Consider the following 57,671-nt stretch of genomic DNA (forward strand, 5'->3'; position numbering starts at 1 on the left):
ATTTCTTCACTTTCTTTTAGCAATCCAATTAATTCACTGCCGGTTTCTTCATAAGTTACTGCAAATACATCGCGCTGGATTTTTTTGCTTTTGCCCGAAGTTCCCGTAAAATGTTGGTTGATGCGCTTTTTAATGTTTTTACTTTTACCAATGTAAATTAGGTCGCCTTTTTCGTTATGGATATAGTAAATACCGGTTCGTGTAGGCATGCTTTCTACGATATCCAACAATTTAGGCGATAAGCCTTTTTTAATTTCGGCCTTGATTAAGCTGATGAGAATCTCTTTGGAAACATCTTTGTCCAATATCATTTTGAACAATTTTACGGTGGCTAAAGCATCGCCACTGGCACGATGTCTATCCGTAACCGGAATCCCGAGCGAGCGAACTAATTTTCCCAAACTGTAAGAAGGTTGTCCCGGGATGAGTTTCTGAGACAGTTCAACTGTACAAAGTGTTGGTCGAACAAAATCGTAGCCTAGTCGACTGAATTCCGTACGCAAAATACGGTAGTCAAACGAGGCATTGTGTGCAACTACTATACAGTTTTCGGTAATTTCAATAATGCGTTTGGCCACTTCATAAAATTTCGGGGCTGAACGCAACATCGCATTGTTTATCCCGGTCAATTTTACCACAAATGGCTGAATCGGTTTTTCGGGATTGACCAAACTGATAAACTGATCTACCACTTCATGACCATCAAATTGGTAGATGGCGATTTCAGTGATGCCTTCTTCGTTGAATTGGCCTCCGGTGGTTTCTATGTCGAGTATGGCGTACAAACGAGTGATTAGTGATTAGTGAATAGTAATTAGTTTTTTATCGGCTTCCAAAGATACTACTTCCAATTCGAACCATGGTGCTTCCGCAGTCGATGGCTAGTTGGTAGTCGCCGCTCATGCCCATGGATAGGGTTGTCAGTTGTTGGTTGTTGGTTGTCGGTTGTTGGTATTTATCAAATAATGACTTTAGGTATTTGAATTCCTTTTCGATTTGTTGCACATTATCAGTGAAGGTAGCCATGCCCATTAGGCCGACAATTTTGATGTTTTGCATTTCTTTTAGTTCTTCGGAATTCAGTAGGGCGTTGAGTTCTTCATCATTTAAACCAAATTTGGTTTCTTCTTCGGCGATGTGAATTTGCAACAGACAATTGATGTTTTTTCTCCAACGCACTGCTTGACGGTTGATTTCTTTGAGCAATTTCAAACTGTCAACACCGTGAATTAGTTTTACATAAGGCACCATGTATTTCACTTTGTTGGATTGTACATGGCCAATCATATGCCATTCGATATCCTTAGGCATTTGCTGCCATTTCTCGGTCATTTCCTGGATTTTATTTTCCCCGAAAATCCGTTGGCCGGCATTGTAAGCTTCCATCAAATCGCCTACCGGTTTGGTTTTGGAAACCGCTACCAAAGTCACGTGTGATGGGAGAGAAGCTTTTATATTGAGAAGGTTTTGTGCTATTGACATTTTCAAATTTTCAAATTAACTCATTTTCAAATTAAAGTTCATATACTATCAATCCACTTCTAAACTTCGGTTCAATATAAGTGCTTTTTGGTGGCATGATCAAATGGTTATCCGCCAAAGCTTTAATTTCCGAAATGTCGGAAGGGTAGAGCATAAAGCCCACTTCAAATTCGCCTTCGTCCACCAATTCTTTAATGGTTGAAATAGATTGTTTTCCCGGAATGTATTCGATGCGTTCGTCGTTTCGCAAATCTTCTATGCCTAATAGCGGTTGCAAGACTTTGTCGTATAAAATTTGGGCGTCTAAATTTTCTAAAATAGAAGGTTGATTGTTTTCTTGCTTGTAAAACAAAGCATAGAAACTACCATCGAGATACATGCCAAATTCAAACTTGCTTTGCGGTTTCCAAAGTTCTTGTTCTTTGTCTTTGATGATAAAGTTTTCGGAGAGTTTTTCGAGAAAATCTTCTATGGAAAAACCATTCAAATCACGAATGATACGGTTGTATTCGTAGATTTTGACATTGCTTTCGGCAATTAGGAAACTCATGAAATAGTTTAGGTTTTCATTGCCTAAATGTTTGTCCTCATCATATAACAATTCCGCTGAAGCTGAGCGGTGGTGACCATCGGCGATGTATAACTCAGGAATGTTTTCAAACTGTTTTGTTAACCAATGGATTTCTGCTTCGGATTCTATTTTCCAGAGTTGGTGTTGCTCTTTATTAGTGGTAGAATAATTATAAATTGGGGTACTTTTTTTCTTTTCGGCTATCCAAGTATTCAAGGTTTCATTATCGGGATAAGTGATTAAAACTGGTTCGGTATTGAAACCCGTTTGGTGCAAATAATCCTTAAAATATTCCACGCGATATTGCAACGTATCTTCGTGTTTTTTGATCACATTATTTTTGTAATCGTCGATGGAAGTTCCGGCAACTATACCCGTAAACGATTGGGTTTTGGTTTTTATTTCATACAGAAAAAAAGCGGCTTTCTCTTCTTCCATAAAAACCCCGTCATCTTTGAAATCCTGGTATTTGTGTGCGACACCTTTAAAGCGTTTGTCTAATGTAATCTTTTGCGAATGCATGTACGCAGGATGAATGACATGCAAAAACGAATACGGATTAAAACTCAACCAAGCAGCCAACTCGGCCGAACTGTAATCATCGTAGTTTCGGCAAGTCACCAAAGCCACCTTGTCAGGCGTTGGACGAACAGCTTTGAAAGGGATTATTTTGCTCATACTGTAGCTTTTAGCAATTAGCAATTAGCGGTCAGCAAAATTTAAAATGCTAACGGCTAATTGCTGACGGCTTTTAATTAAACTGCTTCGAAACTTTCTCTGCTTTCTTCGATTCTGAATAGTCATAGAAACCCTCGCCTGATTTTACACCGAGTTTTCCGGCCATGACCATATTTACTAACAGTGGGCAAGGTGCGTATTTTGGGTTTTTGAAGCCGTCGTACATGACGTTTAAAATAGAAAGACAAACATCTAATCCGATAAAATCAGCCAATTGTAATGGTCCCATCGGATGTGCCATTCCCAGTTTCATAACGGTATCAATTTCGCTTACACCGGCTACGCCATTGTATAAAGTTTCTATACTTTCGTTGATCATCGGCATCAGAATTCTATTGGCCACAAAGCCCGGATAATCGTTAACCTCTGTTGGAGTTTTACCTAGTTTCACCGATAAATCCATGATGATTTTGGTAACTTCATCAGAAGTATTGTACCCGCGTATGATTTCCACCAATTTCATGATCGGCACCGGATTCATAAAGTGCATTCCGATGACTCTTTCCGGATGAACAACTTGTGCCGCAATTTGCGTGATAGAGATCGAAGAAGTATTGGTGGCTAAAATCACGTTATGGTCGCAAATATCACTCAACTGTTTGAAGATATTGAGTTTCAGGCCAACATTTTCAGTAGCTGCTTCAACTACTAAATCACAACCCACAACACCGTCTTTGATGTCGGTATAAGTAATGATGTTGCCAATGGTTTTGTGTTTGTCTTGTTCGGTAATTGTCCCTTTGGTTACCATTCGGTCAAGGTTAGCAGCAATCGTAGCCATTCCTTTTTCCAATGATTTTTCGGAAACATCAATTAATTTAACGGTAAAACCGCTTTGTGCAAAAGTGTGGGCAATTCCGTTGCCCATTGTTCCTGCGCCTATTACAGCAATTGTATTCATTATTATAAGTTTGTTTGTTTCAAGTTTAAGGTTTCAAGTTTAAGATTATAACTTGAGACCATTTTTATCTGCTCTCCATACTATCAATAATCATATACGCCACGCGCAAAGCTTCGGTTCCGTCTTCTAAAGTAACTATTGGAGTAGTGTTATTATTGATGGCATCGGCAAAAGTTTCCAATTCATCCAAAATGGCATTATTAGGGGCTACATCAGGATTGTTGAAATAGATTTGCTTTTTTTCGCCTTCGGCATTTTGCAATATCATATCAAAATCACCCGGTACTTCCGGCGCGTCTTTCATTTTAACTACTTCACAAATCTTGTCTAAATAATCTACTGAAATATAAGCGTCTTTTTGGAAGAAACGCGACTTGCGCATGTTTTTCATCGAAATGCGACTTGAGGTTATATTGGCTACACAACCGCTTTCAAATTCGATTCTGGCGTTGGCAATATCAGGAGATTGGCTCAACACCGATACACCGCTGGCGTGTACTGATTTTACCTTCGATTTTACGACACTCAAAATGGCATCGATATCATGTATCATCAAATCTAAAACCACTGGAACATCGGTGCCTCTGGGATTGAATTCGGCCAAGCGATGGGTTTCAATAAACATCGGATTTTCGATTTGATTTTTTACGGCAATAAATGCAGGATTAAATCTTTCTACATGTCCAACTTGACCTTTCACTTTATATTCTTTAGCTAAAGCTATAATTTCTTCGGCCTCTTCAACAGTTGTAGCAATCGGTTTTTCAATAAAAACGTGTTTACCCGATTTGATAGAAACTTTAGCGCATTTGTAGTGAGAGAGCGTAGGCGTAACAATATCGATTACGTCTACAGCGTGGATTAATTTGGCTATGGTATCAAATCGTTTGTAACCAAACTCAGCCGCAATTTTTTCGGCATATGCTGCGTTTTCATCATAAAAACCAACCAATTCATATTTTTCTGATTGTTGTAGTAAACGCAAGTGTATTTTTCCGAGGTGACCGGCACCTAAAACGCCAACTTTGAGCATAGAGATAAATTTTACCAAAAATAGCAAATTCAAACAGCAAATACCAAAATGCAAATACCAAATTTCAAATATGAATCAAATTTTTTAAAATACAAATCTCAAATAATAAATTCCAAGTAAACTTCAATATTCAATAATTAAATAGCAAAAGATTTATTTTGTAATTACTACTATATCTTGTTTGAATTTTGATATTTTAGTTTTAGACATTTATTTGAAATTTGGTATTTGCATTTTGGTATTTTTACTTCTATTTTTACCAAAATAAATCTGAACCTACTTTGAAAGATACTGCCAAACATCAAGGGCTTCGAAATCAACTTGCTAAACTGTTAGAAGAAAAAGGAATTACCGATAAAAGTGTTTTAGAGGCTATCCGTAAAATTCCGCGGCATTTGTTTTTGGATTCCGGTTTTGAAGATTTTGCATACCAAGACAAAGCCTTTCCCATTGCGGCCGGACAAACCATTTCACAACCATACACAGTAGCTTTTCAAACCCAACTGTTGCAAGTAAAAAAAGACGATAAAATTCTGGAAATAGGAACCGGTTCGGGTTATCAAACGGCAGTTTTGGTGGCTTTGGGTGCCAAAGTATATTCGGTGGAAAGACAAAATGAACTTTTCAAAATTACTTCTGCTTTATTGCCCAAAATGGGCATTCGCCCAAAACATTTATCTTTTGGCGATGGCTATAAAGGTTTACCAAATCACGCTCCCTTCGACAGTATTATAGTAACTGCAGGCGCACCAATTATTCCTAAGCCGTTGATGGCACAATTAAAAATAGGAGGTAGGTTGGTGATTCCGTTAGGTGATGGCGAGCAAATTATGACGATGCTGATTCGCAAAAACGAAACCCAGTTTGAAAAGCATGAGTTTGGGGAATTCCGTTTTGTTCCTTTGTTAGAAGATAAGAACTAAAACGATTTTTTGATCCGGTCAATATCTCTTTTAACATCTTGTTCTTTGAGACTTTCGCGTTTGTCATAGGTTTTCTTGCCACGACAAAGTCCGATATCAAGTTTGGCCAAGCCTTTTTCGTTGGTAAACAATTTTAACGGAATTATAGTCAAGCCTTTCGTGTCGATACTTCTTTCAAGTTTTTTTAGTTCTCTTTTATTGAGCAACAATTTGCGTTCGCTTTTGGCTTTGTGGTTGAATTGGTTGCCGTAAAGGTATTCGTCAATTTGGGTATTGATGGCGAACAATTCGCCGTTATGAAATTCGCAAAAACCTTCCGTGATATTAGCTTTTCCTAATCGAATAGATTTAATTTCTGTTCCGGTTAAAACAATACCGGCCGTGTAAGTTTCGATTATTTCGTAATCAAACTTAGCTCTCTTATTGAGTATGTTAACGGTTTTCAGCATGGGATGGCAAATGTATAAACAAAAGCGGAAATTTAGGGAGTAAAAAGCGTGAAATTATCAATAAAAAAAATGTTTAAACAATGATTTATATCAGTTTTTAGTGGAATTGTTCCCCCTAATTTTGGGGTATAATTTTAAACTAACAATCAAAATGAAAAAATTATTATTAGTAGCAGGATTAGCTTTTTTTGGTTTAACTGCTCAAGCACAAGAAAAAAGTAAAGGATTAGAAGGCGCATGGTGGGCTACTTCTCAATTTGGCTACCAACAAACAAAAGAAGGCGATACTAAAGGCACTAATTTAACGGTTCTACCATTGGTGGGTTATTTCGTTTCTCCAACCGTTACGGTTGGTGCGGGTGTTGGTATGATAAATATCAAATCAGAAACAGGATCTACTACCAATGCCAATACTAGTTTAGTAGTGGTTGAGCCATTGGTAAGAAAGTATTGGAATGTAGCCGGTAATTTCTACTTCTTCGGACAATTGGCAACCCCTATTATCTCAGGAAAAGAAAAAGAAGCAGACACCAAAGTAAATCAATTCGGAGTGGCTATGTCAGGCGGTTTTGACTACTTTGTAACTAAAAACTTTAGTGTTGAGTTTTCTTATAACTTAGCTAGTTTTACTTCTACTACTATCAAACCTGACGGAGGAGATAAAACAACGATTAACAATTTTTCTATTGCACATGTAGCTTCAGTTGATCCGGCTTATATTAGTGCGTTAGGTGGAAGTGCACCAAATTTAACGACACCTTTGTCTTTCGGATTTAAATTTGTGTTTTAATTTTATAGTTATAAGTCCTTTCCGATTCAATCGGAGTTTAAGCCGCCTGTTGTTGTAACAGGCGGTTTTTATTTTTACTTTTGTGGCATGGAAAATCCACATTCAAATAATCCGTTACACGGCGTTACCTTGCAGCGTATGGTTGAGCAATTAGTGGCTTATTACGGATTTGATACTTTAGGGGAATTGATTAAAATCAGATGTTTCAGCCATGACCCGAGTATTAAATCGAGTTTGACTTTTTTAAGAAAGACCGAATGGGCTCGAAAACAAGTGGAAGCGCTTTACATTAAAACACTTCCTAAATTTGAACAACCCTAGTTTATTTCTTGAAATTTCTTCGCAATAACGAATAAATCACGGTATCCCAAAATTTGCCATCCCACAATTCATTCTCGAGTATGTGTGCTTCTTTGACGAAACCGTTTTTTTGAAGCACTTTTTCAGAAGCTGTATTTCCGGGATCAATAACGGCTTCTATGGAGTGCAAATTCATTTGCTCGAAACCGTATTCGACCACTGCTTTTATGGCTTCGGTGATGTAACCTTTTCCGTTGTATTCGGGTAATAACATATAGCCGATTTCCGCCCGATGGTTTTCGGGTTGGATGCGATAATGACCAATGATTCCAATGATTTTATCGCTGCCTTTTACGGTAATTCCCCAATTGATGCCTGTATTGTTTTCAATTTTTTCTTCTATCATGGCAATATGCGCCAAAGCTTCCTCTTTGGTTTTGGCCAAAGGTCTGGGAATATATTTCATGATATCTGGATTACCGCGAAGCGCTAAAACTCCTTCGACGTCATTTTGGTCAATTCGACGCAATAACAACCGTTCGGTTTCAAGGTTTTGAAAAGGATGAAAATTGATGGTTAGCATAAAATCGTTTCGGTAAATTTATAGAATTTCTATGCTAAAACACAATTCTTTATTGGTATTACTTTGCAACAATTGAATTCCTTCTTTTTCCAGAATGTTTCCGTTGGCATTGACAGTATCTGCATAACCCAACCAAGGTTCGAGGCAAACGAATGGTGCGCCAACTTTTGTCCAAATACCAAAATTCAGGAAATCATTGAATTTGAAATTCAGGATAGGTTTGTGGTTTTCTAAAAGTTGAATTTGTTTAGAAACCATCTTTTTAAAAACCAAAGCATCTTTTTCGAATAAAGAGTAGGTTAGTGGCAATACCTTATTTTGAAGTGATAGGATGTTTGTATTGTTTGTAAGCAAGTCGCTTTGCAAACTGTAACAGAGTAGGCTTTCGTCACTTTCAAAATGCAGACTATATTGAGAAAAAGGGTTTTTCAAAGCAAAAGCAGGATGACCTCCAATACAATACGGCATGGTTGTATTGTTGTTGTTTTTAACTATATATGTTACTACGAGTTCATTTTCATTCAGAGAATAAATAAGTTGCAATTCAAATTTAAACGGAAAAAGCTTTAAGGTTTCCTGACTTTCTTGTAAAGAAAAAATTACTTTATCGGATTGTAGTTCAATAATTTTGAATTCAAAGTCTCTTGCAAAGCCGTGTCGTGGCAGATAATAATTTTGGTTATTATAATGGTATGAGTTGTTCTTCAAAGTACCAACAATAGGAAATAGAATAGGAGAGTGCTTGCCCCAAAATTCGGGGTTTCCTTCCCAAATATATTCTCTTTCGGTATGTTTATGTTGGAGCGAGATGAGTTCGGCACCAGTTGAATTAATTGTTGCTGAAATATTTGAATTTGAGATAGTTGTAGTCAATTTTAGTATAGTTTTTTTTGCTGATTTCTTGTCAGGCAAATATATTTTATTAATTTTATTCTACCCATAAATCTATTTCTTAACTTAAAATTAGTACTATGAAACCAAATTTTGAAGTCATTTCGAAAGAAAACATTCCGCTTCTTACTTTTCCGCAAAACGATGTTTTAGAAAATCACGAAGAAATTGAGCAACGCCTGTTCGACTTAGACAGGGCTTTGGCGCTAGGCAATTTGGAACATTCCAAAATCAGGATTTATTTTGAAGACAACCAATCCAAAAAAGTCGTTGAAACCACTGTTTGGGCTGTCACAGATCAAAGAGTTATTCTCAAACAAGGTCACTCAATACCGATTAATAGAATTTTTAAATCGGCTTAGTAAAAACATTTGTAAAATTATAACCACTCAAATCGAGTGGTTTTTTTATGCTTTAAAAACATCGACGAACTGCTTATAAGTAGGAAAATATCTTATAATAATTACAATTTTAGGTATTTCATCGATTTTATTTGTGTTTTAAACGATGATTTAGCTAATATTGTCTAACCAAATCAAACAATACGTTCTGTCATTATTAATCAATAAAGTGTTTGCCCCACATCTACTTTATTAAAAACTTAACCTACTACTATGAAAGCAAAAATGTTTAGAGCATTGTTGCCGTTAGCAATCGTGTTCACTATGGTATCTTGTTCTTCTGACTCCTCAGAAGTAAGCGCTGAAGACAAACAAGTTGTAACTTCCTACAATTACAACGAAACGGAATCAAAATTAGTTGTACTAATTAACAACTATCGTCAAAGCAAAGGATTATCGCCTTTAACTGTTATCAATCACATCTCTTACAAATCGCAAGAGCACAACTATTACATGATTGATAACAATGTAGTAAATCACGATTACTTTCAACAACGTTCAGACAATCTGGTACGTGTACTGGATGCTGAAAAAGTAGGTGAGAACATTGCTTACAACTATCAAACTGCTGAGAGTGCTATGAGTGCTTGGTTAAACAGCCCATCACACAAAGCCAACATTGAAGGTGATTACACACACTTAGGAATATCAGTTAGCATTAATCCGGAAAACGGAAGAAAATATTACACCAACATGTTTATAAGAAAATAGTTTGATTATTGTTTTGTTTGATTTTGACAGATCACGAAAAACCCGGCTCTAAACCGGGTTTTTTATTTGAATCCTAATAAATTTTTTAGTTTTAAAAACAATAATCCAATGGCATAAGCGTCATCGGAAGCCGAATTTTTTTCACTTAATGGTAATTTATAATGTTTAATCATATCATCAATAGAAAATGATTTATTGGTAACATCCAGATATTTTTGATGCATAATTTCGATATCAAGCGCTTCATTTTTTAGTTTGCTGCACGACATTTTTTCCAAAGCCTCATTGATGAGCTCAATATCAAAATGAATGCGATGACCAACCAAAATCGAATTGCCTATATACTCTACTAATGCCTGAATGGCTTGCGGTTCGGCAAGTTTAGGCAGTTTACTTTCGATTAAAAACTCGTTAGGTAAGCCGTTATCATGAAGATATTTATATTGCAATATGACTACTTCAAAATTGTCCCCGATTTTAATAACATCATTCACAACTCCGAAAGCACCGAAGGATAAAATGACATCTTTTTTAGGGTTTAAACCGGTAGTTTCAGTGCTTAATATTACATAGCGGTTGGATTTGGTCTCGAATTTAGCCAAATATGCTTTCCAAAAATCGGGATATTCCTTATTGATATTTTTAATCCAATCCAGCATATTATGAGAATTGTGTTAATTGAAATTTATCTTTAATCAGTTCTTCCAAATCTCTCATAGGAGATAAAGCATTTTTGAGGCGTTCACGTTCAACTTTACTTAGTTCTTCAATGGCAATAAAATCACCGGAACTGTCAGTTTTTAAACCTTCCAGAGTTCTGAACTTTGACAAAATTAAGAAAGCATCGGCGCAATTCAAGTAAATCTCAGAAAACTTAGGATCAACCAGAGCCAATTGTTTGAATCGAGAATATGTATTGTTAATACCGCGTAAATTCAAACTCAAAGCAAAAAGACGAGCACCATCAACCAGAGGCATTATTCCTTTACTTTTGATATCAAATTTGCCTTTATGTTCTCCTTCTTCTTCAACATTAAATTTTTTGAAAAAATTCAATGGCGGATTTTTACGCAAAGCATCATTTCCCAAATAATCAAAGAAAAGGGCATTGTTTTTAGTGTTGCCGGCAATTAAATCGGAAATAGTGTCTTCAATTTTTCCTTCACCAAAGGCTATTTCATAATCAAAAAATATACTGCTGATATCGTTTGATTTTTCACCGGGCATTTTCATCCAATTGTTGTACTGTTTGATCCAATCACCCATAGATTTACACCAAAGCATATTGCTGGCCATGTGACCGTTTGGACAATATTGGTAGCCGACTTTTTCTAAAATGGCAGTGGTTCTTTTGGATAATTTCAAGAAATAGTCTTTTACGTCACGGTATTTTTCCGGTGCTACATCTTCAAAAATCAGGATACTGTCTTGGTCAGTTAGCAGCAACTGTTCTTTTCTACCTTGACTTCCAATACTAAGCCATGCAAATCTTGATGGAGGAGAACCCAAATCCAAAATAGCTAATTCTACCGAGCGTTTGATGATAGCTGTAATAATTTCTCCCGTTATATTATAAATATGCGGCAAAGGAATATTCTTAGCAATTGAACTTTGGATTAAGTCGGTTAATTTTTCACGAACTAATTTTAGTTCTTTAGGTGATAGTGAGCGTTTGATTTCTTTGATTAGAACACCCGGATTATTGGCTTGAGCAACAATTAGATCGTGTTCGGAAATAATACCTTTCACTTCCGATTTATCAGAACCATCAACAGTCACACACAAATGACTAACATTGTATTTTAGCAATAGTAATTGCGCTTCCGCCACCGAAACATTTTCGGGAACAGTGATGACAGGAGCCGACATTATTTTGTCGACTGCCGTTGTAATAGGGAACCGACCGTTTGCGATTTTTGTTCTGAAATCAGTATCGGTTACTATGCCGATAGGGCAATTTTGATTAATGATTACAGCACTATCTATGAGGTTTTCAGTCATTAGTTGTGCCACATCTTTAACTACCATAGTTCCAGTAATTTTTAACGGCGTTTTATTGTATGTTAAAGATTGAAAATACTGAATTTCATTGGATTGATTTTCAGTGTAAACGTTATCAGTAATAAGTTTTCCACGATTTTCTTTATCAAATGGATTTCTGGTATTGGTCGCAAAACTTTCCAATAAAAAATCGAGCACTTGTGGATTTTGCGCTACAAAAGGTTTGAAAACAGCAATAGGAATGGCGTAAACAATACTGTCTTCACGTGCTTTTGCCGTCATCATGTAATTGTTTTTGGCAAAAAAGGGTCGTAAGCCGAAAACATCTCCGGCATAACATTTATTGAGTAAAGTTTCTTCAGCATCTGCAATAACAGCCAGATTGACAACGCCGGAAGCAACCACATAAAAACTATCGTGCAATTTATCGTCAATTTTGAATAAGGTTTTGTGCTTGTCTAAACTAACAACGCTAATACTGGTGGCCACTTGAATTAGTTCGTCGTGACGCAAATAATTAAAAGGCGGATAGTCTTTTAAAAAATTGGCAATATTTTCAGCAACAGAATTACTCATTTTTTTTATGTATTAATAGCAGAAAACCTAAACAAAAATACTAAAGCTTTTGGCATGATAGGGCAATTGTTAAAAACATTTGAAAACTAAATCAATGAAGAATTGTATTGCTTTTCTTTAACATTCTATTTTACATAATATAAATTATAGTTTAAAATGTGATGGTGAAATGAAACAACAAATTTTTATCTTAAAATATTGTAATATAACAACTTATATACACTTAATTAAATTAGATTATTGCAAATATAATTCTCTATATCGTTTGCCAATCGCTAAACTAAGTTTGGTTTTATAATCTTCAATCAACCATTCACGATAATTTTTGCTGGTTTTACCCAAACAATTAACGTAACGCTTTACCCGACTTTCAATATCATCCGCTAAAAGTTTTGACAACAATTTAGCGTTGTATAAATCTTCTGCGTTATCCACACACATTACAGCATGTTGAGTAATAGAACGATCTATAACTTCTTTAGAACGCAAATTAAGAGCTGTAACTTTCTTAAACTCTTCTTCAATGTCCATAGTTACAACTGCTGTTTTGGCAAACATCTTGCGAATAGCATCCGGCATGGTGTATTTGAAATTGAATTCTATTTCGGTATCGTCACGCAGGCTTTCCAAATAATATTCGGGCGATTTAAAAATATGTTGCCAATCGACCGGATCGTTCCACAAACCGAAACGCAAAGCATTGTTTCCTAAATCGATTACAGTAAATTCATTTTTATTGGGTAATTTTCGAGAACCTCTACCAATCATTTGAAAGTAAAGTGTCAGCGATTTTGTGGCGCGATTTAAAATGATACTTTCTACGGTAGGCTCATCAAATCCGGTGGTTAAAATACCAACAGAGGTCAGTATTGCATCAGGTGTTTTCTTAAACCACTGCAAAATTTCTTTTCTGTCCTCAGTTGAAGTGGTATTATCAAGGTGCCTGATGGTAAATCCCGCTTCCTTAAAAGTATCATAAACATATAAGGAAGTATTGATTCCGTTATTAAAAATTAAAGTCTTTTTCCCAAATGATTTTTCAGTATAGGCATGCAATAATTTTTCTTGCATCACCATATTCATATACAAATCATCTGAAGATTTAACCGTATAATCTCCGTTAACGCCTACTTTTAAAGAAGTTAGTCCAACGTCATAGCTGTAGGTTGTTGCTTTTGCCAAAAAGCCGTTGTCAATCAACGATTGTATAGTATCACCAACAATAAGCTCATCATAATTTTGATGCATCGGCAATTTAATATTTGAACTTAAAGGTGTTGCAGTAACCCCTAAAATAAAAGATTTTTTGAACTGGCTGAAAAGTTTTCGAAATGAATTGTAATGTGCTTCATCAATAATGACTAAACCGACATTGTCAATCATCAATTTTTCGTCGTTTAATCGGTTTTTAAGGGTTTCAACCATAGCGACGAAGCAAGAATATTCGTCTTGATCAGGTAATTCTTTAATATTGCTGTTGATGATTTTGTTTTTTACCTCAAAACCTTTGAGCATTTTAGAAGTTTGTTTGCAAAGCTCAATACGATGGGTAAGCACCACTACCTTTTTGTTGTGTTTGGATAAATACCGACGCACAATTTCAGAAAAGATTACGGTTTTGCCACCACCGGTCGGCAATTGATAAAGCAAATGATAATTGCTTGGAGCATTATCTAAGCGCTCGAAAATTTTGTCAATATCGCCCTTCTGGTAGTCGTAAAGCTCCTTTTTATCTTCTATTTCAACCTTAAAATCTTTTTGAGACATAGCGATTTGTACAATTTTGCAAAAGTACAGCTAAAAAAGAGTTATCGCATCATTTAAAATGGAAATAACTAAAACTTAATATTAGAACCGCTCTGTAACTGCTGTAAAGTCATATTGATTGAACCAATTTTGATTGACGGCTTCTTCTTTAACAGCCACTACTCTATCGTAAAACTCATTTAAAATGCTGTGTTCAATTAAATAAGCCACAACTTGATGGAAAGATATAAACATGCTTTTGTAAAACATAACTTGTTTGATGGTCTTTTCTGCTGATAAAGCTTGAGCGATTTCGATATTATACAACATTAAATCGGCTACCAAGAAAACATCAACACCAAGCGTTTTAAAGTGTTTGATGAACTTTTGAGCCACTGAACGTCTCATTTTCGGTTTTTTACCTTTCACCGGAAAGTATTCGTTGGAGATTTTGATTTTGGCCTCGCGAATCAATTTTTCTTCATTTGGATTGAAGACAAAATCGTAATACACTTTTACATCTGTAAACTTGTCATATAACTCCAAGAGTTGTTCTTCGAGTTGGGATTTTGACAATTCACCTAAATATTTTTTTAAATCTCTTTTGCTCATAATCGGTAAAAAAACAAAAGTAACCTCTTTTTAGGTGGTTTAAAATGTTATTACTTAATTTTGTGGCAAATTGCTAATAATCATGACAAAATTTTTCAAGTTCGTTGCCATCGCCGAAGGGATTTCCTATTTGGTTTTATTCTTCAATATGTTAGTTATTAAACCAAACAATTTAACTTTATACAAAACCTTGCTGTTTCCGGTTGGGATGGCACATGGTGTGTTGTTTATAGGTTATGTGCTTCTGGCGCTACTAATTCGCAAGGAACAAAAATGGAGTTTTAAAGATTTTATAATTGTTCAGTTGGCTTCTCTACTGCCTTTTGCTACTTTTTATGTAGAGAAAAAATATGTGAAAAATGCATAAAATTGTTGCCAAAATATTCAGCTGGAGTTATCCGATGTTCAAAAAATGGGACTTTGGCGAAACTTTATCGTCCTATTTGAGCTTGACTATTAATATTATTGTTTTAACCATTATAGCTTATCTCATTTTTACGGTTTTCAGATATGTGTTGGTTAGAGCATTAATTATCATTGCCCGAAGAACCAAAACAAGATTCGACGATTTATTGGTTTCCAACAAAACGGCTAAATACATTTCGCATTTAATTCCGCTGTTGTTTGTATACAAATCGGTTCCGATTATACTGCAAAACTTTGTGTATTGGGAAGGGATTTTCGGAAAACTGATTGCCATTTATATCGTTCTTTTGAGTTTGTGGATTATTAAAACCATTTTACATGCATTTCGTGATCACTTAAAAACCAATCCGTCTTTCAGTGATAAACCCATAGACAGTTATATTCAGGTCATTATGATTGTACTCTGGATTTTTGGGTTTATCATAATTGTTTCCAAGATATTCGACATTAGTACTAATGCTATGTTGGGAACATTCGGAGCGGTTTCGGCGATTATCATTTTGATTTTCAGAGATACTATTTTAGGGTTTGTCGCCAGTGTACAAGTATCTTTAAATGACATGGTTCGGATTGGCGATTGGATAACATTTGACAAGTTTGGTGCTGATGGTGATGTTATTGAGATCAATTTGGCCACGGTTAAAGTGCGCAATTTCGACAATACTACCACCACTATTCCAACCTACAGCTTGATTTCTGATTCCTTCAGAAACTGGCGCGGTATGTTAGATTCTCAAGGAAGAAGAATTAAAAGGCACATTCTGATTAAAGCCCAAAGTATTCGTTTTTTGAAAGAAACGGAATTGCAGGAATTGAAAAAAATTCAATTGATCACCAAGTATATTGATCACCGACAATCAGAAATCAACAAGTTCAACACTACTCATGAAATCGATAAAAGTTTGTTGATTAACGGTAGAAATATGACAAATTTCGGGCTGTTTCGAAAATACATTACCCAATATTTGAGTCAGTATCCGGGTTTGAATAAAGATATGATATTACTTTGTCGTCAGCTACAGCCAACACCACAAGGCATACCGCTGGAAATTTACACCTTTTCAAACGACAAAAGGTTTGAAAACTATGAATACATTATGGCGGATATATTTGACCACATCTTCGCTTCTATACCATATTTTGATTTAGAAGTATATGAAATGCCATCAGGGAAAAGTGACTTTGTAGACTAGCTCCTTACAGTCGGTCTTGTACATATTCAATTTGTGTTTTACCGTGAGGTTTTGGTTTTCCGTCAATTCCCAGACTAACCATAGTAATGGTATCAATCGTAATGATGATTTCACGAGTCATCATATTTCTTACTTGACAAGTTAATGTTATGGAAGACTTACCAAACTTCACAACATCAATTCCAATTTCAACTATATCGCCTTGTTTGGCTGAACTTCTGAAATTGATTTCCGACATGTGCTTGGTCACTATTTTTGGGTTTTCCAATTGAATAATGGAATACAAAGCCAATTCCTCATCAATCCAAGCCAACAATCGACCGCCGAATAAAGTGCTGTTTGGATTTAAATCTTCGGGTTTAACCCATTTTCTGGTGTGAAATCTCATTTGTCTTTTTATTTTTAATCAAAATTACATTATATATCACTTCAAAATACCTATTTAATATATCCTTAACCGAAATCGTTTTCATAGCGTAAATTATAATTACACTCCTGAAAACAAGCCTTTTTTAATATGCAAAAAAGTTGATTATTAATTGTAAACGTCTATATTTGCATTGTTTTTAACATTTATTTAGTACACTAATATTTTAAATATGAAAAAAGGCCTACTATTATTACTTGCATTTTTATCTGTTTTTTCTACCGTTGCTCAGGTTGCGGTTGACACTACAGGAGTTCTTGGAGACAGTTACAACAAATGGTCTATTGAAGTTTCTGTGGGTCAAGGTAAAGGAGTTAGACCATATGCTGATGGTTATTATTCCAGTAACCCTGAAAAATTCTTCGGAAGATTACAAGCCAACAGTTTTGGCGTTGCAGGTCGTTACATGATTAGTCCAAAATTTGGGGTTAAAGCCGATTTGAACTATGAAGAATTCAACAACCAACCCGGTAGCGGTAGTTTAGATTTTAAAATGGTGCAATACCGCATGGGATTTCAGGGAGTTGTAAATGCTATTCGTTTGTTTAATATCGAAGAGGCAGCCGGTCGTTTCGGATTATTATTGCACGGTGGTCTTCAATTGTCAAGAATGACTTCTAAAACAAAAAATATTGTAGCCGCAGATCAAAATTACAACATTACAGAATTTAATGGAGGTTTGGTTGTAGGTTTCTCTCCTCAATTCAGAATTACCAATTCATTAGCGATTTTTGGTGATTTTAGTGTGTTAAACAACTACAGACAACATTTCAATTGGGATGGCTCTTATGCTGAAGACACTAATAACTTATCAGGGCAAATGGTCGTGACCTCTTTAGGAATTTCTTATTCATTCGGCAATGAAAAAATCCATGGCGATTGGGCAATTATCCAAGATAAGAAAGATAAAGAAATGAAAGAATTGAACAGTAGAATTGGTGAAATTGAAACCTTGATGAATGATACTGATAAAGATGGTGTGCCGGATTATTTAGATGTTGAAAACAATTCAATTGCCGGAGTTGCAGTAGATACTAAAGGAAGAATGATTGATAAAAACACCAATGGTGTTCCAGATGAACTGGAAAAATACATAGACAATACTATCACCAACAATAATAACAATAACAACAGTGTCATTACTCAAGGTATGATTGAGCAATTAATTAATGATGGTTATGTTGCTGCTTATTTTGATTCTAATCGTTCTATGCCAACACCTGCTTCTTCTGATAACATCGGATTTATCTTGAATTACTTGAAAAACAATCCTGGTAAATCTGTTGAAATTGTTGGTTATGCCGATGAAATCGGAAGTTCAGCTTACAATAATAAACTTTCTGCTGACCGTGCTGAAAACGTTAAAATTATCTTGACTAAAGCCGGTATCAGTCCGTCAAGATTAAATATCAAAGGAAACGGAATTGACAATTCAGTAGATAAAAATTCTGAATACGCCAAGCGTTTAGTTCGTAAGGTAGTTTTCAAAATAACTAATTAACAATAGATTATTAATAACTATAAAAAACCTCTGTTTTCCGACAGAGGTTTTTTTATACATTTAAAGTATTAATAGCACAGCACATACAACGCTATTAGGGGTTAAGTTTTTTTGTCTGTAATTTGAAACTTTAACAAACTACCTATGGAAGCCAGAGACAACACTGTTCTTGAGTTAAGAGGGGAAATTTTAGGAACCATCAACCAACAATCTTCTATTGAAGAAGTTTTTCAAAACCGAACCCTACGCCCTATTTTAAAATTGCAAAATGACTTGTTTGTTCAGGTTTTTATCAATTACGCGGTCAAACAAAAAAATGTTTTTTTTAGCTTGAATCCTGAAAAAAAATTGGCCTATATCGAAAACGTTATTCAAAGAGATATTAAATTCAGGAATTCTCTCAAAGGAATGGTAATTGCCTTTTTTACTTTAGAAGAGTATGCGGAATACATTCAAAATTCCTCTAATTTGAACAAACGCATGATGAATATGCTAATTGAAAGGTTGAAAAATCAAATTCAATTGATTGATATAACTCCCTAAATGGATCATTTACGGTAACAGTTTAGTCATTTTAACTACTGTTTGACAGCCAAACCCAATGTTTCACTTTGGGTTATCTTAAAGATAATTAAATTCTGTATTTGTATTTCTTTCTTTTTTTAGAGAATTTTCAAAAACTAATAATCAATAAAAATGATATCATAATTATTGATTAGATTCAAAGTTTTGCAGATTATTCAATGGATTTTTCATTATAATTGTTAAAAGAAAGAAGATTATGAAAGAGGAGTATTTTAAATGGTATTCACCTAATTTAAGTCGTGAAATAGAAATGCTGGTCTTTGGTCATGCCGGCTATCCTATTATACTCTTCCCTACCTCAATGGGAAGCTTTCATGAAAACAGAGACCAGGGCCTAATTGAAAGTGCCCGTTGGTACATAGAGCAAGGTCTCGTGCAAATATTTTGTCCGGATAGTATCGACAAACACAGCTTTTACAACAAGAGCATTCATCCGATGCATCGCATACAAAATCATGTCTGGTATGATAAAATGATTTGTCATGAAATTGTAGAGAAAGTCAAAAACAACACCTATTCCGGTAAAGTGGCAGTCGCAGGTTGCAGCTTTGGAGGCTATCATGCCGCTAATTTTGCTTTCAAACATCCCGGTTATGTTAGTCATATGTTTTCATTAAGCGGTGCGTTTTCCATCAAAAGTTTTATGGATGATCATTGGGATGACAATGTATTTTACAATAGTCCCGAAGATTATCTTCACGGCTTAAACGATGGAGAATTGTGGAACATGGATATTATACTGGGAACCTCAAATTGGGATATTTGCTTTGATGCTAATTTAAAACTCAGTAAAATACTTTCCCAAAGAAACATTCCGCATTGGTTGGATATCAGACAAGATCGAGAGCACGATTGGCCCGTATGGCGCGAAATGTTTCCGCATTATTTGTCCAGAATTAAGTTTTATTAAGCAAAATAGAAACAGAATCATAAAATAAGTAGAGATGAAAAAGATTGGAATTTTATTCGGAATGGAAGATACATTTCCTTATGCTTTTATCGAAAGGGTAAACGCAAAAAATGAAAAAGGGATTATTGCAGAAGCTGTATCAATTGATAAAGTGGTACAAAACAAAGGTGGTGAATATGCTGTTATTATTGACAGAATCTCACAAGACGTTCCCTTTTATCGTGCCTTTTTAAAGAATGCTGCCTTAACCGGTACCAATGTAATCAACAACCCGTTTTGGTGGAGTGCCGATGATAAATTTTTCAACAATTGTTTGGCTGATACTTTGGGTGTTCCACTGCCTAAAACGGTTATACTTCCATCGGCCGAGCATCCAACTGATACAACCTCAAAATCATTCAGAAACCTCAAATACCCTATGGATTGGGAAGGTATCTTTGAATATGTAGGATTTCCGGCTTATATGAAACCTTATGCCGGTGGAGGTTGGAAAAATGTGTATCGTTTGGAAAATAAAGAAGAATTTTTTGAAAAACACCGTGAAACCGGTCAATTGGTTATGTTATTGCAAGAAGAAATTGTTTTCCAAGATTACTATCGCGTTTATTGTTTGGGAGGAAAAAGTGTTCGTATTATGCCTTACGAACCCAGAAATCCACACCACTTGCGCTATGTGGTAGAAAACCCAAATATGGATAAAAAACTGATGGCTACCATAAAAGACTATACCCTTCGACTGTGTCAAGGCTTAGGCTATGACTTCAATACGGTTGAGTTTGCTGTTCGCGATGGCATACCCTATGCTATTGATTTCGGAAATCCCGCACCCGACGCAGAATATACCTCTGTAGGGGCTGAAAATTTTGAATGGGTAGTTGAGGAAGCTGCGAAAATGGCTATCGCTTTTGCCAAAAAGCAAAAACCGGGAAAAGTCAACCTTACATGGGGAAATTTCATCAAAGAGGCAACGAAGTAACGAATTGTTTCAAGTTTGAAGTTGGATCAGTTTTACAACAACTTGAAACCTGAAAGCTGAAACTAAAGTATATGACAAAGAAATTACCAATATTTACCTTAGGCGTTGAAGAAGAATACCAAATAATCGACCCCGAAACTCGTGATTTGCGTTCGCACTTGTCAAAAATTGTAGACGGCGCTAAGATTATTCTGAATGAGCAAGTTAAAGCCGAAATGCACCAATCAGTAGTAGAAGTAGGAACCAATATTTGCAAAAACATCAAAGAAGCCAAGTCCGAAATCAAGTTCTTGCGCAGTAAAATTGTAGAACTTGCCGCCAAACAAAATTTAGTAGTTGGCGGTGCAGGTACTCACCCATTTTCACGCTGGCAAGACCAACCCATTACAGATGATCCCCGATACCATCATATCGTTAACGAATTGCAGGATGCCGCTCGGTCCAACTTAATTTTCGGGATGCATTGCCATGTAGGGATAGAGAATCGGGAAATTGGTTTACAACTGATGAACCAAGCCACTTATTTTTTACCTCATATTTTTGCCTTATCAACCAATTCACCCTTTTGGGAAGGAAGAAACACCGGTTACAAATCCTTCCGAACCAAAGTTTTTGATAAATTTCCAAGAACCGGTTTACCCGAGTATTTTGACAGTGTGCAATCATACGATAATTATTTAGAAACTCTAGTCAAAACCAAATGTATCGACAATCCGAAGAAAATTTGGTGGGATTTACGTTTGCATCCGTTTTACGATACTATCGAATTTAGAATCACCGATATGAGCTTAACTGTTGACGAAGCAATATGCATCGTTGCGATTATTCAAGCGGTAGTGGCCAAATTGTACAAACTGACTATGGCCAATACTAGCTTTAATATTTACAGAATTGCTTTGATTAAAGAAAATAAATTCAGGGCTGCTCGATACGGAATTGAAGGTAATATGATTGATTTTGGATTGCAACAAGAAGTCAATACCCAAAGTTTGATTCTGGAATTACTCGATTTTATTGATGATGTAGTAGACGAATTAGGCAGTCGTGACGAAATTAATTATGTACATACTATATTAAAAGAAGGTACCGGAGCTGACAAACAGTTAGCCGTTTTCAATCACACACACGACCTTACCAAAGTGGTAGACATGATTACAGGTGAATTTACTAAAGGACTTTAAGGCTGAATGTTGTGCAAAGTGTCTGCCTTACACTAGCTAATCCAATGCATAACCTTTATCTTTGCCGCATCAATTTTTAAAATATGAGCCATCCTATTCGCATAGCGGTTTTAGACATGTACAACGGAGAACCTAACCAAGGAATGCGTTGTATCATTGATATTATAAATCGTTTTAATCAAATTGTTACTTTCCAAATATTTGATGTTCGAGGAAAATCAGAGTTTCCGGCCATCAACAAATTTGACATCTATATTTCTACCGGTGGTCCGGGAAATCCTTTAGAAGGAGAAGGTTGGGATTTAAAATGGTATACTTTTATTGATGAACTTTGGCAATGGAATAAAGAGCAAAAAGTTAAAAAACACATGTTGTTTATTTGCCATTCTTTTCAAATGGCCTGTCATCATTTCGGATTGGCCACTATCAACAAACGCAAATCTACTTCTTTCGGTGTCATGACCATACACAAAACAGAAGCCGGAACCAACGAACCCATTTTAGACGGTTTGAGCAATCCTTTTTACGCTATTGACAGTAGAGATTATCAAGTAGTGCAACCTAAATTGAGTATTTTCAGAAAAAAAGGAGCTATGATTATTGCTCTGGAAAAAATCAGAAACCATGTAGAATACGAACGCGCTATTATGGGTGTTCGCTTTTCAGATGAATTTGTCGGACTGCAATTCCATCCCGAAGCAGACGCTATGAGTTTTGTAGCCAATTTAAGAAACAAAGAAAAGCGAGATAACATCATTGCCATGAAAGGCAAAACCAAGTTTCGTAACATGTTGGAAGATTTGCTGGATGAAGAGAAAATATACAAAACCAATGAAACCATCATTCCCAACTTCTTGCGAATCGCTATTAATGACTTGTTGAAACACCGAAAGTCGATATCCAATTAAAACCGACTGAGAACTTTTATAATTCCGTGACATGAATCCTAACTATCGCCAACTTTTTAATGAAAACTTCACTGTGGCAAAATACGAGGCCATGCAGGAAGACATTAATGCTGATTTTAATTACAAAGTAACTTTTCGCATTGGAGAAACCCCTTTTTTTATTCCGAATTCCTTAAAAAAGCAGTTAATAGAAGGCTGTCAAGAAGTTATTACTTTTATTCAAAACAGCGAGTTTAAATCAATAACAAACAGAGCTTTAGAGTTAAATAGAAAAGTTCCAAATGAAGACCGACATACTACTTTTTTGGCAATCGATTTCGGGATTTGTGAAGAAGATGGTGAAATAGTTCCAAAGCTGATTGAAGTACAAGGCTTTCCTTCTTTATTCAATTTTCAGAATCATTTGTCACAAAAATTTGTCAACCACTACCCTTTTTTGTCTGAGTTAACGCCTTTTTTTAACGGATTGAATGCAGAAAGTTATTTAAAACTAATAGAAGAAGTTATCTGTAATGCATTTCCAAAAGAAAACGTAATACTTTTAGAAATTGAACCTGAAAAGCAAAACACCAAGATTGATTTTTATTATTGTAACAAGGATTTAGGAATTCCTATAGTTTGTGTAACCGAATTATATGAAAAAGGAAATCTGTTGTGGTATAAAAACAAATTGGGCAAAGAAATACAAGTAAAACGAATTTACAATAGGGTTATTTTTGACGAACTGGATTTGCGAACAGATTTACAATTGCATTTTGACTTTTCAAAACCGTATGAAGTGGAATGGGCAGGTCATCCAAATTGGTTTTTCAGAATCAGTAAGTTTATTTTGCCCTACTTAAAAGGCAAGTATTTTATCGAAACCACTTTGCTTTCTGATTTAAAAGAAATCCCGAAAGATTTGGAAAATTATGTTTTAAAACCGCTGTTTTCGTTCTCAGGAAGTGGTGTCATTTTCCACGTAAAGCCAGAGGATATTGAAGCAGTCAAGGAAAAAGATTTGTATATTCTTCAAAAGAAAGTAAATTACAAACCCATCATCCAATCGCCTGATGGTAAAGTTAAAGCCGAAGTGCGTTTGTTAGCCGTATGGAAAAAGGAAGCTGCTTCCCCTACATTGGTCACCAATTTAGTCCGTTTGAGCCGCGGTGAAATGATCGGTGTTAAATTCAACAAAGACAAAGATTGGGTGGGCGGAACCATTGGTTTGTTTGAAAAAGATTAACCCAAATAAGCCTTTTTAACTTCAACAAAGCTTTTGTTAGTGGTTATTAAAGCAGTAATTACTTCTTTACGTAAAACTTCCAAATCTGTATAAATTAGATATTTTGCCCAATCCGTTTGCAACATCACTTCCTTTATAGTTCTGATGTTTTTAGCGGTATCTTTTGCATTCCGCAAGATCACTTTTTCTTTTTGAGCGGAGTCTTTATGGTAAAAATTAACCTCTTTTAAATCCCAATCCACTTGAATAAAAAACAATTTAGAAGCATCATCATTAGAATAAAAATCACTCCAATTAGCAAAACCAACGGTCGTACTTTGACTTTTAAACTCATTTAAAGGAATAAGTCTCCAATGACAATTGGCCACTCTTCCCCAATGATTTGAAATGCGAAACAAACCCTCTGGAGAAAAGATATATTGGCTACCGGACTGACTGGTATAATTAATTTTTAAATCTTTGATATCAGCAAAAGGCACCTCTTTCCAGATACAAAAAGTATGAGAGTGAAAGTTGTATTTTGAATAAGTCTTCTTTGCCATAACTTTTTAACTTGAACTTCATTTGTAATTTTGCCAGTCGAAATACAACCAAAATACTTGCATTAATGCAGCTTTTTAACAGCTTCTTGTTGGGCTACAGTAGCATAATCTTTAATTAATCGTTGGGCATAATTATCTAATAGTTCTCGCACTCTAATATGACTTTGGCTTTTAACAATCAATCCCGCATGATAGTCTAAAGGTACTCTAAAACACACTTCATTATCGTTAAACTCGGACAAATCTGGATGTTCAAATTTTGATAAAGTCAACACTATTCCTGCGTATTCTTTTTTAACTTCAGGTAGTTGGTAGGCTTTGTTTTTTACTAAAGCATTTTCAATTTTTGCCCATTCGCCCCATAAATTAATGCCGCTGGCTGCTTCGACCATTTCGGCCAAATGGGCACCGCCTACTCTGGAAGCCGTTTCTAAAAAGTATATTTTACCATCATCATTACATTTTATAAACTCCGTATGATTGGCGCCATGCTGCATCCCAAAAGCTTTTAAGACTTGCTCATTCTGTTTTTTGATGGCTTTGTCGTCTTTTGAATCGTAGGGAATAGTAGCACTTCTGAAAATACCACCACCTTGTGAGATTTCCATTGGTGTGGCTAAATATTGAGAAGTTATGGAAAACAAGGTTTTTCCTTGCCAATTCAGTCCGTCACAGTGATAGACGTCACCGGGTTTGAATTGCTCCACCAAATATTTTATACGATTCTCGCCTAATCCATGAATTTTTTCCCAAAGTTCTTCTTTAGAAGATACTTTCATAATCCCCGAGGCAGAAGCTTCTGAACGTGGTTTTAAAACCCATGGCGGTGAAACTGTATCGGCAAATTCATTGATTTCGGTGTCATTAAACAAAGGACTAAAGGCCGGAATTGGAATGCTGGCTTCTTTGGCTCTGATTCGCATGGCCAATTTATCACGAAAATAGCGCCCTGTAGTTTGTCCCATGCCCGGAATACGTAAATTTTCACGCAAATACGCAGCCTTTTCAACATCAAAATCGTCGAGTGCTACTATGCCGTCAATCTTTTTTTCGCGCATTAAACTTGCTACACCGGATAATAACTCCTCTAAATTCCAATCGACATCTTGACCCGGCATGAAATAAATCTCGTCTATGTATTCGAATGCCCAAGGTTTATCTCTGAGTTTTTCAGAGGTAACTAAATATACTTTATTGCCTTGCTTTTTTAGGTTAATCATAAAATCATTTCCCTTGAAATAATTGGAAATGCAGATGAAATTTTTAATTGGACTTTCCATAGCTATTGATTTTCTATAAAGGTGGTAATTAAATGTACTCCATAGGCTGTGGCGTGCTTTGTTTTGGCAAACTCGCTGTCGCCAAAAGCCACACCGGCTATGTCTAAATGCGCCCAAGAAGAATGTTCTTGGGTAAAATACTCTAAAAATTTAGCTGCAGAAATAGCACCGGCTACCGGTTTCCCGGAGTAATTTTTAACATCGGCTATTTCACTTTCAATATCAGATTTGTAGACATCCCAAAGTGGTAATGGCCACATACGCTCTCCTATAGCATCACCGGCTGCTTGAAGTTTTAATGACAAATCAGTGTTTTTAGTAAACAATCCGGCGCATTCGTAGCCTAAAGTACCAACAACACTTCCGGTTAATGTTGCCAAGTCAATTATGGTTTCAGGTTGATAATTTTTAATCAAATAAGACAAACCATCTACCAATATCAATCGCCCTTCAGCATCTGTGTCGATTACTTCAATGGAATGTCCGGCATAACTCTGAATCACATCACTTGGTCGGAAAGATTGTGCGTCAACCGAATTCTCACAAGCCGGCACTATGGCAGTAACCCGATACGGCAATTGCAAGTCGGCGATCAATTGCATAGCACCTAAAATCGCAGCAGCTCCGGCCATATCACACTTCATTTGCACCATACCCGCCGTTTTTATATTTAAACCACCGGTGTCAAAAGTGATTCCTTTGCCCACCAAACCAAAATGTTTTTTACCGGACTCAGGTCGGTAATCCATAATTATAAACTGTGGTTCATTGGCACTTCCTTGGCCTACAGACAAAAAAGAATGCAAGCCTAATTCAGTAGCTTTGGCTTTGCCGATTACGGTGACTTCAAAACCAAACTGTTTGCCGGCTTGTACAGCCCAATCCGACAAGTATTTGGGATTGACTTTATTAGGTGGTAAATCAACTAAATTTAAGGTTTCTATTTGAGCTGTAGCAATTTTAACGCCTCTTTTTATAGCCTCAGCCACATCGGATTGTGCTGAGTATTGCAACTTAAAATTACTGTCCAAAAAAGGATGCAATTCACTTTTTTTATAATGTCCCAGATTGTAAGTTCCCAATACCAATCCGGATACCGCTGCTTCAACTTGCAGAGTGCTGAATTTTTCCGGAATGGCAAATACAACGTTCACTCCGAAAAGGTCTTTGTGTTTGGAGGCAATTCTGCGGAAAATGGTTTTAATCGATTTATAATCGGTCTCTTTACCCAATCCGATAAAAATGTGTGTACAATCAGCAATTTCTACTACATAACTGCTGTCTTTTTTACCACAAAAAACTTTAGCGGCTACACTAGCCAAGTGAAACTCGATGGGAATTATACTTTTTTCGTAAGTTTCGTAGACTGGAATTAAAAGAGTTCCGGAAAAATCATTAAGATTCGGAATGGATTGAAATGCTATCATTTTATTCGTTTTTATCACTAAAATAAAGCCACTCTATGGCTTTTGGAAATTCATCACTCCAATAGGTTTCGTTGTGTTTGCCTTCTGTATTGATACTCAAACGAACTTTCATCTTGTCGCTGAAGCCTTCTTTTTTGAGTAAGCGTTTCCTGAAATTTTTTACATGGTCAATCATAGTCGCACTTTCATCGCCACCGGCATAGAGATAAATCCGGGTATCTTGCGGTTCGTCCATATCTAAAAAAGACAGTTTAATTTTAGGAACAACCCAAAGCGAAGGAGAAAATATCATGAGTTTACCAAAAATTTCAGGATACATAATTCCGGAAAAAATGCTTACCAATCCGCCCATAGAGCTTCCACCTATACCGGTATGCTCGCGTTGCGGTTTAGTTCTGAAATTGGCGTCTACGAAGGGTTTTAGCGTTTCGGTTAAAAACCGAATATACTTTTTCCCTTCACCGCTTCCCAAAACGGTATTGCCTACATTGTATTCTTTGATGCGCTCTTTTTCGGCATGTTCTACAGCGATGACAATAATTTTACCAATGTTATACTCGGCCATTACGGCTAATTTTTTATCAATTTCCCAATTGCCGTATTTGGCTTTTTCATTGAAGAGATTTTGAGCATCTTGCAAATACAAAACCGGATAAGTTTCGGTGGTGGTTTCGTAATCAAATGGCAATAAAGCCCAAACCCTGCGGGTTTTATTGAGTTGGGGAATTTCAAACTCTTCTGAAATTAAATGGACTTTAGGTAAAAAATGGGATTTAAAAGGCAACCAATTGTGTCGCCATTTGGCCACATGCTCTTTTTTTACTCCGTTGTGTTGCTTGCAACTGCGATTTTCGGTTCGGTTTCCGAACTTGTCAATTTCCACTTCACTCCAATCGCCGCGGGTAAACTTGTACAAGAGTTCTTCAGGATAATTAAAATCGGCGGGGAATTTAAAATGATACAACCCTTGCCCAACTTTTTCCATTTCAAAATTTTTATCTTGTGTTATCCAATGATTGAAATTTCCGGATAAGTAAACAGGACGTTCATCATCTTCATCAGTAGTTAAAATAATATTGAGTTGTGGTTCAATAATTTTAGCAGGTGATGAATCCAAGGTCACATTTTCGGCTGCTTTTTGCATGCTTAAGTCATTTTTCACAGTTAGTAAATATACTCGATTGTGAGATTATTGACAAGTCTTTTGAAAAAATTAGCAGATAATTGATTTGAACGGTTTTTAATAGAAAAAAAATAAAAAAACAGACCTAAAAATAAAAAACCTGACAGCAATGCCATCAGGTTTTTAATGTGAGTTATTGCAAATACTACTCTTCGTGTTCTTTTTCTGCCTCTGAAGAAGTGTTAGAAGCAGCTGCATCAGCTCGGATTTCAGTATGTCGGATTTCGCCTCCGGTAGTTCCGGTTAATTGTGCAAAATAAATAGCAATTATACTGATGATCAAAGTTAGGATTGAGACCAATTTAGCCTGGCTGTGTTTTTTAATTGTTGTATACAATCCAAACAAAGAAAACGCGCCTAAAACATACAAAGCCAAAGCTAATTTTTCGGCAATTTCTTCATGTTCGTGAATAATATCATGGCCAACTGTTGGCATGTCTTCTACCATTTCTTCAGCACCTTCGCCGGTACTCATACTTACAGCTGCAAAAATGGCTGCAATTACAAAAAGGACATAGGCTACATTTTTAATGGTATTGTTTTTTAAAAATAGTCCGGTTAGGAGAATACCGGCTCCAAAAATAGTTCCGATGATGGGAAAGTGATTAACCACCATGTGCAAGTGTGCTTCGTTCATAAAAAATAGGTTTTAGTTTAGTTAGAAAATTTCAATATTACTTTGGTTCCTTTGTGTTCTTCGCTGTCAATTTGCAAGTCAATTTCTAATAATAAAGATAATCTTTTTACGATAGACAAGCCTAAACCGGTACCTTTAATTTCCGGATGTTGGTTCGATTTCGAGCGGTAAAACTGATCGAATATTTTTTGCAAATCCTCTTGCGCTATACCAATTCCGTTATCGGCGATTGAGCAAAGAGTTCCTGAAGGAGTTTCAATAATCTCAAATGCAATAGTGTCATTTGGTTTTGAATATTTAACCGCATTGTTTAAGATGTTATTGACAATAATGCCCAGCAAATAAGCATCAGTAGTCACATAAAAATCTTTGCTGAAACTGGTCTTACACTTGAGTTTTTTCTCGGTGATGATAGTTGTATTTCTTGAAATAACATCCAAAAAGACAGCATTTAAAGAAACTTTTTCCAACTTTAATGTTTGTCGCTGATTTTCAAAACGCGCCAACAACAGTAATTCGTCGACCAAATGATTGAGGCGATTGACTTCACTGATACAAAATGAAATTTTCTCTTTGTACTCTTCAGGATCGCGAGGTTTGCGAATTAAGACTTCCAATGTTCCTTTGATTACGGCTAATGGCGTGCGCAATTCATGCGAGGCATCTGAAGTAAATTGCTTTTCTCTTTCAATGGCATTCTCTACCCTATCCAATAAATTATTGATGGTTTTGGATAAAATGAACAACTCATCTCGGTTTTGCGGCAATGGGATTCTCGACTTTAAGTTGTCTTTGGTAATCACATTAGAGGTTTCAATTATGGCACTGATAGGTTTTATACTCTTTCCGGCTATAAAACGTGCGATGAGAAACAACACTAACAAAATCATAGGATAAGCCAGCAGCATAATTTTAAACAAATTATTCAGTACCATGACCGAATCTTCCAGCGACATGGCTACAATTAAATAACCAATAATTTTAGTACCTTGGTAAAGTGGTACTTGAATTTGTCTGACTGAAATATTTTCCAGCTTGGTATCGAATAATTCATTTACCGGTGCATCCGGTTTGTAAACCAATTGTTTTTGTTTCAGATTGGGAGATTTTTCTACCATAGTACCTAATTCATCAACAAATTGGATAAAAGCCGGACTGACTTCTACTTTATTAAATTGACTGAGTTTCCACTCTTCTTCTTCAATCAGAAGAACGCAATTTTCAATTACTTCAATTTCTTGTAAATGCTCGGTTACCTCGGTTTTGATTTCATTATTAACCCGAATGTATATACTGAATTTTACAATAGAATAAATAGCAAAAAACACCACAAAAATTAATAATGCAGTAGTGATAATATAATTGGAAGCTATTCTGTTTTTAAACGAAAGTTGTTGCATAATCAGGATTCATCATTGGCTATATAGCCAACACCGCGAATGGTTTTAATAAAATCTTCTTCTACTTTTAAATTCAATTTTTTTCGGATGGCGTTCATAAAAACATCGATAACACCCGTATCATAATCAAAATGAATATCCCAAACATCTTGTATAATTTGCGCTCTCGAGCAAACTTTTCCTTTGTTTTTGACCAAATAATGCAACAAATCAAATTCTTTTTGGGTAAAAGAAACTTCTTTTTTATCTACAGTAACTTGGTGCTTTTGGAGGTCAATTGCAATAGGTCCTAATCTTAAAATTTCCTCTTCCGGTTGGTCTCTCAATTGCACTTTGATGCGTTCCACCAATTCATCAAAACTAAAAGGCTTTTTGATGTAATCATTGGCACCGGCTTTTAAACCTTCTACTGTTTCTTGCACCGTATCTTTGGCCGTTAAAAACAATATAGGCACTTTAGTATTGGTTTGTCTGACTGCTTTACACAACTCTAATCCTGTCATTTTAGGCAACATCCAATCTAATAATAACAAATCAAATTTAGCGTTAAGAAAGGTCTCTAAACCCGACTTTCCATCAGTAACAGCAGTTACTTGGTAACCTTCTTCCTCCAATCCTTGTTTCAAAAATTGCACTATTCCTTCTTCGTCTTCAACAATTAAAAGGTTTTTCATAAAGTTTCTCTATTTACACTAGCTAAGGTACTACTTTTTCTGTAGTAGCTTTACAATCCATTTGGGTTTTAAGGGAAAATTAATTTGACTTTATCAGTAGATAAAATTTTCGACGGCCTTATCCAATTCTTCGTTGATAATTTTAGCATAAATCTGCGTTGTTCTAATGTCTTGATGGTCCATTAGTTTAGAAACATGCTCAATCCGCATACCGTTGTTCAGTGCATTGGTTGCAAAACTGTGGCGGCTTAAATGAAATGATAAAGAAAATGGCAGTTTTAACATTCTCCCCATGCGGTTGAGTTGAAAATTGGCGTAATGGTTCTCTTTGGATGAAGTGTTATACCTAAATTCTTCACTGGAATTGTAGCTTTTTTTATCAGTGATGATTGGAAAAATATAATCATCCGGTTCAGCATCATTTTTTAGATATTTACTAAGAATATCGGAGGCTACTTTACCCATTTTAAACTGATGCAATCTTCCTGTTTTACGAATCACTTTCTTGATTCTTTGTTCATTCGGATTATAGTTTCCGTATTTGAGTTCAATCACATCACTGAATCTCAAACCACCGGCGTAAGTTGAAAAAAGGAATAAATCACGCCACAAATCGGCTCTCTTGGCTTGCTTGAGGTCTAAATTTGTCAAAGCATATATTTGTTCTTTGTTGAGAAAATAACGCCTCTGAGCATTTTTCCTTAGCGTCAGTTTATCAAATGGATACAGATGCTGAGGAATAATGTCTTCTTTAATGGCATCTTTGAAAATAATGGCTAAAATCATAACCGAATACCGTTGCGTAGAAGGTCCGTTATTTAATTGATTGCCCATAAAAGCCAAATAATTTTTCAAAAGTGTGACCGTGATATCGTCAAAATAAACCTCTCTTTTTCCCAGATAAGTTTGAAATTTCCTGATGTAAACAGTATAGCTTCTGTAGGTGCCAAATGATACGCTGCCTTTCATTTTCTCACAGTGGGCATAAGCATATTCAAAAAAGTTAGGAACCCTTTTTCCTATGATGGCTTCTTTAAGTTTGCTGATGGAAACGGTTTTGATTTTACGTTCCATATCAGCAATTTGACCTTCTGCATCGGCAATTTTTTGTGATAATGAAGCATTGATTTTGACACTGTTCGGATGCTTTTTTGTGACTTTTTGCTTTGCGCCATTCCATTCGCTTCCTTTGAGTTTGACTCCGGCACTGAGGTAACTCGTTCTTCGGTCTTTTGTAAGACGAATGTACAAAGGTGAGTGTCCGGATTGATCAACTTGAGCCGTTCTTAGAATTAGCCTGATAGATGCCATAATTTTAAAATTTTAAATTTGTTAGTAAAGTGCTGCAAAGCAATGAAATTCGGAACATTTCTGAATCAAATAAATTGGCTACTTTTGAAAATCAATTACCCTATTTAACATGAAAAACGAAAAAATATTTGCCATGCCTTTGGCTAGTGTTTATCCGCATTATATCAAAAAAGTGACTTCAAAAGGTCGAACCCAAGAAGAATTGGAAACCGTATTTTTTTGGCTAACCGGTTACGATGCAAAAGCCTTGCAGGAAAAACTCGACCAAAAAACAAGCTTTGCAGACTTTTTCGCAAATGCCCCAAGATTAAACCCAAATGTTTCCAAAATCACCGGCGTAATTTGTGGTTATCGAGTAGAAGATATTGAAGATCCGCTCATGAAAAAATACGCTATCTCGACAAATTGATTGACGAATTGGCCAAAGGAAAAACCCTGGAGAAAATTTTAAGAAACTAAAAAAGCAACCCAACCGGATTGCTTTTTTTATGCTGTATAACTGAAGAAGTAATGATGAAAAATAAAATTCACCGCGTTTATCATTTGTCCATTACAAACTTAAACGCTAATGAAACAATATCGGCACTCAAAGTGTCGCTTCGGTCATAATGATTGTAACGGAAATCAATGTTTTTAAGGCCAAACTTCCAAACATGTGCTTTGGTAAAAATATCCAAGTAAGTGGCGCCAATGCCATATTGATTTGAATTAAAAGTAGACAAATCATAATCGGAAGTATAATACTTATCGGTAGACAGATGCGTTTCAAAAGGAGCAAAATATTTCGACTCCGTTTGGGTGTAATAACGATACATCGGATAAACGGTAAAATGGTCGTTCAATTTTATCGGTATTTCAAGATTAGCCGTGTGTGCCGAAATTCCCCAATTGTCTGTGTAATAACGATAATAAGTGCGCAACTTAAATGTTTCATTAATGTAATAGTTCAACCTAACTCCTATCGGCAATTTGAATCTTGAATTCGGTAAACGTTCAATGTCGTCTGCCAATCGGTAAACGCCAATATTTTCCGGACTTTCATACACCGGAATGTATTGGGTTTGGCCTATGTAATAATTGGCTTTGTCGGCAAAATAAATTCGGTGATAAGGCGTGGATAATAACCCTTGTTGTTGCAACACATCAAAAAACAACGAAACTTGTAACTTCTTGGTTAAAATTTGAGAAAACGAAAACGATAACGAATAAGAGTTTCGGTTAACCGATTTGATTTCTGTAAACTGAGAGGGCAAATAACCGTTGGAAGCCAATCCGTTTTGGTCATAAACTGTAACGCCGCTAAAATATCCGTTGTTTAAAAATGAATTGCCGTATTTATCGTACTCGTGTAATTCGGTGGGTAAAATGGGACGCCATTGATCCAAATAGACATTTCCTTTTAGGCTCAACTCTGTATTCTTTTGATTGAATAATTTGGCTACACCACCACCAAAACCAATCGATGTGTAATCATATTCATTTGAAAAAGCCACATCGGCGTTCCAAATAAAATTTCGGTCGTCGGAACTGTGGCTGTAATTGATCACCACACTGGTCAATGCGTCTTGTGCCGAAGCTCCTGATGAAGCCAACCAAGGAGTTCCATAAGGAGTAGTACCGGCTTTATCATCGTCGTCATCGTCATCATGCCCACCTGATGCACCACTATTATTGAATGGATTAATATTACTAGATGACGCAGAGGTATAAGCAGAGAGTCCGGCATCAACCGTTAAAATAGCATCAGCACTCATTGGAATACTCACTACAATGTTTGAGGCTAAATCGGTTAATTTTTCAGAACCCATACCACCGGAAACAGCCGAATGAATTCCGTCTTGTTTGTAATAACTCAATAAAAAATCAACTTCAGTGGCTTCTAAAACTCTCTTTTTAAAAGTAGCCGTAGAGTCTTTCTCCTGCGAAAAAGAGCGATAACCACCCAGTAAGGCTAATATGCATATATATTTTTTCATTTCAAATCTTAATTACATCCGCATCCACCACCGGTTTTTCCGCCATTGGCACCGGCGGCCGCTTCTCGATACACCTGAAAAGTAACTTCATAGCGTTCGGCTGTTTTGGCCGATAATTTCATTTCGGTATCGTTGATATATTCTTTCTCGTACTCTTTCACTGCCGTGCAAGAAGACAAGGCTAAAAGCACAATCGATAAACCAATTATTTTATTCATTTTGATAATTTTTAATATCTATATTTCTGGAGGTAGTAATTTTGCCGTCTTCATCCACCATGATACATCCTATTCCCGGCAATTGATTGATTAAATCCATTCCTACTTCTTTTCCTAAAACAAAAACTCCGGTGGCTAAAGCATCGGCTAATTCGGTAGTTTTAGCAAAAACACTAACGCTTATCAAACCTGTAGCCGGGTAACCGGTGCGAGTATCGATAATATGCGAGTATCGTTTGCCGTTAAAAGTAACATACTTTTCATAGCTTCCTGAAGTTTCCACTGCCGTATCTTCTAAGGGAAAAGTGGCGAAGATTTTATTTTTGTTCATTGGATTTTTAATCCCCACTTTCCAAGGCTGTCCATTGGGTTGTTTACCCCAAGTACTGATGTCTCCGGACACATTAACCAAACCCGCGATACAACCTTTGGAAGACAACAACGCTTTAATCTTATCGGCTATATAACCTTGTCCGATTCCACCCATGCCCAGTTTCATGCCTTCTAATTTGAGAAACACGGTTTGGTTTTCTTGATCAATCAATATGTTTTGATACCCTACCTTGGCCACCGATTTTTTGATGGCTTCAGGTGACGGCATTTCTTTCATACTCCCGTCAAATTTCCAAATTCTGTCCATTGAGGCGTAGCTGATATCAAATGCACCATCGGTGAGTTTTGATATTTTTATGGAACGTTCTATTAAATCAATTAATTCTTGAGGTACTCTTACCGGCTTGATTCCCGCATTTTTATTAATCTCCGATAAAGGAGTTGTCGGAATCCAATCAGAGATCAAATTTTCTATTCGTTTGACTTCGGCTACTGCCATATCTTCGTATTCATTCGCCTGTAATGTATCGTTAGTCACTACCGTAATTTCAAACGGACTGCCCAGCAAACTCAGCTTTCTTTTGTGAATGAGTTGGGCATTGGCAGTAAGACCAATCAACAATACAGAAAAATAAAGCAGTGATTTCATGGTATTACTTTATTATGGCTTGTAATTCAGCTATATATTTCGCAGCATTTTGGTTCTCATAGCCTTTTTTGGCGACTACTTTACCCTTAGCGTCTAAAACAACTACCAAAGGAAAATATCCTTCCGGGTTGTACTTTTCAGCTAAAGCTTTATTCGATTCTTGCAAGGTTTCGGGTAAAACATTGGCTTTCTTTTTAGGAAAATCGGCTCTAAGCAACACTAATTTTTCAGTGGCATATGATTTGAATTCTTCTGACTGCCAAACATTCCTATCTAATTTGATACAAGGCGCACACCAATCTGATCCCGAGAACACTAAAACAATTGACTTGTTTTGTGTGGTAGCAGCTGTTTTGGCTTCTTCTAAATTGGTAGTCCAGTTTTGAGAAAAAACCAAGGATGAAAAAAGTAACATAGCAAATTGAATGGTATACTTCATGAGATAATTTTAAGCTAAAACATTTAGAAAAGGCACTACCCTACCGGATGTAAAATTATTGTTTTAGACTTCAGTATTTACCCCTTTTTATTTCTTAAGTAAATCTTAATTTAACACTTGTAGGGTTATTAATCTCCGACCTGTTTCAACATCATAAAAATTCCATTTATGTTCTACTTCAAAAGATATTCTCCATTCATCCTCCTTCTTCTCTTATTTTTGGTCATCAATGCACTTTTAAGAACCGTTTTGTTGTTGCATCCCATAACCCAATCGGAGTTTGAGTTAGTTGACCTTATGAAAATTTATTTTTGGGGTGGTTTGTCTGATTTTTTTGTATACAGTATTGGAAGTATCTTTTTGTGGCTTTATCTATTGTTTTTATCGGATAAAAAATATGCAGCACCTACCGGATATATTGTCTTTGGGCTGCTAATTTTGCTATTAGCATACCTCACTTTTTTTAATACCATTTTAGATGAATACGGTGGTTCGTTACCGGAAATTGTGATCGGGTTTCTTAGCCTTAAAACCATTTGCTTTGGTTTATTATTGTTTTTACCTAAATACAGAAAATCTATACGATTGGGATTGTATTCGTTAACCATCTTCCTCTTTGTTTTGGTAATGGTTCAAAATGCAGTTAGTGAATTTTTCTTTTGGAATGAGTTTGGCGTTCGCTATAACTTTATCGCTGTAGACTATTTGGTTTATACCAATACTGTAATTGGGAATATCATGGAATCCTATCCGGTAGTGCCTTTATTTTTGTCGGTAGGAATCATTACTATTGGAATTACTTATTGGATTGTTAAAAACAGCTTGTATTTTTTAGATAACTTACCAAAGTCAACGGATAAAATAAAAGGTACTGTTGCCTATACCGTGTTGTTTGTTACTGCAGTAACAGTTATCCCAATGTTAGGAGATAAAGCCAACAACGACAACGTATTTGTAAACGAATTACAAGCCAACGGAATCTATAAGTTTGCCATAGCTTTTAAAAATAACGAATTGGATTTTGATACTTATTACAAAACCCTATCGTCTAAAAAAGCATTTGCTTTATTGAAAAAAGCCATGCAAGGAACTTCAAATAACAGTACTCTAAGAATGGTCAAAAGCGAAGGCGATGAATTAAAGAAGAATGTGGTTTTAATCACCGTTGAAAGCTTGAGTGAAGAATTTATGACCGAATTCGGAAACCAAAAACACATCACTCCTTTTTTAGATTCATTGGCAGAAAAGAGCTTGCAGTTTACCAATCTTTATGCTGTTGGCAACAGAACTGTGAGAGGATTGGAAGCGGTTACTTTATGCTTACCTCCAAGTCCGGCCGAAAGTGTAGTAAAACGCAAAGACAATAAAAATAAATTTTCAACAGGATCTATTTTTAAAGGAAAAGGATATACTGTTAAATATTTTTATGGTGGCGATGCTTATTTTGATAATATGGAAGATTTCTTTGGAGGCAATGGTTATGAGATTATTGATAAAAAATCATTTCAACCCCAAGAAATTACCTTTCAAAACATTTGGGGTGTTTGTGATGAAGACATGTACCGCAAAGCTATTCAAGAAATGAACCAAGAAGCTAAACAAAACCGACCTTTCTTCAATCATATCATGACCGTTAGCAACCATCGACCCTTTACCTATCCGGAAGGTAAAATTGATATTTCAAGTAAATCAAAATCGAGAAACGGCGGTGTAAAATATACCGATTATGCCTTGAAACAGTTTTTTAGTATGGCACAAAAGCAAACTTGGTTTAAGAATACAGTCTTTGTCATTGTAGCCGACCATTGTGCCTCGAGTTCAGGTAAAACCGAATTGCCATTAGAAAAATACCGCATTCCGGCTTTGGTTTATGCTCCGGGTTTTATTGCTCCTAAACATGTTCCGACCTTAATGTCACAAATAGATTTAATGCCAACAGTCATGGGCCTTTTGAATTTTTCTTATGAAAGTAAATTTTTTGGCCAAGATGTCTTTCAGTCCGATTACCAAGCCAGAGCTTTTATTGCTACCTATCAAGATTTGGGTTTGATTAAAAACAATGTACTTACCATCCTTTCTCCGGTAAAGAAAGTCAAGCAATACCGGTTAATTCAGAAAAAGAATAAAGAATTGAAACCCGAGTTTGAAATCCATTATACAGAGCAACCAATGCAGCATCTTAATAAGCAATTGATTGAGGAAACGATAGCGTATTACCAAACTACCGCACATTTATTAAAAGCAAAGAAACTCAACAAAACTAAAGCATAAAAAAAGTCCCTCACACGAGGGACTTTTTTTGAACATTATTTATTTGCATGCTTCCAGCGCTTCGGCAAAAGCAATAATACTTTCCAGATTATTTTTAAACTCTTTCTTCTCAACCCTTTCCAAAAGTGTAGGACAACCTTTGGCCATTTCTTCAAATCGTTTTTTAGGTCCTAACATCCAACCGGCAGAGGCATTGGATTTTCCTTCAGACTCATTGGTCATTTTAAGGATTATTTCTCCGTTGAAATATTGGTAAATGCTGATTTTATTTCCCACAAACATTTCTTTAGCAAACTTTTTACTGGCCGATGCCATGGTCATTCCGCCATTGTCTACTGATACACGGAAAGAAACTGTTGCATATTCTTCGCCATTGCTCAAAATAAGACGGGAAATCTCATTGGCTTTGAAATTTCTTTCTGAAAATTTACCTTGAAAATCTTTTACCGTTACTGTTACGGCATCGCTCAAATTCATAGCCCTGCTTTTGTGCATATAACCGGCAATAGTGTCTTTTTTGATGGTTAGCATATAAGCTAAAATATAATTTTGGTCGGTTTCAATACTGTATGGCGCGCTACTAACCGGTGCACTGGAAGTATTTCCGGAATACGTTGGCTGCTTTTCTTCGAATATAAAATTCTTGGTTTCAACCGTAAAATGACGATTTGGCGTTTGGTTAGCTTTTAGAAGTGTCAACAAATCATTGTTGGCTTTTAACATGGTTTCTCCATCGGATTTGTCATAATCATTGGCGATTAATTTTTGACAATATTCGTTAGACTTTTCGGGATTGTCTAACAAATAATAAATTTTGGACAAGTTAAAATAAGCACTGTATCTGATTTTTCGGTGCGCTTTTTCATCTTCATTATATTTGTTAGGCAATGATTCAAAATAAGCAATGGATTCTTTTACTTCGTTGGCAATATCGGTAGTTGGCTCGGCAAAGTTCATTTTGTCGAAAGCATTTTTTACCGTCAAATAGGCATTGTACTCTGCCAATTGTTCCGGATGCTTTTTGTTGGCTAAAATCCACAATTTATCAGTACCATTTTTTACAGGATAGCCAAATTCATCATTCAATTCATTGTTCAAAGTGGTTACAACTTCATTCGTGAAATTATTTCTGATTAAGTTGTAGATACCGTATTGAAAACTTTCGGCTTGAGAATAATTTTCGTATTCCTGACTTTTAGCACTTCGCTGTGCCGTAAAATTAATCACCTTATTTACCTTACCGTCACTACTTACCACTTTGGCATTTCCGTCTTGTGTGTATGAATACACCACAGTGTAGTAATATTTGTTAGTTACCCTTCCGCTTTTATCTTTAGAAGAACTTATCCTGTTGGTTATGTCTTTTTTAGTGATAGCCGGATTTTGCAAAACTACTTCCACACTCAAATAACCATTTTTTTCTTTCTTTTCAAAACCACTGATAGTGACTTGATTTTCTATGAAATACTTTGGTTTGTTGTATTGCAAATTGCGATCGATGTTGGTCACAAAGGAATAAGTTCTATTTTTTTTATCGGCTATAGGTTTGGTGGGAAGGTTTACATAAGAATAATTAATGTCAAACGGATCCAAATCGGTCGACTGAGCCGATGAAGCTAAACCGATAAGCAAAAAGCTTGCTAAAAGTAATTTTTTCATTTTTAGGTTATTTTTTGCCAAATATAGACGAATAAATGCAATGCCATATTGTTTGTTTAACGGAATTTCAACGGAATATAGGAATTGTGGTTTTTACTTGTGATGATTTTCGATACTTTTACAGAAACTTATTTAACTATTCTTACTATGAAAATCAAATTTCCCTTTTTGTTAAGTATACTGTTTTGGTCTTCAATAACTCTTGCGCAAAACGATTATGCCAAATTAGACAGTTTATTTACCTTACTCGAAAGCAACAACAAATTCATGGGAAGCGTAGCCATTAGTGAAGGCGGAAAAATATTATACAGTAAATCCGTCGGCATAACCGATTTGTATACCAAAAAAAGAGCAACTAATGCCACTAAGTACAGAATTGGGTCTATCTCTAAAATGTTTACATCGGTTATGATTTTCAAAGCGGTAGAAGAAAACAAATTGACTTTGGATCAAACCATTGAGGCTTATTTTCCATCAGTGCCCAATGCCAAAAAAATCACAATTAGTCATTTATTAAATCATCGTAGCGGAATTTACAACATCACCAACAGTGGTGATTATTGGAAGTACTACACCCAACCCAAAACGCAAGCCGAAATGGTAGCCATCATCGCCAAGACCAAAAGTGATTTTGAACCCGACAGCAAAGCAGATTACAGCAATTCGAATTATATCTTGTTGAGCTATATTTTGGAAAAGGTGTATAAAAAACCATTTGGTGATATCTTGACTGAAAAAATCACCAAACCCCTAAATTTAAAAAATACTTATTTGGGTAACCGAATTAATTTAGGAAAAAATGAATGTTATTCGTTTACCTACACGGAAGAATGGACAACAGAAAAAGAAACCGATCCTTCCATTCCGCTTGGTGCCGGTGCTATAGTTTCCAACCCAACTGATTTAACCCTTTTTATTGAAAGTTTATTTGCCGGAAAGATTATTTCCAAAAAGAGTTTAGACCAAATGACCACTATCAAAGACAATTTTGGAATGGGTATTTTTCAACTTCCGTTTGATCAAAGAAAAGGATTTGGTCATACCGGAGGAATCGATGGATTTAGTTCGTCATTGGGTTATTTCCCCGACAGTAATGTATCAGTCGCCTTAACTTCAAACGGTAATAATTTTGACAACAATCAAATTATGATTGCCTTGTTGAGCACTTATTACGCCATACCTTTTGAAATGCCATCGTTTAAAACAGTTGCCTTAACAGAAGAAGAATTGGACAAATACTTGGGCAACTTTGCCAGTGAGGAATTGGCGATGACCATTAAAGTAACCCGAAAAGCCAATACGCTTTATGCACAAGCTACCGGTCAAAGTGAATTTCCTTTAGACGCTACTAAGGCGGATACTTTTGAGTTTTTAGCAGCTGGAATCAAATTAAAATTTGATTTGGCCAACCAACAAATGACCTTGCATCAAGGCGGAAAGAGTTTTATTTTCAGGAAACTTTAAAAGGTATGCTGTTTTCTTAAATGATAACATTTCATAAGAATTATTTTTTACTGACACTTCTACTTTTTGCTGTAGAAGTTGGCATCGCTTTATTTATTCACGACAATTTTATCCGACCATACATTGGCGATGTTTTGGTGGTAATCCTGATTTACTGCTTCGTAAAATCTTTTCTGAAGGTATCAGTTAACAAAGCCGCTATTGCTGTTTTATTGTTTGCCATTTGCATCGAAACACTGCAATATGTAACGATAGTAGAAAAATTAGGATTGGAAAATAACAAAATCGCCAAAACCGTAATTGGGACTTCTTTTGCTTGGGAAGATATTTTGGCTTACATAGCCGGAATTCTGATTGTAATCGTTTTTGAAAAAGTACTGAGAAAGAAATTACAATAATCCGTTATACTTTCGAATAAACCACTCAGCAGCGAGCGATAACGCTAATAACACCAACAACCAAATCCAGTCCACCAAAGGCGATTTTTTAGTGATGGTTTTTTGAATGGCTTTGTAACTCTCGTCTTCAGACAATTGTTTGATCAAAGTCTCAACCTGATTAGCCAAATAAGCTTTTCCTTGGGTTTGTTTTGCCAATTGGTTCAGTTTTTTCCAATCCGGATTGACGAATTGTTTTTCGATATCAAAATCCAATACTTCAAAACCACTCGAATACGAAGAATTAGAGTTCAATTCTTTGACTGTAAACTTATAATTGCCTGCTACCAACCCGTCTAAATTGACTTGAAAAGCATTGGAAGTTCGCAACAAATCATAGTTTTTGGCTTGCTTGGTCTTGGTATTGGTATTGGTGACTGTTATTGTCAATCTTGCTTTTTCGTCTAATTCGTAGTTTTTGTTAAAGTATTGTGCTGTGATTTCGATGCCTTCACCCGAATTGTAAAATCGCTCGTGATTGACCACCAAAGACTTTCGGGCATTATTGGATGCCAAATATTGTATGGTTTTGTCCAAGAAGATGTCAAAATCAATAAAATCTTTTTTAGCCAAATAATAATCTGCACGCCATTTCCAGATATTTTCACCAAATAAGTAAGCTGAGCGTTTGCCTTGGGTTTCTGTAAAAGTCAGTAACGGCTGATTGGTTGAAATGTTTCTGATGGAAGAAGACAACAAAACATTGGTATTGCCGTTAGCGGTTATGGCACCGAAAGGATTTTCCAAAGGCGGAAATTGCTCAAAACCGATATTGTCGAGCGCAAATAAATTAAACTGACTGTCAAATGAAGCCAAATAATCCTCTTTTTGTGAACTCATTTTAAAAGTAAACTGTGTTTGATTTTGATTCAGAAAATTAAAATCGGTATCGTTTCCGGTGATAATCCAAGTATTGATTTTGGCATTAGAATTCTTTTCAAAAACTGATTTGAAAGCCATTGTAGGTTGGTACAGAATTAAAATATTATAATTCTCTAAACTACTGACTTGATTAGGTTTAAGTATGGTTACTTTTCGTTGTGCATTAGTTTCTATACTGCGTTTTATAGCGCCCAAATCAGGATGCGACATGTCGGAAATCAAAGCCACTTCGGTTTTTTGATCAATAACTTCCACGGCAAAATTCTTGGTGTTGTTATACCTGTTTTTTTCTTGTTCTTTAGAAGAAACTGTAGCTTTCAGAATTTGCAATCCCACATTATTAGCAGGCAATAAAACATTCAACGTAGCTGATTTTTTGGATGGCGAAAAAGCCACAGTTTGTTCATTTAAAACCGAATTGCCTTGGGTAATCTTAAACGTTGCATTGATACTTTTAGTGCCCGAATAGTTCAGGAAAACTTCTACCGGATATTTGTTTTTGTGGAAAGCATATTTGTTGACGTTTAGCTGCGAAACTCTCAAATCCAAATAAGTTGTCGTATCACCAACAACCAAAGGATACACTTTATTATTAGGATTAAACCCAAAGACATAATCTTCCCCTGAAGTTTGGTTGCCATCTGAAATTAAAATGGTGGGAAAGGTTTGGTTTTTATAGATGTTTTTCAAGTTTTTCGCAACAACATCTATGTTCGATTGTTTGCCTTTGAAATCAATAGTGTCTGAAGGTAAAAAGTCTTCATCAAACTGATAGGTTTGTACATCATACTTATCATTTAGAGCCGAATTCTCTATGAGTTTTTCAAACAATTCCATGGCTTGCTTATCCGATTTCAAATCGGCCATAGAAGCTGAATTGTCAATCACTATAGGCAAAGGCGTTTTGACAGTTTCAACTGTTTTTCTGCTAATGATTGGATTGATTAACAGTAATAACAAAGCGAAGACACTAAAGAAACGCAAAAAAGCCAAAAGCAACGTCACTTTCGATCGGCTTTTGACTTTATATAAATATTGGTAAAATGACACAGCGAACGCTATTCCTAAAGAAAGCAATATCAATAAAATAGTGTTTGTGGTCATTTATAGTTTATTTTAAATGTTGAATTTTAAATTTTAAATGGTTTTTCCAAATAAGATTAATTCAAAATTTATAATTTAAAATTTATAATATTTTAAGTAAGCATTCCTCCGCAAACATTCAACACTTGTCCACTAACGTATGCACTCATGTCAGAAGCAAAGAACAAACAGGTATTGGCTACATCTTCCGGCGTGCCACCGCGTTTTAACGGAATAGAATCTCTCCAACCTTGTACCACGTCATCGTTTAATTTGGCTGTCATTTCAGTTTCGATAAAGCCCGGTGCAATGGCATTACAACGGATATTTCTGGAACCTAATTCTAAAGCTACTGATTTGGTAAATCCGATCATTCCGGCTTTTGAGGCTGCATAATTGGCTTGTCCAGCATTTCCTTTTACCCCAACTACAGAACTCATGTTCACTATAGAACCTTTGCGGTTTTTCAACATAATTTTCTGTACAGCTTTGGTCATATTGAAAACCGATTTCAAGTTGATTTCGATTACTTTGTCAAAATCCTCTTCGCTCATGCGCATTAAAAGGTTGTCTTTAGTAATCCCGGCGTTGTTGATTAAGACATCAACGTTTCCGAAATCGACCATTACATCATCGACTAATTTTTGGGCTTCGTTAAAATCGGCTGCATTTGATTGGTATCCTTTGGCTTTGATGCCTAAAGCGGTTAATTCGTTTTCCAATGCCAAAGCACTTTCGGCAGAAGAACTATAAGTAAAAGCCACATTGGCTCCGTGTTGGGCAAAAACTTTAGCGATACCGCTTCCGATTCCTCTACTCGCGCCGGTGATGATGGCTACTTTTCCTTCTAATAATTTCATATTGTAAAAGAGTTTATTGATAATTGTAATGAAAGGTCAAATATAGGAATATTTTATAGGTTGAAAAAAGTTAACTTTACTTTTAAACCTTTTTGTAAAGATGTTGTCATAGACTTCGACCAACCAATCAAAAAACCAAATTATGTACAAAAAGTTATGTGCTTTATTTTTCATTGTTCTCTCCTATTCTTGTGGCAGCGATGACAGTTCCAATTATGTAGCAATTGATCCCTACGCCGCGATAACAGCTACATTTGGCAGCAACATTAATCCTGAAAGTTTGGCTAATTATGCCAACCAAAGCATACCAAATTATATTACCAAAGACAATACTGCCGGTAATCCTATAACCAATAAAGGCGCTACTTTGGGAAGAGTTTTATTTTATGACAAAAATCTATCTTCCAATAATACTATTTCCTGTTCCAGTTGTCATCAGCAAGCCAATGCTTTTAGCGATACTAACATTGCCAGCAATGGCGTGAATGGGACGACCGGCAGACATTCTATGCGATTAATCAATACCCGTTTTGCCAATGAAACTAAATTCTTTTGGGATGAACGAGCGTTAAATTTAGAAACCCAAACTACCATGCCTATAAAAGATCACGGTGAAATGGGATTCAGCGGTACAAACGGCGACCAAAACTTCAATGATTTAATCACCAAACTGAACAATATTAGTTATTACAGAGAGTTATTCCAATTTGTTTACGGATCAGAAGAAATCACCGAATATAAAATTCAATTGGCTTTGGCACAGTTTATCCGAAGCATACAATCGTTTGACAGCAAATACGATATTGGAAGAGCACAAGTGGCTAATGAAGGCCAGCCCTTTCCTAATTATACACCCCAAGAAAATCAAGGCAAAAATCTATTTTTATCCCCTCCGGTTTTTGATGCCACCGGAAACCGAACATCGGGTGGTTTAGGTTGTGCCGGATGTCATGCCGCACCTGAATTTGACATCAATCCAAACAGCGGAAACAATGGTATTATTGGTACTATTAACGGTACGGGAATAGATATAAACAATACCAGAGCACCTTCTTTACGCGACTTAGTAAAACCTGACGGAACCACTAACGGACCGATGATGCATACGGGAGTTATTACTACTTTACAAGCAGCGATTGGACATTATGGAACCATCAACTTAGCACCGGGAAATACTAATTTAGACCCAAGATTACGCCCGAATGGTTTCGGACAACAATTGCATTTAAACGCTCAAGAGGTGAATGCCGTTATAGCTTTCCTCAGAACCTTATCAGGAAATAATGTTTACACCGATGTGAAATGGTCCAATCCGTTTCCGAATTAGTTTAAACATTTCTCACAAAAAAAGCCCCGAAAAATCGAGGCTTTTTTGTTATTTATAAAGTTGCGGAATCAATTATCCCATTACTTCTTTTACTTTTTTACCAATTTCAGCAGGAGAATCTACTACGTGGATACCACATTCTCTCATGATTCGTTTTTTGGCTTCAGCCGTGTCATCAGAACCTCCAACGATAGCACCGGCGTGACCCATGGTTCTACCTTTTGGAGCGGTTTCACCGGCGATAAAACCAACTACCGGTTTGCGGTTACCATTCTCTTTAATCCATCTGGCTGCATCGGCTTCCAATTGACCTCCGATTTCACCAATCATGATGATACATTCGGTTTCAGGATCGTTCATTAACAATTCAACCGCTTCTTTAGTTGTAGTTCCTATGATTGGGTCTCCACCAATTCCGATTGCAGTTGTGATACCCATTCCTTGTTTTACTACTTGGTCGGCCGCTTCATAGGTTAAAGTACCCGATTTGGATACAATCCCAACGTTTCCTTTTTTGAAAACAAAGCCCGGCATAATCCCTACTTTGGCTTCTTCCGGCGTAATAACTCCCGGGCAGTTTGGCCCCACCAAACGACAGTTTTTGCCTTTCACAAAATTGTACGCTTTAATCATATCAGCAACAGGAATACCTTCAGTAATCGCTATGATAACTTTGATACCCGCATCTGCCGCTTCCATAATAGCATCGGCAGCAAAGGCCGGCGGCACAAAAATGATAGAAGTATCAGCTCCGGCTTGCTCAACGGCATCTTTAACCGTATTAAAAACCGGACGGTCTAAATGGGTACTTCCTCCTTTTCCGGGTGTAACTCCTCCAACGACATTAGTACCGTATTCAATCATTTGAGAAGCGTGAAAAGTTCCCTCACTTCCGGTAAATCCTTGAACTATTATTTTTGAATTTTTATTAACTAAAACGCTCATGTTTGTTTTTTGTTTAATTGTGTTTATTTTGTGTGTTGCAAAAGTATGAAATAGTATTCAGTGTTCAGTATACAGTATTCAGATTTTTGTAAAATTACTATAGCTGACTCATCTGATAGCCGCGATAAAGTTTGTCGTCTTTGACTTCCCAAATTACCATAAAATGAGCCAAAAGCATCTCTTCTCGAGGGTTTTCAATGGTTTTCACATAATGTGAATAACGAACCGTTACCATGTTGCCATCTGAAAGAATATGGGAAATCCTGGTTTTGGAACGCACATAGGCTTTACTCAACTCACTACTTAAAGCAATAATTTTGTCTTTGTTGAGTTTTAAAAAGCCCTTAGTACTGTGCCATTCCAAAATAACATCGGGATGCAACAATGCATTAACGGTATCCGATTCTAAAAGCACATCGGATTTGTAAAAATTTTGAACGATAGTTTTAGCGCCCATAACTTATTTCAATTTATTTAGAATATCAGGGATACGTTTAACGTTGGCCAATTGTTTTAATTTTTCACGAGACTCTTCTACAGGCGTACCAAAATAGCTTTTTCCGCCTTCAATAGATTTGGTTACACCGGTTTGTCCCAATACAACCGCTTTGGCGCCGATAGTGATGCCGCTGGTAGTGCCGACTTGACCCCATAGTGTAACTTCGTCTTCTATCACCACACAGCCTGCTATACCGGTTTGAGAAGCGATAAGACATTTTTTCCCTATTACGGTATCATGACCCACATGCACTTGATTGTCGATTTTTGTTCCGGCACCAATAGTAGTGTCACCGGTAACTCCTTTGTCGATAGTACAGAGCGCTCCGATGCCAACATTATCCTCAATCACTACTCTTCCGCCGGAAAGCAATTGGTCAAATCCTTCAGGACGTTTTTTATAGTAAAAAGCATCCGCTCCTAAAACGGTTCCCGAATGGATGATAACATTGTCGCCAATTACTGTATTGTCGTATACGATAACATTGGCATGAAGCAGACAATTCTTTCCGATGCTCACATTATTACCGATAAAACAATTAGGCTGAATGATAGTTCCCTCTCCTATTTGAGCTGAAGTAGCTACACTAACATTGGCCGCTACAAATGGTCGAAAATGTTTGGTTAGCACATTAAAATCGCGAAAAGGATCATCGGAAATCAATAATGCTTTACCCTCCGGACATTCGACTTCTTTATTGATTAAAACTATAGTTGCAGCTGACTGCAAAGCTTTATCGTAATATTTAGGATGATCAACAAAAACAATATCTCCGGGTTCAACCACGTGAATTTCGTTCATTCCATTAACAGCAAAATCATCGGCACCAATATATTGGCTACCGATGATATTCGCGATTTCTTTTAAGGTATGTTTTCTGGGAAACTTCATTTTATGAATTTGAAAATTTGAAAATCTGAGAATTTGAAAATAAAGACAAAAATCTACAAATCTTCAAATCATTTAATCTTCAAATTAATTACACTCTTTCCATGTATTTACCGGAAGCGGTATCAATCTTGATTTTGTCACCTTCATTAATAAACAAAGGTACATTTACAGCAGCTCCGGTTTCAACTTTGGCCGGTTTGGTGGCATTGGTTGCCGTGTTACCTTTAACACCCGGTTCAGTATAAGTTACTTCTAAGACAATTGAAGCCGGCATATCAACTGATAAAGGCATGTCGGTTTCCGTATTAATTTGTACCATTACATTAGTGCCTTCTTTTAACAAATCGGGAGCGTCTAAAACATCTCTGTTTAAAGTGATTTGTTCGTAAGATTCTACATTCATGAAATGAAAATCATTTCCTTCTGAATATAAAAATTGAAAAGTATGTGTTTCAACACGAATTACATCAATTTTATGACCGGCAGAGAAAGTATTGTCTAACACTTTACCATTGGTTACACTTTTTAATTTTGTTCTAACGAATGCCGGGCCTTTACCTGGTTTTACGTGAAGAAATTCTATGATTTTATAAATGTCGTGATTGAACTTGATGCATAATCCGTTTCTAATATCTGCTGTAGATGCCATTTTATTGTATTTAATTGTTATTTTTTTTTGTTAAAGCTTGAAGGTTAGAGGTATAAACTTTCTAGTATGAACCTGAATATCCTTTCATGATTCCTCTGGAAGAATTTCTGATGAAGTCCAAAATTTCATCACGTTCCGGTGTGGCTTCCATTTCCCCTTCAATGATGGCCATCGCTTGGGAAGTATTGTAATTTTTCTGGTATAATATTCTGTAGATATCTTGTACTTCTCTGATTTTTTCAGAAGTAAATCCGCGACGTCTTAAGCCTACCGAGTTGATGCCCACGTAAGAAAGTGGTTCTTTAGCGGCTTTGGTATAAGGCGGCACATCTTTACGAACCAACGATCCACCGGAAATCATAGCATGATCACCTATGTGAATGAACTGATGAATAGCAGCCAATCCACCTATGATGGCATAATTACCTACTGTAACGTGTCCGGCCAAAGCTACTCCGTTAACGATGATAGCATTATCACCAATATGACAATCGTGAGCAATGTGAGCGGTTGCCATAACCAAACAATTTTTACCAATAACGGTTTGTCCGGAAGCAATGGTGCCACGATTAATGGTTACGCATTCACGAATGGTTGAATTATCACCAATAATGGCCAAAGAATCTTCTCCGCCAAATTTTAAATCTTGAGGAACAGCTGCGATAACAGCACCGGGAAATATGTTACAATTTTTTCCGATGCGAGCGCCTTCCATAATGGTTACGTTAGAACCTATCCAAGTTCCTTCTCCGATGATTACATTATTGTGAATGGTTGTAAATGGTTCTATAACGACATTCTTCGCGATTTTCGCTCCGGGATGTACATAGGCTAATGGTTGGTTCATATTTATATTTTTTTGCATTTAGCTTTCAGCAAATAGCTGTTAGCTTTATTATTAATTATTAGTAATAGCTATTGGCTAAAAGCTGATGGCACATCACTAATTTTTCTTGGCAATTTGCGCCATTAATTCTGCTTCGGCAACTAATTTACCGTTGGCATAAGCATTGGCTTGCATGTGACAAATTCCTCTTCTGATTGGAGAAATTAAATCGCATTTAAAAACTAATGTATCGCCGGGTAACACTTTATGCTTGAATTTTACATTGTCGATTTTCATAAAATAAGTCAGGTAGTTCTCCGGATCCGGAACCGAACTTAATATCAAAATACCACCGGTTTGAGCCATCGCCTCTACAATTAAAACACCCGGCATTACCGGTGCTCCCGGAAAGTGACCAATGAAAAAGTCTTCGTTCATGGTTACGTTTTTCAAACCTACTACATGATTGTCTGACATTTCCAAAATTTTATCCACTAACAAAAATGGCGGTCTGTGAGGCAACATGGCCATAATTTTATTCACATCCATCAAAGGTTCCTTGTGTAAATCGTACACCGGAATTTGATTGCGTTGTTCTATTTTAATGATCTTAGACATTTTTTTAGCAAACTGTGTATTCACATAATGCCCGGGTTTATTAGCAATTACTTTACCTTTTATTCGGGTGCCGATTAATGCTAAATCTCCAATAACATCTAATAACTTGTGCCGTGCCGCTTCATTTGGATAATGCAACGTTAAGTTGTCAAGAATTCCATTTGGTTTTACTGATATTTTTTCTTTTCCGAAAGCCACTTTTAAGTTGTTCATGGTTTTTTCGGAAATTTCTTTATCAACATAAACTATGGCGTTGTTCAAATCGCCACCTTTTATTAAACCGTTGTCTAATAATGTTTCCAATTCATGCAAGAAACTAAAAGTACGTGCGTCGGATATTTCCTTTTTAAAATCAGCTATATTTTTTAAAGTCGCATTTTGAGTACCTAAAACTTTGGTGCCAAAATCAACCATAGTAGTCACTTGATAATCATCGGCAGGCATTACTAAAACTTCGCTTCCGGTAGTTTCATCCATGAAAGAGATAACTTCTTTCACCACATAATAATTTCGTTCAGCTTCTTGCTCTACAATTCCGGCATTTTCGATTGCTTCAACAAAGAATTTGGAAGATCCGTCCATAATTGGAGGCTCAGACTCATCCAATTCAATGATCACATTATCAACATCACAGCCTACAAAAGCGGCCAATACATGTTCAGAGGTTTGGATTTTTACGCCTAGTTTCTCTAAGTTGGTACCGCGTTGGGTGTTTACCACGTAATTGGCATCTGCCTCAATGATTGGACAGCCCTCTAAATCAACTCTGACAAAAGTATAGCCGTTATTGACAGGTGCGGGTTTGAAAGTCATTTTTACCTCTTTGCCGGTATGAAGACCAACACCGGTAAGAGAAATTTCTTTTTGGATGGTTTTTTGTTTAACCATTGGTATGCTTATTTAAGTTTAGTTTATTCCGATAGACTACCTATTGCTTTAATTTAAGCCCCGGATGTATTTTTATTTTTCTTTAATTCTTCTATTTCTGCTACAATTTTCGGTAAGTTTCTGAAATGAACGTAGGACTTGTTCCAATCACTGTAATTAAAAGATGGTGAACCTTGTAACGTTTCTCCATCGGGTATATTTCTTCCGATACCTGATTGTGCTTGTACACGAACATTGTTGCCGATGGTTAAATGACCGGCAATGCCAACTTGTCCGCCAATCATACAATTTTTTCCGATTTTAGTCGAACCGGCTATTCCGGTTTGAGCAGCAATAACAGTGTTTTCACCAATCTCAACATTGTGAGCAATTTGTATTTGATTGTCGAGTTTTGCTCCTTTTCTGATGATAGTTGATCCTAATGTTGCACGGTCTATAGTGGTACAAGAACCTACTTCTACATTATCTTCTAAAATAACATTTCCAATTTGAGGCACTTTGCTGTATGTTCCGTCTTCTTGAGGCGCAAAACCAAAACCGTCTGACCCAATAATAGTTCCGGAATGAATAACACAATTGTTCCCAATTATTGATTCGGAATAGATACGAACTCCGGCAAAAAAGATACAATCATCACCGATGGTTACGTTGTCTCCAATAAATGAATTCGGATAAATTCTAACATTTTTACCTATAACTACATTTTTTCCAATGTAACTGAAACTACCTAAATACAGATTTTCACCGTAAGTAACCTGTTCTGAAATTACAGTAGGTTGTTCTATCCCCGACTTCATCAACTTAATCTGATTGTAATATTCTAACAATTTGGAAAATGACTTGTAAGCATCTTCTACTTTGATTAAAGTTGTCTTTAATTGGGCTTCAGGTTCAAAAGTAGCATTGACAATAGTAATGGTAGCTTCTGTAGAATAAATATAATTGACATATTTTGGGTTGGACAAAAATGTCAGCGAACCTGCCGTACCTTCTTCAATTTTTGATAATTTGAATACTTCAGCGTTAGGATTTCCTACCACTTCACCTTCCAAAATGCCTGCTATTTGAGCTGCTGTAAACTTCATCTTGTGTTAGTTGTTATTAGTGTACTGAAGATGAAAGCCATGATAGTCATTTTTTGGTAATTGCATTAAAAGAGTATTAGCTGGTTTCATTGCCACAAAAGTATAAAAAAAACAATTTTAATGTTAAATTTCCGCAAGTTGTTTTGGGTAGCAAATAAAATACTTGGTCACCGGTTTTGACAATGCTTTCAAATTCAATTGGTCTGAAGCTTCTACTACATCTTCTATACTGCGATCTTTCTTTAAGATACGAATCGGTTCTGCTTCTTTACTGTAAGCCTGGTTTTTGATTTTACCTTTAAAGATAAAATACTTGGTGTCTTGCAAACTCAAGTGATGTGTTTTGGCAAATTGTGCAGACATCTCTTGCAATACTTCTGCGGGAAATTTTTCGCTGTTGAGTTTAACTTTAGACAAATCACGATTGATGATCATTTTACTCAAACTACTCAAAATAAAATCTTCATGATGTTGCCAATTTTTTAAAGCGCTAATAATATCAAAATCATCTAATTGCGCAAAAGTATCTAAATCAGCAGTTGAAAAATTTTCAAGGGTAACTTTGTGCTCCATAAAATATTTTAGCGGCCCACTACAATCCACATTTACTCCTTTTTGCAGTAACTCTTTGGCCCTTTGCAGGGTTTTGGTCAAAGTCAATTCTGCCACCAAACTGGTCTTATGCAAATAAGCTTGCCAATACATCAATCGACGAGCCATCAGGAATTTTTCAATCGAATAAATGCCTTTTTCTTCCATGACCAAAACATCATCTACCACATTCATCATTTGAATTAAGCGATCAGAATTGATATTGCCTTCAGCCACACCCGAATAAAAACTGTCTCTTTTCAGATAATCCATACGGTCCATGTCGAGCTGACTGGAAATCAGCTGTAACATGAATTTCCTATGGTATTCGCCTTTAAAAACTTTAATGGCTAAGCTTAATTGTCCGTTAAACTCCTCATTCAATTGGTTCATAAACAACAGTGAAATCGCTTCGTGATTTACTTCTTCCACGATGCTGTGTTCCATGGCGTGGGAAAACGGACCATGACCGATATCGTGTAAAAGGATAGCGATGTATAGTGCATTTTCTTCTTCTTTAGAAATGACAACACCTTTAAAACGAAGTACTTCAACCGCTTGCTGCATCATGTGCATAGCGCCTAAAGCGTGATGAAAGCGTGTATGGTGTGCACCCGGATAAACCAAATACGACAATCCCATTTGAGATATGCGTCGCAAACGTTGAAAATAAGGATGTTGTACTAAATCGTAAACCAACGAATTCGGAATGGTAATGAATCCGTAAATCGGGTCGTTAAAAATTTTTAATTTATTGGTTTGACTCACAAGGTTATCTGTTTTAGTAAAGATATAAATTTACACCAAAGCTTTGAAATAGTTCAACAACAGTTTATTGTTCTCTCGTGTTGGGGTAAAAACTTCTAATAATGTGGGTTGGTCGTTATTTTGGAATAATTGTTCCAAACGCTCTTTCAAAGACAAATCATCGGCGGCTGTCAAATAGTCAAAACGATACATTTTGGCCAAATGCTCAGCGGTTAAGCAATGCGATGTTTCAAAATAAGTATGGAAAGTTTCCGATTCCTGATGACCGGGCAAAATCCTGAAAATACCGCCTCCGCCATTGTTAATTAAAATTATCTTGAAATTTTTAGGAATGTAATTGTTCCAAAGCGCATTACTATCGTATAAGAAACCAATGTCTCCGGTTATCAAAGTCGTTTGTCTGCTGCTGGCTACTGCCGCGCCGATAGCGGTTGAAGTACTGCCATCGATACCGCTGGTTCCTCTGTTGCAAAAAACCTGAATGGAAGCATCTACGTCAAATAATTGAACATACCGAATCGCAGCACTATTGCTAATTTGGAGTTGCGAGTTTACTGGCAAAGTAGATAAAATAGATTCAAAAGCTTTTAAATCGGAAAAAGGCGTTTGGCTTAAATATTCGGTGTGTTTGCGCTTTCTTTCTTTAGTAATATTTTGAAAAAAATGCTTGTAGTTACTTTCTACCGGATGCACATGCGGAAAAAATTGTTTGAAAAACTGGTTGGGCGAAACCGTAAAATGCTTGGTCAATATACCAAAAGTATCATAAGCTCTCAATTCATCTATATGCCAATGATGTCTGGGTTTGTATTTTCTCAGAAAAGCTTTAACTCTTTTGGAGACAATCATACCACCGAAAGTAATTAAAATTCTGGGTTGTAATTCGGTAAACTCCTTATCACTAAAAGGTGTAATGAGCGTATCTATTGTATTGATAAAATCAGGATGATGCAAATTAGAGGTGGTCTCTGTGAGAACTACTACAGAAGGATGCGAAGCCAATACATCGAGCCATTGTTGGTCGACAAAACCCGGCTTACACTCGCCTACTAAGACTAATATTTTCTGACTGTGATTCCATAACGTAGAAAATGCAATGATGTCTTCAACTCTAACCGTAGGACTTGATTTGAATAGTCCCGTAACATTAACATCAACGGTTAACTTGCTTGTAGTTTGGTATAAAGGTTCTTCAAAAGGAACATTAATATGAACCGGACCTTTATGAGCCATGGCAACATTAATAGCTTCGTTGATAAAAACATCGTTTTCTTCTGAAGCCTCTTCAAGCAAATTGGCATTGTACAACGAATGGTTTAAGAAAACATTTTCTTGTCGGATAGTTTGACCGTCGCCAATATCGATTTTGTCATGCGGTCTATCGGCAGAAATCACTATAAACGGAATCTGACTGTAAAATGCTTCCGCCAAAGCCGGATAATAATTGAGCAAAGCAGAACCTGAAGTACATACTACAGCAACCGGTTTTTGCTTTTGCTGTGCTATACCAAGTGCAAAAAAACCGGCACAACGTTCATCGGCTATACTGTAACAATTAAAGTCGGGATGATTGGTAAACCCAATAGTAAGCGGCGCATTTCTTGAACCGGGTGAAATTATGATATCGTGAACTCCTTTGGCATTACAAATTTCAATGATGCTTTGCGCCAAAGGTATTTTAGGATAAAGCATTGTCATTTTTTAAGTAATACAAATGTACAAACTTGTGTAGGTTTTTCAACACTTTAAGATAGTTTTATTACTTTTGGAAACACTTTAACGGCATGGAAATCAAAATCAGACCTTACCAACTTGAAGATTGTCAAAATATAGTTGACATCGTCAATTACAACATTGTTCACTCAACTGCTTTGTATGATTATCATCCGAGGACTTTGAGCCAACAACAAGCTATCTTTCAAGATAAAATAGATAAAGGATTTCCGGTAATTGTTGCTTTAGCTGATGAAAAAGTGGCCGGCTTTGGCTATTACAGTGAGTTTCGTTATCGAGAAGCTTACCGATTTACGGTTGAACATTCGGTATATGTAGCTAAAGAGTACCACGGAAATGGGATTGGTAAAATCATCATGCAAAATCTGATTGATTTAGCAAAAGAGCAAAAGCTACACACCATGATAGCCGTAATTGACTCAGAAAACCAAAGCAGCGTTACTTTTCATGAGCAATTTGGGTTTAAAACGGTTGCTGTACTCAAAGAAACCGGTTTTAAATTCGACCGCTGGTTGCATTCTCAGTTGATGCAATTGATGTTGGAATAAAAAAATAAAGACCGATGAAATCATCAGTCTTTACCAAATATTCAGGGGTATTTGTCATGCTAATTCTATACCGTTTTCTTCTAAAATAGAAAGCAAGTAACTGCTTTGTCCGGGATTGTATTTTTCTACACCACTTTGATACCATTTTTGGATGACGTCAATTTGAAAAGAATTATATCCATCCGAATCTATATCCATTCCAAGCATTCCGGCTAATAAAAAATCTTCTAATACTTTATTTGTGACAATTAGTTGTGGTATTCCGTAAGCAATCTTACCATTCATTCTTTCATAGTCGGCTCGGCCTTGTTCGAAACCAAAAACATAAGCTTCACTTTTGTTCTCTTGCAGTTCAAGATAAGGATTTGAGCCTCCGGAGTATCCTTCTAAATAATCAACTCTGTATATTGGGTTGAAAATATTTTTCATAAAATTATCATTGTGGTCATTGATATTCAAATCAAAACTAAGAAGTATTGTTAAGCTAACGTTTTAAAATCGTTAAAAGGAAAAAAAACTCTTTAAATCGCGTCGCTCATGACGTTTGTCGACACTTTTTAAATAAAAACCCGATGAATTTCTCCATCGGGTTTCAAATGCCAAGTAAAGCATCTAAGGTTACTTTCCGTTTATCCAAGACATAATGACATCATCAGTTGGCAATACTCTGGGGGAAAGCACTTTGACCAATTGCCCGTTTTCATCAATCAGGTATTTTTGAAAGTTCCATTCTACTTCACTGTCTTGTAAACCATTTTTGCTTTTTTGGGTCAGGAATTGATAAATCGGATGCATATCGTTTCCTTTGACTGAAATTTTAGCCATCATCGGGAAGGTTACCCCGTAATTCATTTGGCAAAACTTAGCAATCTCCTGATTGCTACCCGGTTCTTGTGCGCCGAAATTATTGGCCGGAAAACCTACAACCACAAAATTCTTGTCTTTGTATTTGCTGTAAATTGATTCTAAATCCTTGTATTGTGGTGTCAATCCGCATTCTGAGGCAGTATTCACAATTAGCACTTTTTTTCCTTTTAAGGAAGCAAAGTCAAATGCTTTACCATTCAAATCGGTTACTTTAAACTGATGAATGGATTCGGACTGATTTACTTGATTCATAGTAGTATTGTTATTAGTATTAACGGTTACAGGCTTTGATTGTGCATTGTTTTTACAACTACAGAGCAACATTACGCTGCAAGCCAATAGTAAATAATTTTTCATCCTTTATTTTTTTATAAAATTACTCATATTTGATTGGTTTCTTGTTATACAATTCCTAAAGTTTTATTAATTAAAAAGACCAATGACATGATATCATCGGGCTTTCAACAAACAAAACAGAAAATTATTTCCTATTTTCAAAACAAAAAACTTAAACCAAAAGATTATAACTGATTTTTCCTGATGTTATTTACGCGGAAACTTTATGTTTGGATTTGAGAAGAATATGTGCAGAAGCTTTCGGAATTACTTTGGAACCTGCCGGTGGTAGTAAATCGCCAACGCTTGAGAAATTGTATACTATAGGAAATGT

58 protein-coding genes and 2 pseudogenes (1 of these 60 running past the window's edge) are annotated in these 57,671 nt (G+C 36.2%); 21 read left to right on the forward strand and 39 right to left on the reverse strand.

Going from position 1 to position 57,671, the window contains the following annotated elements; all coding sequences use genetic code 11:
- The 5 genes from ACIQ32_RS01780 to ACIQ32_RS01800 all read right to left on the reverse strand — a co-directional run.
- The coding region (locus tag ACIQ32_RS01780) for an exonuclease domain-containing protein (protein ID WP_396193942.1) at positions 1-785 on the reverse strand (785 nt) is incomplete at its 3' end.
- Positions 786-822: 37 nt separating this feature from the next.
- Positions 823-1,482: a YggS family pyridoxal phosphate-dependent enzyme gene (locus tag ACIQ32_RS01785; RefSeq protein WP_396193943.1), complete on the reverse strand. Its 660-nt coding sequence runs from the start codon at positions 1,480-1,482 to the stop codon at positions 823-825.
- Between the two features lie 31 nt (positions 1,483-1,513).
- Positions 1,514-2,731, reverse strand: coding sequence for a DUF1015 domain-containing protein (locus tag ACIQ32_RS01790; RefSeq protein ID WP_396193944.1), 1,218 nt, complete (start codon positions 2,729-2,731; stop codon positions 1,514-1,516).
- 73 nt (positions 2,732-2,804) lie between these two features.
- Positions 2,805-3,692, reverse strand: a complete 888-nt coding sequence (locus tag ACIQ32_RS01795) for a 3-hydroxyacyl-CoA dehydrogenase family protein (protein ID WP_396193945.1) — start codon at positions 3,690-3,692, stop codon at positions 2,805-2,807.
- Between the two features lie 64 nt (positions 3,693-3,756).
- Entirely contained in the window at positions 3,757-4,725 is a 969-nt protein-coding gene (locus ACIQ32_RS01800) for a Gfo/Idh/MocA family protein (protein WP_396193946.1), read from the reverse strand.
- Positions 4,726-5,006: 281 nt separating this feature from the next.
- On the opposite strand from ACIQ32_RS01800, the gene ACIQ32_RS01805 reads away from it, so the two are divergent.
- Positions 5,007-5,648, forward strand: coding sequence for a protein-L-isoaspartate(D-aspartate) O-methyltransferase (locus ACIQ32_RS01805; protein ID WP_396193947.1), 642 nt, complete (start codon positions 5,007-5,009; stop codon positions 5,646-5,648).
- On the opposite strand, the gene smpB is transcribed toward ACIQ32_RS01805, so the two are convergent.
- Positions 5,645-6,097, reverse strand: a complete 453-nt coding sequence (smpB, locus tag ACIQ32_RS01810) for an SsrA-binding protein SmpB (RefSeq protein ID WP_396193948.1) — start codon at positions 6,095-6,097, stop codon at positions 5,645-5,647. The genes ACIQ32_RS01805 and smpB overlap by 4 nt on opposite strands.
- Positions 6,098-6,248: 151 nt before the next feature.
- Between smpB and ACIQ32_RS01815 the strand changes: the two genes are divergently transcribed.
- Positions 6,249-6,887, forward strand: coding sequence for an outer membrane beta-barrel protein (locus ACIQ32_RS01815; RefSeq protein WP_396193949.1), 639 nt, complete (start codon positions 6,249-6,251; stop codon positions 6,885-6,887).
- 87 nt (positions 6,888-6,974) lie between these two features.
- Positions 6,975-7,208, forward strand: coding sequence for a VF530 family DNA-binding protein (locus ACIQ32_RS01820; RefSeq protein WP_396193950.1), 234 nt, complete (start codon positions 6,975-6,977; stop codon positions 7,206-7,208).
- Between the two features lies 1 nt (position 7,209).
- Here ACIQ32_RS01820 and ACIQ32_RS01825 read toward each other — a convergent pair whose 3' ends face one another.
- Positions 7,210-7,770 carry a GNAT family N-acetyltransferase gene (locus ACIQ32_RS01825; protein ID WP_396193951.1) on the reverse strand — a complete coding sequence of 187 codons (561 nt, stop codon included), beginning with the start codon at positions 7,768-7,770 and terminating at the stop codon, positions 7,210-7,212.
- An 18-nt stretch (positions 7,771-7,788) separates the two neighbouring features.
- Entirely contained in the window at positions 7,789-8,643 is an 855-nt protein-coding gene (locus ACIQ32_RS01830) for an aldose 1-epimerase family protein (RefSeq protein WP_396193952.1), read from the reverse strand.
- 98 nt (positions 8,644-8,741) lie between these two features.
- Between ACIQ32_RS01830 and ACIQ32_RS01835 the strand changes: the two genes are divergently transcribed.
- Together ACIQ32_RS01835 and ACIQ32_RS01840 are read left to right on the forward strand one after the other, a co-directional pair.
- Positions 8,742-9,023, forward strand: coding sequence for a hypothetical protein (locus tag ACIQ32_RS01835; protein ID WP_396193953.1), 282 nt, complete (start codon positions 8,742-8,744; stop codon positions 9,021-9,023).
- A 252-nt stretch (positions 9,024-9,275) separates the two neighbouring features.
- Positions 9,276-9,773 carry a CAP domain-containing protein gene (locus ACIQ32_RS01840; RefSeq protein WP_396193954.1) on the forward strand — a complete coding sequence of 166 codons (498 nt, stop codon included), beginning with the start codon at positions 9,276-9,278 and terminating at the stop codon, positions 9,771-9,773.
- 62 nt (positions 9,774-9,835) lie between these two features.
- Here ACIQ32_RS01840 and ACIQ32_RS01845 read toward each other — a convergent pair whose 3' ends face one another.
- From ACIQ32_RS01845 to ACIQ32_RS01860, 4 genes are all read right to left on the reverse strand, one after another.
- On the reverse strand, positions 9,836-10,432 hold the full coding sequence (locus tag ACIQ32_RS01845) for a 3'-5' exonuclease (RefSeq protein WP_396193955.1): 597 nt from the start codon (positions 10,430-10,432) through the stop codon (positions 9,836-9,838).
- Between the two features lies 1 nt (position 10,433).
- Positions 10,434-12,350, reverse strand: a complete 1,917-nt coding sequence (locus ACIQ32_RS01850) for a DUF294 nucleotidyltransferase-like domain-containing protein (RefSeq protein ID WP_396193956.1) — start codon at positions 12,348-12,350, stop codon at positions 10,434-10,436.
- Positions 12,351-12,587: 237 nt separating this feature from the next.
- Entirely contained in the window at positions 12,588-14,117 is a 1,530-nt protein-coding gene (locus tag ACIQ32_RS01855) for a DEAD/DEAH box helicase (RefSeq protein WP_396193957.1), read from the reverse strand.
- 81 nt (positions 14,118-14,198) lie between these two features.
- A complete protein-coding gene (locus tag ACIQ32_RS01860) occupies positions 14,199-14,708 on the reverse strand; it encodes a DUF6155 family protein (RefSeq protein ID WP_396193958.1) in 510 nt (169 codons plus the stop codon).
- An 82-nt stretch (positions 14,709-14,790) separates the two neighbouring features.
- Between ACIQ32_RS01860 and ACIQ32_RS01865 the strand changes: the two genes are divergently transcribed.
- Positions 14,791-15,075 (forward strand): DUF3817 domain-containing protein, encoded by a 285-nt coding sequence (locus ACIQ32_RS01865; RefSeq protein ID WP_396193959.1) that lies wholly within the window; start codon positions 14,791-14,793, stop codon positions 15,073-15,075.
- Positions 15,068-16,327, forward strand: coding sequence for a mechanosensitive ion channel family protein (locus tag ACIQ32_RS01870; RefSeq protein WP_396193960.1), 1,260 nt, complete (start codon positions 15,068-15,070; stop codon positions 16,325-16,327). The genes ACIQ32_RS01865 and ACIQ32_RS01870 overlap by 8 nt, the downstream gene beginning before the upstream one ends.
- Before the next feature lie 4 nt (positions 16,328-16,331).
- On the opposite strand, the gene ACIQ32_RS01875 is transcribed toward ACIQ32_RS01870, so the two are convergent.
- Positions 16,332-16,715 carry an acyl-CoA thioesterase gene (locus ACIQ32_RS01875; protein WP_396193961.1) on the reverse strand — a complete coding sequence of 128 codons (384 nt, stop codon included), beginning with the start codon at positions 16,713-16,715 and terminating at the stop codon, positions 16,332-16,334.
- A gap of 211 nt (positions 16,716-16,926) precedes the next feature.
- Between ACIQ32_RS01875 and ACIQ32_RS01880 the strand changes: the two genes are divergently transcribed.
- The 7 genes from ACIQ32_RS01880 (at position 16,927) to ACIQ32_RS01910 (ending at position 24,040) form a co-directional block, all read left to right on the forward strand.
- On the forward strand, positions 16,927-18,255 hold the full coding sequence (locus tag ACIQ32_RS01880) for an OmpA family protein (protein ID WP_396193962.1): 1,329 nt from the start codon (positions 16,927-16,929) through the stop codon (positions 18,253-18,255).
- Positions 18,256-18,399: 144 nt separating this feature from the next.
- Positions 18,400-18,798, forward strand: coding sequence for a glyoxalase (locus ACIQ32_RS01885; RefSeq protein ID WP_396193963.1), 399 nt, complete (start codon positions 18,400-18,402; stop codon positions 18,796-18,798).
- A 238-nt stretch (positions 18,799-19,036) separates the two neighbouring features.
- Positions 19,037-19,750 carry an esterase family protein gene (locus ACIQ32_RS01890; protein WP_396193964.1) on the forward strand — a complete coding sequence of 238 codons (714 nt, stop codon included), beginning with the start codon at positions 19,037-19,039 and terminating at the stop codon, positions 19,748-19,750.
- Positions 19,751-19,784: 34 nt separating this feature from the next.
- Positions 19,785-20,726: a RimK family alpha-L-glutamate ligase gene (locus tag ACIQ32_RS01895; RefSeq protein ID WP_396193965.1), complete on the forward strand. Its 942-nt coding sequence runs from the start codon at positions 19,785-19,787 to the stop codon at positions 20,724-20,726.
- A 71-nt stretch (positions 20,727-20,797) separates the two neighbouring features.
- The gene (locus tag ACIQ32_RS01900) at positions 20,798-21,907 is read left to right on the forward strand and encodes a carboxylate-amine ligase (protein ID WP_396193966.1); all 1,110 of its coding nucleotides are present in this window, start codon (positions 20,798-20,800) and stop codon (positions 21,905-21,907) included.
- Between the two features lie 83 nt (positions 21,908-21,990).
- Positions 21,991-22,815: a type 1 glutamine amidotransferase gene (locus tag ACIQ32_RS01905; RefSeq protein ID WP_396193967.1), complete on the forward strand. Its 825-nt coding sequence runs from the start codon at positions 21,991-21,993 to the stop codon at positions 22,813-22,815.
- Positions 22,816-22,846: 31 nt separating this feature from the next.
- Positions 22,847-24,040: a hypothetical protein gene (locus tag ACIQ32_RS01910; RefSeq protein WP_396193968.1), complete on the forward strand. Its 1,194-nt coding sequence runs from the start codon at positions 22,847-22,849 to the stop codon at positions 24,038-24,040.
- Here ACIQ32_RS01910 and ACIQ32_RS01915 read toward each other — a convergent pair.
- The 8 genes from ACIQ32_RS01915 to ACIQ32_RS01950 form a co-directional block, all read right to left on the reverse strand.
- On the reverse strand, positions 24,037-24,582 hold the full coding sequence (locus ACIQ32_RS01915; RefSeq protein ID WP_396193969.1) for a hypothetical protein: 546 nt from the start codon (positions 24,580-24,582) through the stop codon (positions 24,037-24,039). The genes ACIQ32_RS01910 and ACIQ32_RS01915 overlap by 4 nt on opposite strands.
- A gap of 62 nt (positions 24,583-24,644) precedes the next feature.
- The gene (locus ACIQ32_RS01920) at positions 24,645-25,862 is read right to left on the reverse strand and encodes an acetyl-CoA carboxylase biotin carboxylase subunit family protein (protein WP_396193970.1); all 1,218 of its coding nucleotides are present in this window, start codon (positions 25,860-25,862) and stop codon (positions 24,645-24,647) included.
- A 2-nt stretch (positions 25,863-25,864) separates the two neighbouring features.
- Complete coding sequence (locus ACIQ32_RS01925) at positions 25,865-27,289, reverse strand: leucyl aminopeptidase family protein (protein WP_396193971.1); 1,425 nt, start codon at positions 27,287-27,289, stop codon at positions 25,865-25,867.
- Position 27,290: 1 nt separating this feature from the next.
- Positions 27,291-28,433, reverse strand: a complete 1,143-nt coding sequence (locus tag ACIQ32_RS01930) for an alpha/beta hydrolase (RefSeq protein ID WP_396193972.1) — start codon at positions 28,431-28,433, stop codon at positions 27,291-27,293.
- A 184-nt stretch (positions 28,434-28,617) separates the two neighbouring features.
- Positions 28,618-29,109: a hypothetical protein gene (locus tag ACIQ32_RS01935; protein ID WP_396193973.1), complete on the reverse strand. Its 492-nt coding sequence runs from the start codon at positions 29,107-29,109 to the stop codon at positions 28,618-28,620.
- A 17-nt stretch (positions 29,110-29,126) separates the two neighbouring features.
- Complete coding sequence (locus ACIQ32_RS01940; protein WP_396193974.1) at positions 29,127-30,509, reverse strand: sensor histidine kinase; 1,383 nt, start codon at positions 30,507-30,509, stop codon at positions 29,127-29,129.
- Between the two features lie 2 nt (positions 30,510-30,511).
- Entirely contained in the window at positions 30,512-31,183 is a 672-nt protein-coding gene (locus ACIQ32_RS01945; RefSeq protein WP_396193975.1) for a response regulator transcription factor, read from the reverse strand.
- Between the two features lie 93 nt (positions 31,184-31,276).
- Entirely contained in the window at positions 31,277-32,494 is a 1,218-nt protein-coding gene (locus tag ACIQ32_RS01950) for a tyrosine-type recombinase/integrase (protein ID WP_396193976.1), read from the reverse strand.
- 109 nt (positions 32,495-32,603) lie between these two features.
- Between ACIQ32_RS01950 and ACIQ32_RS01955 the strand changes: the two are divergent.
- Positions 32,604-32,953, forward strand: a pseudogene (locus ACIQ32_RS01955) (DUF2200 domain-containing protein).
- Positions 32,954-33,033: 80 nt separating this feature from the next.
- Here ACIQ32_RS01955 and ACIQ32_RS01960 read toward each other — a convergent pair.
- Genes ACIQ32_RS01960 through ACIQ32_RS01975 form a run of 4 tightly spaced genes read right to left on the reverse strand, consistent with a single transcriptional unit; the run spans position 33,034 to position 36,109 of the window.
- Positions 33,034-34,470, reverse strand: a complete 1,437-nt coding sequence (locus tag ACIQ32_RS01960) for a DUF3570 domain-containing protein (protein ID WP_396193977.1) — start codon at positions 34,468-34,470, stop codon at positions 33,034-33,036.
- A gap of 8 nt (positions 34,471-34,478) precedes the next feature.
- Positions 34,479-34,688, reverse strand: coding sequence for a DUF4266 domain-containing protein (locus ACIQ32_RS01965; protein ID WP_396193978.1), 210 nt, complete (start codon positions 34,686-34,688; stop codon positions 34,479-34,481).
- On the reverse strand, positions 34,681-35,670 hold the full coding sequence (locus ACIQ32_RS01970) for an FAD:protein FMN transferase (RefSeq protein ID WP_396193979.1): 990 nt from the start codon (positions 35,668-35,670) through the stop codon (positions 34,681-34,683). The genes ACIQ32_RS01965 and ACIQ32_RS01970 overlap by 8 nt, the downstream gene beginning before the upstream one ends.
- A 4-nt stretch (positions 35,671-35,674) precedes the next feature.
- The gene (locus tag ACIQ32_RS01975) at positions 35,675-36,109 is read right to left on the reverse strand and encodes a thioredoxin family protein (protein ID WP_396193980.1); all 435 of its coding nucleotides are present in this window, start codon (positions 36,107-36,109) and stop codon (positions 35,675-35,677) included.
- Between the two features lie 168 nt (positions 36,110-36,277).
- On the opposite strand from ACIQ32_RS01975, the gene ACIQ32_RS01980 reads away from it, so the two are divergent.
- On the forward strand, positions 36,278-38,380 hold the full coding sequence (locus ACIQ32_RS01980; protein WP_396193981.1) for an LTA synthase family protein: 2,103 nt from the start codon (positions 36,278-36,280) through the stop codon (positions 38,378-38,380).
- Between the two features lie 39 nt (positions 38,381-38,419).
- Here the strand turns inward: ACIQ32_RS01980 and ACIQ32_RS01985 are convergent, their stop codons facing one another.
- Complete coding sequence (locus ACIQ32_RS01985; protein WP_396193982.1) at positions 38,420-40,039, reverse strand: hypothetical protein; 1,620 nt, start codon at positions 40,037-40,039, stop codon at positions 38,420-38,422.
- Positions 40,040-40,186: 147 nt separating this feature from the next.
- Here ACIQ32_RS01985 and ACIQ32_RS01990 point away from each other — a divergent pair, with 147 nt between their 5' ends.
- Together ACIQ32_RS01990 and ACIQ32_RS01995 are read left to right on the forward strand one after the other, a co-directional pair.
- Entirely contained in the window at positions 40,187-41,503 is a 1,317-nt protein-coding gene (locus tag ACIQ32_RS01990; protein ID WP_396193983.1) for a serine hydrolase domain-containing protein, read from the forward strand.
- 20 nt (positions 41,504-41,523) lie between these two features.
- Positions 41,524-41,901, forward strand: coding sequence for a DUF2809 domain-containing protein (locus ACIQ32_RS01995; RefSeq protein WP_396193984.1), 378 nt, complete (start codon positions 41,524-41,526; stop codon positions 41,899-41,901).
- On the opposite strand, the gene ACIQ32_RS02000 is transcribed toward ACIQ32_RS01995, so the two are convergent.
- Positions 41,893-43,926 (reverse strand): hypothetical protein, encoded by a 2,034-nt coding sequence (locus ACIQ32_RS02000; RefSeq protein WP_396193985.1) that lies wholly within the window; start codon positions 43,924-43,926, stop codon positions 41,893-41,895. The two genes, ACIQ32_RS01995 and ACIQ32_RS02000, sit on opposite strands and share 9 nt — an antisense overlap.
- Before the next feature lie 92 nt (positions 43,927-44,018).
- Positions 44,019-44,765 carry a 3-oxoacyl-[acyl-carrier-protein] reductase gene (fabG, locus tag ACIQ32_RS02005; RefSeq protein ID WP_396193986.1) on the reverse strand — a complete coding sequence of 249 codons (747 nt, stop codon included), beginning with the start codon at positions 44,763-44,765 and terminating at the stop codon, positions 44,019-44,021.
- A 142-nt stretch (positions 44,766-44,907) separates the two neighbouring features.
- Between fabG and ACIQ32_RS02010 the strand changes: the two genes are divergently transcribed.
- The gene (locus tag ACIQ32_RS02010; protein ID WP_396193987.1) at positions 44,908-46,092 is read left to right on the forward strand and encodes a cytochrome-c peroxidase; all 1,185 of its coding nucleotides are present in this window, start codon (positions 44,908-44,910) and stop codon (positions 46,090-46,092) included.
- Positions 46,093-46,164: 72 nt separating this feature from the next.
- Here the strand turns inward: ACIQ32_RS02010 and sucD are convergent, their stop codons facing one another.
- The 9 genes from sucD to menD form a co-directional block, all read right to left on the reverse strand.
- Entirely contained in the window at positions 46,165-47,037 is an 873-nt protein-coding gene (sucD, locus tag ACIQ32_RS02015) for a succinate--CoA ligase subunit alpha (protein ID WP_396193988.1), read from the reverse strand.
- A gap of 97 nt (positions 47,038-47,134) precedes the next feature.
- Entirely contained in the window at positions 47,135-47,494 is a 360-nt protein-coding gene (locus tag ACIQ32_RS02020; RefSeq protein WP_396193989.1) for a nuclear transport factor 2 family protein, read from the reverse strand.
- 3 nt (positions 47,495-47,497) lie between these two features.
- Positions 47,498-48,427 (reverse strand): UDP-3-O-(3-hydroxymyristoyl)glucosamine N-acyltransferase, encoded by a 930-nt coding sequence (locus ACIQ32_RS02025; protein ID WP_396193990.1) that lies wholly within the window; start codon positions 48,425-48,427, stop codon positions 47,498-47,500.
- 88 nt (positions 48,428-48,515) lie between these two features.
- Positions 48,516-49,076, reverse strand: coding sequence for an elongation factor P (gene efp, locus ACIQ32_RS02030; RefSeq protein WP_396193991.1), 561 nt, complete (start codon positions 49,074-49,076; stop codon positions 48,516-48,518).
- 61 nt (positions 49,077-49,137) lie between these two features.
- Positions 49,138-49,923: an acyl-ACP--UDP-N-acetylglucosamine O-acyltransferase gene (lpxA, locus tag ACIQ32_RS02035; RefSeq protein WP_396193992.1), complete on the reverse strand. Its 786-nt coding sequence runs from the start codon at positions 49,921-49,923 to the stop codon at positions 49,138-49,140.
- A 96-nt stretch (positions 49,924-50,019) separates the two neighbouring features.
- Positions 50,020-51,408: a bifunctional UDP-3-O-[3-hydroxymyristoyl] N-acetylglucosamine deacetylase/3-hydroxyacyl-ACP dehydratase gene (locus ACIQ32_RS02040; RefSeq protein WP_396193993.1), complete on the reverse strand. Its 1,389-nt coding sequence runs from the start codon at positions 51,406-51,408 to the stop codon at positions 50,020-50,022.
- Between the two features lie 53 nt (positions 51,409-51,461).
- Positions 51,462-52,493, reverse strand: a complete 1,032-nt coding sequence (gene lpxD, locus ACIQ32_RS02045) for a UDP-3-O-(3-hydroxymyristoyl)glucosamine N-acyltransferase (protein WP_396193994.1) — start codon at positions 52,491-52,493, stop codon at positions 51,462-51,464.
- A 123-nt stretch (positions 52,494-52,616) separates the two neighbouring features.
- Positions 52,617-53,852, reverse strand: a complete 1,236-nt coding sequence (locus ACIQ32_RS02050; RefSeq protein WP_396193995.1) for an HD domain-containing protein — start codon at positions 53,850-53,852, stop codon at positions 52,617-52,619.
- A gap of 30 nt (positions 53,853-53,882) precedes the next feature.
- Complete coding sequence (gene menD, locus ACIQ32_RS02055; RefSeq protein WP_396193996.1) at positions 53,883-55,544, reverse strand: 2-succinyl-5-enolpyruvyl-6-hydroxy-3-cyclohexene-1-carboxylic-acid synthase; 1,662 nt, start codon at positions 55,542-55,544, stop codon at positions 53,883-53,885.
- A 92-nt stretch (positions 55,545-55,636) separates the two neighbouring features.
- On the opposite strand from menD, the gene ACIQ32_RS02060 reads away from it, so the two are divergent.
- Complete coding sequence (locus ACIQ32_RS02060) at positions 55,637-56,134, forward strand: GNAT family N-acetyltransferase (RefSeq protein ID WP_396193997.1); 498 nt, start codon at positions 55,637-55,639, stop codon at positions 56,132-56,134.
- 54 nt (positions 56,135-56,188) lie between these two features.
- On the opposite strand, the gene ACIQ32_RS02065 is transcribed toward ACIQ32_RS02060, so the two are convergent.
- Together ACIQ32_RS02065 and ACIQ32_RS02070 are read right to left on the reverse strand one after the other, a co-directional pair.
- Positions 56,189-56,563 (reverse strand): hypothetical protein, encoded by a 375-nt coding sequence (locus ACIQ32_RS02065; protein WP_396193998.1) that lies wholly within the window; start codon positions 56,561-56,563, stop codon positions 56,189-56,191.
- Positions 56,564-56,752: 189 nt separating this feature from the next.
- On the reverse strand, positions 56,753-57,358 hold the full coding sequence (locus tag ACIQ32_RS02070) for a glutathione peroxidase (protein ID WP_396193999.1): 606 nt from the start codon (positions 57,356-57,358) through the stop codon (positions 56,753-56,755).
- Positions 57,359-57,588: 230 nt separating this feature from the next.
- Here ACIQ32_RS02070 and ACIQ32_RS02075 point away from each other — a divergent pair.
- Positions 57,589-57,671 (forward strand): annotated as a pseudogene (locus ACIQ32_RS02075) (anti-sigma factor) (its annotated part continues 4 nt past the right edge of the window); the annotation flags it as partial.

Origin of the sequence: Flavobacterium sp. (assembly GCF_044373165.1) — a bacterium.
Taxonomy (GTDB): Bacteria; Bacteroidota; Bacteroidia; order Flavobacteriales; family Flavobacteriaceae; genus Flavobacterium.

What these genes read in the sequence shown, in the direction of transcription:
- ACIQ32_RS01785 (WP_396193943.1), bottom strand. Translation starts at nt 1,482, where the DNA reads ATGTCAATAGCACAAAACCTTCTCAATATAAAAGCTTCTCTCCCATCA.
- ACIQ32_RS01790 (WP_396193944.1), bottom strand. Translation starts at nt 2,731, where the DNA reads ATGAGCAAAATAATCCCTTTCAAAGCTGTTCGTCCAACGCCTGACAAG.
- ACIQ32_RS01795 (WP_396193945.1), bottom strand. Translation starts at nt 3,692, where the DNA reads ATGAATACAATTGCTGTAATAGGCGCAGGAACAATGGGCAACGGAATT.
- ACIQ32_RS01800 (WP_396193946.1), bottom strand. Translation starts at nt 4,725, where the DNA reads ATGCTCAAAGTTGGCGTTTTAGGTGCCGGTCACCTCGGAAAAATACAC.
- smpB (WP_396193948.1), bottom strand. Translation starts at nt 6,097, where the DNA reads ATGCTGAAAACCGTTAACATACTCAATAAGAGAGCTAAGTTTGATTAC.
- ACIQ32_RS01815 (WP_396193949.1), top strand. Translation starts at nt 6,249, where the DNA reads ATGAAAAAATTATTATTAGTAGCAGGATTAGCTTTTTTTGGTTTAACT.
- ACIQ32_RS01820 (WP_396193950.1), top strand. Translation starts at nt 6,975, where the DNA reads ATGGAAAATCCACATTCAAATAATCCGTTACACGGCGTTACCTTGCAG.
- ACIQ32_RS01825 (WP_396193951.1), bottom strand. Translation starts at nt 7,770, where the DNA reads ATGCTAACCATCAATTTTCATCCTTTTCAAAACCTTGAAACCGAACGG.
- ACIQ32_RS01835 (WP_396193953.1), top strand. Translation starts at nt 8,742, where the DNA reads ATGAAACCAAATTTTGAAGTCATTTCGAAAGAAAACATTCCGCTTCTT.
- ACIQ32_RS01840 (WP_396193954.1), top strand. Translation starts at nt 9,276, where the DNA reads ATGAAAGCAAAAATGTTTAGAGCATTGTTGCCGTTAGCAATCGTGTTC.
- ACIQ32_RS01845 (WP_396193955.1), bottom strand. Translation starts at nt 10,432, where the DNA reads ATGCTGGATTGGATTAAAAATATCAATAAGGAATATCCCGATTTTTGG.
- ACIQ32_RS01850 (WP_396193956.1), bottom strand. Translation starts at nt 12,350, where the DNA reads ATGAGTAATTCTGTTGCTGAAAATATTGCCAATTTTTTAAAAGACTAT.
- ACIQ32_RS01855 (WP_396193957.1), bottom strand. Translation starts at nt 14,117, where the DNA reads ATGTCTCAAAAAGATTTTAAGGTTGAAATAGAAGATAAAAAGGAGCTT.
- ACIQ32_RS01860 (WP_396193958.1), bottom strand. Translation starts at nt 14,708, where the DNA reads ATGAGCAAAAGAGATTTAAAAAAATATTTAGGTGAATTGTCAAAATCC.
- ACIQ32_RS01865 (WP_396193959.1), top strand. Translation starts at nt 14,791, where the DNA reads ATGACAAAATTTTTCAAGTTCGTTGCCATCGCCGAAGGGATTTCCTAT.
- ACIQ32_RS01870 (WP_396193960.1), top strand. Translation starts at nt 15,068, where the DNA reads ATGCATAAAATTGTTGCCAAAATATTCAGCTGGAGTTATCCGATGTTC.
- ACIQ32_RS01875 (WP_396193961.1), bottom strand. Translation starts at nt 16,715, where the DNA reads ATGAGATTTCACACCAGAAAATGGGTTAAACCCGAAGATTTAAATCCA.
- ACIQ32_RS01880 (WP_396193962.1), top strand. Translation starts at nt 16,927, where the DNA reads ATGAAAAAAGGCCTACTATTATTACTTGCATTTTTATCTGTTTTTTCT.
- ACIQ32_RS01885 (WP_396193963.1), top strand. Translation starts at nt 18,400, where the DNA reads ATGGAAGCCAGAGACAACACTGTTCTTGAGTTAAGAGGGGAAATTTTA.
- ACIQ32_RS01890 (WP_396193964.1), top strand. Translation starts at nt 19,037, where the DNA reads ATGAAAGAGGAGTATTTTAAATGGTATTCACCTAATTTAAGTCGTGAA.
- ACIQ32_RS01895 (WP_396193965.1), top strand. Translation starts at nt 19,785, where the DNA reads ATGAAAAAGATTGGAATTTTATTCGGAATGGAAGATACATTTCCTTAT.
- ACIQ32_RS01900 (WP_396193966.1), top strand. Translation starts at nt 20,798, where the DNA reads ATGACAAAGAAATTACCAATATTTACCTTAGGCGTTGAAGAAGAATAC.
- ACIQ32_RS01905 (WP_396193967.1), top strand. Translation starts at nt 21,991, where the DNA reads ATGAGCCATCCTATTCGCATAGCGGTTTTAGACATGTACAACGGAGAA.
- ACIQ32_RS01910 (WP_396193968.1), top strand. Translation starts at nt 22,847, where the DNA reads ATGAATCCTAACTATCGCCAACTTTTTAATGAAAACTTCACTGTGGCA.
- ACIQ32_RS01915 (WP_396193969.1), bottom strand. Translation starts at nt 24,582, where the DNA reads ATGGCAAAGAAGACTTATTCAAAATACAACTTTCACTCTCATACTTTT.
- ACIQ32_RS01920 (WP_396193970.1), bottom strand. Translation starts at nt 25,862, where the DNA reads ATGGAAAGTCCAATTAAAAATTTCATCTGCATTTCCAATTATTTCAAG.
- ACIQ32_RS01925 (WP_396193971.1), bottom strand. Translation starts at nt 27,289, where the DNA reads ATGATAGCATTTCAATCCATTCCGAATCTTAATGATTTTTCCGGAACT.
- ACIQ32_RS01930 (WP_396193972.1), bottom strand. Translation starts at nt 28,433, where the DNA reads ATGCAAAAAGCAGCCGAAAATGTGACCTTGGATTCATCACCTGCTAAA.
- ACIQ32_RS01935 (WP_396193973.1), bottom strand. Translation starts at nt 29,109, where the DNA reads ATGAACGAAGCACACTTGCACATGGTGGTTAATCACTTTCCCATCATC.
- ACIQ32_RS01940 (WP_396193974.1), bottom strand. Translation starts at nt 30,509, where the DNA reads ATGCAACAACTTTCGTTTAAAAACAGAATAGCTTCCAATTATATTATC.
- ACIQ32_RS01945 (WP_396193975.1), bottom strand. Translation starts at nt 31,183, where the DNA reads ATGAAAAACCTTTTAATTGTTGAAGACGAAGAAGGAATAGTGCAATTT.
- ACIQ32_RS01950 (WP_396193976.1), bottom strand. Translation starts at nt 32,494, where the DNA reads ATGGCATCTATCAGGCTAATTCTAAGAACGGCTCAAGTTGATCAATCC.
- ACIQ32_RS01960 (WP_396193977.1), bottom strand. Translation starts at nt 34,470, where the DNA reads ATGAAAAAATATATATGCATATTAGCCTTACTGGGTGGTTATCGCTCT.
- ACIQ32_RS01965 (WP_396193978.1), bottom strand. Translation starts at nt 34,688, where the DNA reads ATGAATAAAATAATTGGTTTATCGATTGTGCTTTTAGCCTTGTCTTCT.
- ACIQ32_RS01970 (WP_396193979.1), bottom strand. Translation starts at nt 35,670, where the DNA reads ATGAAATCACTGCTTTATTTTTCTGTATTGTTGATTGGTCTTACTGCC.
- ACIQ32_RS01975 (WP_396193980.1), bottom strand. Translation starts at nt 36,109, where the DNA reads ATGAAGTATACCATTCAATTTGCTATGTTACTTTTTTCATCCTTGGTT.
- ACIQ32_RS01980 (WP_396193981.1), top strand. Translation starts at nt 36,278, where the DNA reads ATGTTCTACTTCAAAAGATATTCTCCATTCATCCTCCTTCTTCTCTTA.
- ACIQ32_RS01985 (WP_396193982.1), bottom strand. Translation starts at nt 40,039, where the DNA reads ATGAAAAAATTACTTTTAGCAAGCTTTTTGCTTATCGGTTTAGCTTCA.
- ACIQ32_RS01990 (WP_396193983.1), top strand. Translation starts at nt 40,187, where the DNA reads ATGAAAATCAAATTTCCCTTTTTGTTAAGTATACTGTTTTGGTCTTCA.
- ACIQ32_RS01995 (WP_396193984.1), top strand. Translation starts at nt 41,524, where the DNA reads ATGATAACATTTCATAAGAATTATTTTTTACTGACACTTCTACTTTTT.
- ACIQ32_RS02000 (WP_396193985.1), bottom strand. Translation starts at nt 43,926, where the DNA reads ATGACCACAAACACTATTTTATTGATATTGCTTTCTTTAGGAATAGCG.
- fabG (WP_396193986.1), bottom strand. Translation starts at nt 44,765, where the DNA reads ATGAAATTATTAGAAGGAAAAGTAGCCATCATCACCGGCGCGAGTAGA.
- ACIQ32_RS02010 (WP_396193987.1), top strand. Translation starts at nt 44,908, where the DNA reads ATGTACAAAAAGTTATGTGCTTTATTTTTCATTGTTCTCTCCTATTCT.
- sucD (WP_396193988.1), bottom strand. Translation starts at nt 47,037, where the DNA reads ATGAGCGTTTTAGTTAATAAAAATTCAAAAATAATAGTTCAAGGATTT.
- ACIQ32_RS02020 (WP_396193989.1), bottom strand. Translation starts at nt 47,494, where the DNA reads ATGGGCGCTAAAACTATCGTTCAAAATTTTTACAAATCCGATGTGCTT.
- ACIQ32_RS02025 (WP_396193990.1), bottom strand. Translation starts at nt 48,427, where the DNA reads ATGAAGTTTCCCAGAAAACATACCTTAAAAGAAATCGCGAATATCATC.
- efp (WP_396193991.1), bottom strand. Translation starts at nt 49,076, where the DNA reads ATGGCATCTACAGCAGATATTAGAAACGGATTATGCATCAAGTTCAAT.
- lpxA (WP_396193992.1), bottom strand. Translation starts at nt 49,923, where the DNA reads ATGAACCAACCATTAGCCTATGTACATCCCGGAGCGAAAATCGCGAAG.
- ACIQ32_RS02040 (WP_396193993.1), bottom strand. Translation starts at nt 51,408, where the DNA reads ATGGTTAAACAAAAAACCATCCAAAAAGAAATTTCTCTTACCGGTGTT.
- lpxD (WP_396193994.1), bottom strand. Translation starts at nt 52,493, where the DNA reads ATGAAGTTTACAGCAGCTCAAATAGCAGGCATTTTGGAAGGTGAAGTG.
- menD (WP_396193996.1), bottom strand. Translation starts at nt 55,544, where the DNA reads ATGCTTTATCCTAAAATACCTTTGGCGCAAAGCATCATTGAAATTTGT.
- ACIQ32_RS02060 (WP_396193997.1), top strand. Translation starts at nt 55,637, where the DNA reads ATGGAAATCAAAATCAGACCTTACCAACTTGAAGATTGTCAAAATATA.
- ACIQ32_RS02065 (WP_396193998.1), bottom strand. Translation starts at nt 56,563, where the DNA reads ATGAAAAATATTTTCAACCCAATATACAGAGTTGATTATTTAGAAGGA.
- ACIQ32_RS02070 (WP_396193999.1), bottom strand. Translation starts at nt 57,358, where the DNA reads ATGAAAAATTATTTACTATTGGCTTGCAGCGTAATGTTGCTCTGTAGT.